Source organism: Streptosporangium sp. NPDC004379 (assembly GCF_042873875.1).
Taxonomy (GTDB): Bacteria; Actinomycetota; Actinomycetes; order Streptosporangiales; family Streptosporangiaceae; genus Streptosporangium.
The window spans coordinates 1-55,778 of record NZ_JBIAMC010000025.1; the positions used below are offsets into that span (position 1 = coordinate 1).

Here is a 55,778-nt window from a genome sequence, read left to right on the forward strand (position 1 = left end):
TCAAGGAGCTGCAGGCCCTGCTGGCAGCCTGGACAGGCCGATGCCCGACCTGCCGCAGACGGCCGCCCTAACCACCTAACAAAGCACTACTAGCCGTCCGCCACAGGCCGCCGCCCGGGGCACCGCGCCGGATGTGCTGGAATTTGCGGGTGACTCGGGATCCGGCGGTTGTCGACGACAGACGAGCTCCCGCGCGTGGCGCGTTCCGGGGGCTCGACGCGGCCGCCTACGCGGCCGTCGGGCTGTCGGCGACCCTGACGGTCCTGATCGGGCTGCTCGGACCGTCCGCGATGGTCCCGGCGCTGCCCGGCCCGGCCTGGCAGCCCCCCTACTCCCTGGGCGCGCGCCCAGACGGCCACCTCGTGATCGTCATGGCCGCGGCCGCCATCGTGCTGGGCGGTCTCGGGCTGGCCGGTGCGCTGCGGGCCCGGAGCGGCCCCGCCCCCCGCCTGCTGCTCGTGGCCGGCTGCGCGACGGCCGGGCTGCTGGCCCTCCTCCCCCCGTCGGGCTCGGCCGACCACCTGAACTACGCCGCCTACGGCCGCCTGGCCGCCCTCGGCCTCGATCCCTACGCGGTCACCCCCGCCGGGCTGCCCGCCGACCCGGTCACCGGAGCGGTGGAGGAGTGGGCCGGCGTGACGAGCGTGTACGGCCCGGTGGCGACGGCCGTGCACGCGCTGGCGAGCCTGGTCGGCGGTGACTCGGTCAGGCTGACGGTCTTCGCGATGGCGGCGTTCAACGCGGCCGCGTTCATCGGGACCGCGCTGCTGCTGCACCGCTTCACCCGGGCCGACGCCGTGCTGTGCCGCAGGGCGGCGCTGCTGTGGGCGGCCAACCCGCTGATGATCTATCACCTGGCCGCCGGGATGCACGTCGACACCCTCGCCGTGGCCTGCATGGTCGCCGCGCTCGTGGCCCACGCGGCCGGGAACGCGGCGCGGGCCGGCGCCGTGCCGGGTGGTCCGGCCGTATCCGGGGGTTCTGTCATATCGGGCGGGTGGTGGCGGGCCGGGAGCGGCGTGCTGCTCGGGCTGGGCATCGGTGTGAAGCTCAACGCCGGGCTGGTCGCGCTCGGCCCGGCGTGGGAGCTGCGCCGCTCGCCGCGCCGGCTCGCCGTCGTCGCGGGCACCGCCACGGCCACCGTGTTGCTGACCTACGGCCTGGCCGGGCCGCACGTGCTCGACCAGGTGGGCGCGGCCAGCAAGAAGGTCTCCCTCGCCACCCCGTGGCAGCTCGTCAAGACCGGCCTGCAGGCGGCCTTCGGGCCCGGCGCGTACTCGTCCTGGATCCAGCTCGGCTCGACGCTGCTGCTGGCCTGCCTGGCATGGCTGGTCCTGCGGGCCACGCCCCGGGCCACCGCCCCGGCGGTCGCCGCGGCGCTGGTGGCCGCCTGGCTGTTCGCCGCGCCGTACGCGCTGCCGTGGTACGACGGGCTGGCCTTCGCGCTGCTGGCGATGGCGGGCGGGGCGTCCTGGCCCGCGCTGGAGACCTTCGTGCTGGCCAGGACGGTCGTCCTGTCGCTGGGTTACCTCCCGGCCAGGGAGGCGATGCGCCCGGCCGACCTGCTGTGGCTGAAGACCCTGCTCAGGGAGCGGGTGGTGCCGTGGTCCCTGCTGGCTCTGACGCTCGCCCTGGCGTGGTGGGCGGCGAGAGCCGGAGCGCGCGCACGCAGGCGGTCAGCGTCAGCGGCACCGCGACCGTGAGCGCCATCGCCGGGATGGCGATGCCGGAGTCGTTCAGCAGGAACCCCGCCAGCGCGCAGACCAGCGTGCCGATCAGCCCGGCGCGCAGCGCGGGCGCCAGCGCGTAGGCGCGGCCCAGCGCGGAGGCGCCCCACCGGGAGGGGCGGTCCAGCACCAGGAACAGGAAGGCCAGCGCGACCAGCGAGAGCAGGGTCAGCGGCCAGTTGCCGACGGTGATCCCGAGCATCGCGCCGAACTTCCGGACGACCACGGCCCACGCCTCGCCGTCCAGCACCTGCTGGACGAACGCGCCCAGGTGGGTGCGCCGGTCGGCGGGCCGCAGCCAGTCGGCCACCGCGATCGCCGTGATCGCCAGGACGCCCGCCACACCGATCAGCACGACCTTGGCCACCGACAGCCGGCGGCCCGACAGCAGGACCGCGAGGACGGCCACCCCGGCCAGGAACGCCGGGACGCCGCCGAAGTCGGCGCCCCATCCCGGCCAGCCGTCGGCGAACACCGCGAGCCCGCCGTACAGGACGCAGACGGTCAGGGCGAGCGTGCGGCGTCCGCGGGACAGCAGCCACTGGGCGATCCCGGCCAGTGCCAGGATGGTGCCGGCCGAGTAGACCGCGAAGGCGATGTTGCCGAAGCCGTAGAAGCGCCCGCCGGTGACCGGCTCGTAGCCGCCGACCGCGTTCACCTGGAGCCGGGAGCCGGTCATCACGTCGGCCAGCAGCGCCAGCGAGGTGACCGCGGCGACCACGGTCGGCGGGCCGAGGACGTGCGTCCGCCACGGCCCGGTCAGGGCGAGCGCCGCGACCACGCAGGCGATGCCCACGATGGTCAGGACCAGTGCGGCCATCGGCGCGGGCAGGCTCCACCACGGCACGAGCTGGGCCAGGAAGATGGCGACGGGGATCGCGCCGCTGACCGTCGCGACGCCCCGGACGGCCGTCAGCGCCCGCGAGCCGCCCCAGCCGCGCCGGAACGCGACGGCGGCCAGCACGTAGAACAGGATCTGCACGGTCACCAGGCCGGTGAAGAACGGCCCTCGCACCTCGCGCAGCACCTCGCTGGCGAGGTCGTCGTCGGCCAGCCGCTCCACCGTGGCGGCCGTGCTCCCGCCGCCGTCCCCGCTGCCCTCCCCGCCCGGCCCGGCGCTCTGCCAGGCGTGCCCCACGACCGTGTTCGGCGCCGTGAGGCCCAGCAGGGCGACCACGGTGGCGGTCAGGTCGGTGTTGGTGACCAGGCCGTCCTGCCGGGTGGAGGTCGCGGTGAGCATGCCGCGCGGGTACGGCTCGCCGCCGGGGGCCGTTCCCCGGGCGACGGCCACGTGCAGGTGGGCGGCCGGCGAGGCGTCGGACAGGCCGCCGAGCAGTACGGTGGCGCCCGGCGGGACCCGGCCGAGGACCGCGCCCACTCCGCGGTCGGCGGCGGCCGCCGCCTCCCGGCGGGCCCGCTCGGTCAGCGCGGCGGGCAGGCCGTCGCCGCCCGGACGCCCCCGTAGCCACGCCTCGGCGAGGTCGGGGACCTCCGCCACCACCAGCCGGTACGGTGCCAGGTCGCCGAGTCCGTCGATGTTGGGGAAGTATTTACCGATATTTCCGGCTTTGTCGGCGGCGGCGAGTGCGGCTCCCGGCCCGGCCGCCGCCACCTTCCCCCCGCCGTCCACCACGAGCTGCCCGAGCTGCCCGAGGACCGGGCGGTAGGAGACCTCGGCGGCGTTGTAGGCGGTGAGCCGGGACCAGTCCGGCACACTCGCCCCGCCGTCCGGCCCGGACCGCGGCGCGGCGGGCGGCGCGCAGCCGTCCCCGGGCGCGCCCGCCCGCTGCCCCGCCGAGACGGTCAGCCAGCCCGCGACCGGGCAGATGAGGCTCCGCCCCGGCGGGGGCACCGCCCGGGTGGACATCGACGCGGACCCTCCCTGCTCCACGAGCCTCCACAGGTTCGGAGTCCGCGCGCGGTCGAGGTCCTCCCATTCGAGGCCGGGCACACCGATCACCACGACCTGCCCGGACGGCGCCGGCGAGGCGGAGACGGCGGCGGCCGTACCGGGGACGAGGAGGACCACCGTGAACGCGGCCCACAGCACCCACGCAGCGGCCCGATGGACGGGCCTGTGATCGCCGTGCACCGCACCCATGAGACTCCCCCGTGTCCGTGAACCGTCAGGTCCTGCTTAGTGGATCATTCCGTCTGCCGCGTCTGCCGCGTCTGCCGCGTCTGCCGCGTCTGCCGGGTCCGGCCGGGCGGCTCCCCGCGTGGGCGGAGATCCGCGGGCGGGACCGGGACCGGGGCCGCCGGTTTACCAGCCCCACGGTAACCTGCCTGCTCGTGATGACTGGCGAGGCGACCGCGACGACCATCGGCAGGCGGCCACCGTGGGCGTGGCCGCTCGCGCTGCTGCTCGTCGCGGCGGCGGCGGCCCCGCTGGTCCTCTACTGGCTGGGAAACGTCGACGACCAACGGCTGGTCGACCTGGACGTGTACCGTACCGGCGGCCAGGCGCTCCTCGGAGGCCGGCCGGTCTACGACTTCGTGACGCCCGCGCCGCAGCTCCTGCCGTTCACCTACCCGCCGGTCGCGGCGATGCTGGCCGTACCGCTGGCCATGATGTCCTGGCCGGTCGCCCAGTGGGTGTGGACGGCCGGGATCTTCGCCGCGCTCGCCGTCACCGTCGCGTACGCCTTCCACGCCGCGCTGGGCCGCTTCGCACCGGGCCGTTTCGCTTCAGGCCGCGCCGCTTCGGGGCCCGGCCTGCCGGGCGGCGGTGAGCCGGACGATGCCGCGTCCGGCCGCGTCGCCCCCGGTCGTGGCGTGCCGGGCCGTACGGCCGCGCCGGCGGAGGGACGGCGGGGCGGGTTGTGGCTCCCGGCGGTGTTCGCCGTCCTGATGGTCGCCTGCACCTACCTGATGCCGATCAGGGACCAGGTCCGCTTCGGCCAGGTGGACATCCTGCTCGTCGCGCTCTGCCTGGCCGACTGCGCGGCCCGCCGCCCGGTCTGGCCGCGCGGACTGCTGATCGGACTGGCCACCGCCGTCAAGCTCACCCCCGGTGTCTTCCTGATCTACCTGCTTCTCACCGGGTTCGGTCCGGGCGGACGGCCGGAGCAGCGCCGGGCCTTCTTCATGGCCGCCTTCACCGCCGCGCTGCTGACCCTGCTGCCGTTCCTGGTGATCCCGTCCGACGCCGCCGGCTTCTGGTTCCACGCGCTGCTCGACCCCGAACGGCTCGGCGCCAACGCGGCGACCACCAACCAGTCGATGCGCGGCATGCTGATCCGGCTCTACCTGCCCGACGCGCCGACCTCCCTGATCTGGCTGGCCCTGGTCGCCGCGGTCGGCTGGTACGGCTTCCGCCACGCCCGCCGGGCGTTCCTCGACGGGCACGCGACGACCGGGGTCGCGCTGACCGGGCTGATGGCGGTGCTGCTGTCGCCGGTTGCCTGGATCCACCATCTGGCCTGGGTGGTCGTGGTCCTCGGCGCGCTGGTCGGGGACGGGCGCGATCCGGTACGGGTCCGGGTCGCCGCGGGCGTCTGGCTGTACTACGTGGTGCCCGTCCCCTGGTGGGGTGTGACGATCAAGGCCGCGGAGATCCCGGTGCTCAGCCCGGTGCTGGGGAAGATCGTCCAGAACGGGTTCGGGCTGGGCGCGCTGGTCCTGGTCTGGCTGCTCGCCTCGTGGCTGCCGAGACGCCGCGAGACGTTCCGGTCGCTCGCCTGACTCCACCCGCCCGGCGCTTCCTGTGAGGTCGCCCGCCTGAGGTCGCTCGCCTGAGGTCGCTCGCCTGAGGTCACCCGCCCGGCGCCTCCCGTGGGGCCGCCCGTCCGGCGCTTCCCGGCACGTGTGGTTCATCACCGTTTCCGGACCGGCACCGGATAGCCTGGCCTCATGCCGAAACTCGCCTACCTGGGCCCGGAGGCCACCTTCACCGAGGAGGCCCTGCGCATCCTGGCACCGCACGCGGAGGGTCTGCCGAGCGCCAACGTCAGCGCGGCGCTGGACGCCGCCAGGCGGGGCGAGGCCGACGGCGCCGTCGTGCCGCTGGAGAACTCCCTGGAGGGCGGCATCAGCTCGACCCTCGACGAGCTCGCCTGGGGCGAGCCGCTGCTGATCACCGCCGAGCTGCTGCTGCCGGTGCAGTTCTCCCTGCTGGCGCGGACGGAGATGCCGCTCTCCAGCGTCAAGCGGGTCTACACCCATCCGGCGGCCATCACCCAGTGCCGCGGCTTCGCCGCCCGCGAGATGCCGGACGCCGTGGTGGTCCCGGCCCCGTCGACCGCGGCCGCCGCCCAGGAGGTGGCCGACCCGGGCTCGCCGTACGACGCGGCCATCGCCGCGCGCATCGCCGGGGAGCGTTACGGCCTGGTGGAGCTGGCGTCCGGGGTCGGCGACCGGGCCGACACCGTGACCCGCTTCATCCGCCTCTCCCGGCCGGGCCGGCTTCCCGAGCCCACCGGCTCCGACTGCACCTCGCTGGTCGCCTTCCTCACCGACGACCACCCGGGCGCGCTGCTGGAGATGCTCACCGAGTTCTCGGTGCGCGGCGTCAACCTCACCCGCATCGAGTCGCGGCCCACCGGCGACGGCATCGGCCGCTACTTCTTCCACTTCGACTTCGAGGGCCACGTGGCCGAGGCCAGGGTCGGCGAGGCGGTCTCCGGGCTGCGCCGCATCTGCGCCGGCGTCCGCTTCCTCGGGAGCTATCCGCGCGCCGACGGCGTGGCGCCGCGGATCAAGCGGGGAACGGCCGACGACGACTTCGCCGAGGCCGCGGACTGGCTGTCCAGGATCCGCTCCGGCCGGCCCTGACCTTTTCTGGCGGTCCGGCCTCCCCGGGCGGTCCGGTCTCTCCGGACCTTCCGGACGGGCCGATTCCGCCGGACGGTCCGGTCCCTCCAGGTGTTCCGGACCTTCCGGACGAGCCGATTCCGCCGGACGGGCCGGATTCTCCGGGCGGGCCGGTCCGTCCTTCGGCCCGGTGGATCCGTCCAGGTGGGAGGAGCCGGAACGAAGGGGCCCGGAGTGACCGGAGCAATAGGTGAGCGGGTGCGTGCCCCGCATCGGTAGCCTTGTCCTGTGATTGACCTGCGTACCCTTCGTGAGGATCCCGACCGGCTACGGGCGTCGCAGCGTGCCCGCGGCGAGGACGACTCCGTCGTCGAAAAGCTGCTCGACCTCGACGAGCGGCGGCGCGGCGCGCTGAGCCGCTTCGAGGCGCTGCGCGCCGAGCAGAAGAGCATCGGCAAGTCGGTCTCCCGCGCCTCCGGCGACGAGAAGACCGCCCTGCTCGACCGGGCCAAGGACCTCTCGGCACAGGTCAAGTCCGCCGAGACCGAGGCCGAGAAGCTGGCCGGGGAGCTCGACGAGCTGCTCTACACCGTGCCCAACCTCGTGGAGGAGGGCGCTCCGGAGGGCGGCGAGGACGACTACGTCGTGCTGGAGGAGGTCGGTGAGAAGCCGTCCTTCGACTTCGAGCCGCGCGACCACCTGGAGCTCGGCGAGCTGCTCGGCGCGATCGATATGGAGCGCGGTGCGAAGGTCTCGGGCGCGCGGTTCTTCTTCCTGAAGGGCGCCGGCGCCCGCCTCCAGCTCGGCCTGCTCAACATGGCCATGCAGCACGCGATCGAGGCCGGGTTCGTCCCGATGATCCCGCCGGTGCTGGTCAAGCCGGAGTCGATGAAGGGCACCGGCTTCCTCGGCGCGCACGCGAGCGAGGTCTACCACCTGCCGGAGGAGGACCTGTTCCTGGTCGGCACCAGTGAGGTCCCGATGGCGGCCTACCACGCCGACGAGATCCTCGACGGCGCGGCGCTGCCGTACCGCTACGCCGGCTGGTCGTCCTGCTTCCGTCGTGAGGCGGGCTCGTACGGCAAGGACACCCGGGGCATCATCCGGGTCCACCAGTTCGACAAGATCGAGATGTTCTCCTACTGCCGTCCCGAAGACGCGCAGGACGAGCACCGGCGGCTGCTCGCCTGGGAGCGGGAGATGCTCGCCAAGGTCGAGGTGCCCTACCGGATCATCGACACCGCGGCCGGCGACCTCGGCACGAGCGCGGCGCGGAAGTTCGACTGCGAGGCGTGGGTGCCCAGCCAGGGCCGCTACCGTGAGCTGACCTCGACGTCCAACTGCACCGACTTCCAGGCCCGCCGCCTGGGCGTCCGCTTCCGCGACGCGGGCGGCAGGCCCCAGCCCGTGGCGACGCTCAACGGCACCCTGGCCACCACCCGGTGGATCGTCGCCATCCTGGAGAACCACCAGCGGGCCGACGGCTCCGTCGTGGTCCCGGAGGCCCTGCGTCCCTATGTCGGCCTCGACATCCTCGAACCCGTCAAGTAACACATAACGGTCGCCTGGCCTTCTTTTCGGTCTTTCTCGCTCTTCCGGCTCCTTTCCGACTCCGCCGGCCCGAGGGCCCCGCCGACCCCGGCGGGGCCCTCGTCGTCATGCCCCCGGTCAAGGGGAGCGGACGGCGAGCGCGCGGTCTCGCCCTCCTGGAAACAGTGGAAACCTCCGGCGGGAGCCCGAAGCGGGCGCAAGGGCCTCTTCCGGCCGCCGGAACGAGGTTCGGCACTCGCCGTCGGCCGGTGATTTTCACCACACGGACGGCGGTGCGCACGAGTGGGGATCCACGGCCCCCGGGGCGACCGTCCCGCCGTCCCGTCGGAGATCGTCTTCATGAGCCCACGAGAGGTCTGTGGGCGGCCACCGGCCCTTCCAGTCGTCCATGCCGGGCGAGACCCTCAGCGGAGCTCTCAGGGGCGAGGAGGGGGCATGGAGCGGAGGAGGCGACCGACGCCGGAGGAGGCCCGACGACGGAGGGGCGGTCGGCGGCGATGGAAAGACAGCAGGAAGGGCAGGAGAAAGGGCTTAAGGGGTGCCCGAAAGGGGCGGCCATGCATGTCCGGAACTCGCGAAGCTGTCCGGAAACGGCGAAGGCGGGGTTCGCGTGAAGCGAACCCCGCCTTCCCCTCTACAGAGGTCTATGCGTCAGACGGCGCGGACCTGCGAGGCCTGCGGGCCCTTCTGGCCCTGCGTGATCTCGAACTCGACACGCTGACCGTCCTCGAGGCTCCGGTAGCCGGAGCCCTGGATCTCGGAGAAGTGGACGAAGACGTCCGGTGCGCCACCGTCCGGCGCGATGAAGCCGAAGCCCTTTTCAGCGTTGAACCACTTGACGGTTCCCTGAGCCATTAAAGCTCTCCCTCAGGATTTGAAACTTCGGGATTCACACCTCGTGAACCCCATGTGTCGTACAGCACGCCCCGGGGTGGTTCAGTCAAACTGGTTTTCACAACGGGATTCAGCTAATACAACGCCATCACATCTAACACTATCCCGCGGATGGGTGTTCCCGCCATGAGGAAGTTCATCCCAGGCGAGTCCCGCGTGGCGTGGCATCGGGCGGCACGGTGCAGACTGGACGTGTTATGGGAAGCCCCCGCCTCGTCGCCACCGACCTCGACGGTACCGCACTGCGCTCGGACGGAACCGTCTCCGACCGCACCGTCGCCGCCTTCGCACGTGTCGAGGAGGCCGGCGCCACACTCGTCTTCGTGACCGGCAGACCACCTCGCTGGATGCGCCCGGTGGCCGGAGCCGTACGCCACCGGGGACTGGCCATCTGCGCCAACGGCGCCCTGGTCTACGACCTGCACACCGAGCGTGTCGTCCAGTCGCACCTCATCACCCCCGACGTACTGGGGGAGGTCGTCGGGAGGCTCCGCGCGGAGTTCTCCGGGCTGGCCTTCTCCGTCGAGTACGAAGGCGGGTACGCCCACGAGTCGGACTTCCGCCTCGACCGCGCCGACAGCCGGACCGCCGGGCTGCTCGTCGAGGCGGCGGCCCTCACCGAGCGGCCCTGCGCCAAACTCCTGGCCCTGCACCCCGAGATGGACCCCGACGTCCTCAACGACGCCGTCTGCGAGCTGGTCGGCGACCTCGTGACGCCCACCCACTCCAGCGGGCGGGCACTGATCGAGATGAGCGCCCGGGGCGTGACCAAGGCCACCGCGCTGGCCGCCCTCGCCGAGACCCAGGACGTCGGACGGACCGACGCGATCGCCTTCGGCGACATGCCCAACGACCTGCCGATGCTGCGCTGGGCCGGCACCTCCTACGCCGTCGCCAACGCCCACGCCGAGGTGCTGGCCGCGGTCGATCACGTGACCGCGGCCAACGACGACGACGGGGTGGCCGAGGTGCTGGAGGGCCTCTACCGGTAGTCCCGGTCCCGCGGACGCCGGAGCGTGCGGGCCGACGGCCTCCGCGGGCGGAAGGGCTTACAGGTAGGGGCCCGAGCTGCCCTGGTGGCCGCCGTCCTGCTGGAGGGAGACGCCGCCGGGCAGCGCCCTGCGCATGTTCTCCAGTTGGGCGCGGGCGGCCATCTGCTGGGCGAAGAGCGTGGTCTGGATCCCGTGGAACAGGCCCTCCAGCCAGCCGACGAGCTGGGCGTGCGCGACGCGCAGCTCCGCGTCGCTCGGCGGGGTGCCGTCGGTGTCGGCGAAGGGAAGCGACAGGCGCTCCAGCTCCTCGACCAGCTCGGGGGCCAGGCCGTCCTCCAGCTCCTTGATCGAGCTCTGGTGGATCTCCTTGAGCCGCTTGCGGCTCGCCTCGTCCAGGGGGGCGGCCCGGACCTCCTCGAGGAGCTGCCGGATCATGCTGCCGATGCGCATGACCTTGGCGGGCTGCTCCACCAGATCGGCGACCGAGCGACCCTCTCCGTCCTGCTCGACCTGCGCGCCCTGGGGCCCCACGACCACGATGTGCGGAGTGCTCTCCTCAGCGTTCATAGCCCTCAACCTACTAGCAGAATTTTCCCGACGTGTTCCCCGGTCTCGATGAGCCGATGGGCTTCGGCGGCCTCGCTCATCGGCACCCGGGCGTGGATCACCGGCCGGATCACGCCCGCGTCGACCAGCGGCCAGACGTTGTCCACGACGCCGCGCACGATCACCCCCTTCTCATCCACCGGCCGCGCGCGTAGCGTGGTGCCGTGCACCGAGGCCCGCTTGGCGAGGAGCGCACCCAGGTCCAGCTCGCCCTTCGAGCCGCCCTGCATGCCGATCACGACCAGCCGCCCCCCGGTCCTGAGGGCCCTGATGTTCGCGGGCAGATATCTCCCGCCGACGATGTCGAGGATCACATCCGCCTGGATCCGTTCGGAGAAGTCCTCCTCGCGGTAGTTGACGCCCTCGTCGGCGCCGAGCTCCAGGCAGCGGGCGACCTTCTCGTCCGTCCCGGCGGTGACGGCCACGCGCGAGCCGAACGCCTTGGCGAGCTGTACGGCCAGCGTGCCGATGCCGCTGGCCCCGCCGTGGACGAGGAGCGTCTCGCCCTTCCTCAGCCGCGCGGTCATGAAGACGTTGGACCACACTGTGCAGGCGACCTCGGGCAGCGCCGCCGCCTCCACCAGATCCACGCCCCCGGGCACCCGCATGACCTGCTGCCAGGGCACGGTGACCTTCTCGGCGTAGCCGCCGCCGGTCAGCAGCGCGCAGACCCGGTCGCCCGGCCGGAAGCCCTCGACGGCCGGACCCACCTCGGCGACCACCCCGGAACACTCCAGCCCCGGGTACGGCGAGGCGCCCGGCGGCGGGTCGTACCGTCCCTGTCTCTGCATCACGTCGGCGCGGTTGACGGCCGAGGCCGCCACGTCGATGAGGACCTCACCTGGGCCGGGACGCGGATCGGGCACCTGCCGCCACGACAGCGCCTCGGGTCCGCCGGGTTTATCGATCACGATGGCGTGCATGTGAGCCAAGCTATCCGGTGGGCGAACTTGGCCGTTGCCCGCGATGATGTGAACACAGGGCGTTAACCTGCTATGTGTTTGCTGCCCTTTTACGCCCATCCCGAGGGGGAACACGGTGGCAAGGCACGATCGTGAGGAATCTCTCGAGGAACAGCTCGCCTGGCTCGACGCTATCAAGGAACAGGAGGAGGTACCCCCGGTACCGGCAAAGAACGCGGTGGACGACCCCACCGCGGCCTCGCCGTACCCGAGGGACCCCTGGGGCCTGGTCGCCGCCGAGCCCGAGCCCGAGACCACCTCGGCGCAACTCCTCCGTGCCGCCGTCGACTCGGCCTACGCGCCCTCGGACACCTCCCCGGGCACGGGCGGTCACCCGGCCGAGGACGCCGACGCGGCGGACTGGATGAGCGCGGGCACGGCGGCGGGCGCGTTCACGGTGCCGCCGTTCGGAGGGTCCTCCCCGTCGTCCTCTCCCTCGTCCTCCCCGCCGTCCTTCCCCCGGGACGACGACGGCTTCCTCGCCCCGCTGAGGCCGCTGCCCCGCCAGGAGCACGACGACGCCGAGGGCTCCGCGACGGGTGACTTCACCCGGCCCGACCTCCGTTTCCCCGCCGACGACGACCGGGCGTCGTTCACCGACCCGGGCCTCGGCCGGGGATCGTTCACCGACCCGGGTTCCGCGCGGCCGTCGTCCGCCGGTCCGGACCCCGAGCGGCCGTCGTTCACGGACCCCGGGCTTGAGCGGCCGTCGTTCACCGACCCCGTTCTGGAACGGCCGTCCTTCACCGATCCCGCCCTCGAACGGCCGCCGTTCACGGGCCCCGCTCTCGAACGGCCGTCCGACGACCCCGCCGGCTCCGGATCTTCCGGAGCCGCCCGGACCACCGGGTCCTCCGAGGCCGCCGAGCCGGCCCTCGAACCTTTCAAACCCGCCGAGACCGGTCGTTCCACGGCCTCCGCCGAGCCTCCGCTCGAACCCTTCAGACCCTCGGGATCCGCGTCCGGGTCCTCTGGGCCTTCTGGATCCTCTGGGCCCGTGTCCGAGCCGTTCGAGCCCGCCGGGACCCCTGCCGACCCCGCCGAGTCCTCGCTCGAACCCTTCAGGCCCCCGGCTCCGAAGCTCGAAGGGTTCTCCTTCGGGAGCTTCGAGTCCCGCGGCGCCGACCGGGACCGCGACCGGCCCGGTTCCGGGGCCGCCGAGCCGGACGCCGCCGCGGAGCCGGCCGTCACCGACCCCGTACGGCGAGCACCCGAGACGTCCGGCTCCGGGGCGTCGAGCCCGGAGATCCCCGGGTCCGGAGCGCCGAGTCCGGAGATCTCCGGGCCCGAGAGGCCGAGCCCGGAGACCCACGGGTCCGGGAAGCCGGAGCCGGAGGCGTCCGCCGCCGGGACGCCGGGTTCGGAGGCGTCCGGCTCCAAGGCGTCCGGTTCGGAGCGGCCCGGTTCGAAGGCGTCCGGTTCGGAGCGGCCCGGTTCGGAGCCTCCCAACCCCGGCGCCCCCGGCCCGTTCGGGGCCCCCGTCGCCTTCGGCGCCGACCGGCCGCAGCCCGGCGCGCCGGAACGGCAGACCCCCGGCTCGTTCGGCCCGGCCGCCTTCGGCTTCTCCGACCCCTCCGGCCCGTCCGGCCCTTCGCCCTTCGCCGGGGGTTGGGACGCGCCTTCGGCTCCCCGGGACGGCACGGCTCCCGCGCCGTCCCCGGACGATCGAGACGGCCGGGACCGCGACGTCGCCCCCCGTGGGGAGGCCCCCTTCTCGCCGGAGCACCACGAGCGGCCGTTCACCCCGGCCGCCTCGGCGACCTCGGCCACTCCGGTGGACGCTCCGGATCGAGAGAGGTCCCCCGCTCCCGGGCAGGACCGCGACAGGCCCTCCGCTCCCGGGCGGGACCGGCCCGTCGGCCGCGGTGACAGGCTCGCCGCCTCCCGCAAGGACAGAGGTTCGGCCTCCTCCGGCGGGGGCAACTCCTTCTTCCCCGACGAGGACGAGTACGAGGACGAGGAACTGCGGGAGCCGTACCAGCCGCGCCGCCGCCACTCGGCGCCGCCGCCCGCGTTCAGCGCCCCCTCCCGGCAGTCCTCGGGCACCTCCAGGCCGTCGGCCGACAGCCTGGACCCCGACTCGCTGCTCCGGGGCCGCCGGAACGGGCCGTCCAGCGGCTGGCGCAAGCTGGTCTACCGGGCCACCGCCGGCCTGATCAAGCCCGGCGAGTCGCCCGAGGTCCGTCGCCGCGGCGAACTGATGACCCGGGCCCGTACCCCGGTCGCCACCGGCCACCACCGTGTCGCCGTACTCAGCCTCAAGGGCGGCGTCGGAAAGACCACCACCACGGTCGGTCTCGGCGCGACCCTCGCCCAGATCCGCGGCGACCGGGTCATCGCGGTCGACGCCAACCCCGACCGCGGGACCCTCTCGGACAAACTGGAGCTGGAGACCTCCGCGACCGTCCGCGACCTGCTCAACGAGCGCAAGCAGATCAAGCGCTACGTCGACATAAGAGCCTTCACCTCGCAGGCGCCGTCGCGGCTGGAGGTCCTCGCCTCCGACCGCGACCCGTCGGTGTCGGAGGCGTTCAGCGCGTCCGACTACCAGGCGGTGGCGCAGGTCCTGGAGAACTTCTACTCGATCTGCATCACCGACTGCGGCACCGGTCTGCTCCACTCGGCCATGTCGGGAGTCCTGGGCCTGGCCGACCAGCTCGTCCTGGTCAGCTCCCCGTCCGTGGACGGCGCCCGCGCCGCCTCGGCGACCCTCGACTGGCTGGAGGCCCACCACTACGAGGACCTGGTCCGTTCGGCCACCGTGGTGCTGTGCAGCGTCCGTCCGAGGTCGAAGTCGACCGTCGATCTCGACCGGCTGGAGGCCCACTTCGCGGCCCGCTGCCGCGCGGTGATCCGCGTCCCCTACGACCCCCACCTGGAGGAAGGCGCCGAGATCGACCTGGAGCGGCTGCAGCCAGCCACCCGCGACGCCTACCTGCGGCTGGCCGCCTCCGTCGGCGACGGCTTCGCCGGACAGCAGGTGCCGCAACCCTGACCCGGACGGCGGCTCCGGCTTTCGGACAGCCGCCCCCGGGTTTCCGGCCCATGGCCGGAGCGGAGCGCCACCGAGTCGGGGACGCGCCGGTGGCGGTGAGAGGCTAAGGTGCAATCTGACACGTTCTTCGGGCGTGTCGGCCGGGAGAGCTCGCCTAGTGGACGATGGCGGCGGTCTTGAAAACCGCTAGGGCCGGCGACGGTCCTCGTGGGTTCGAATCCCACGCTCTCCGCTCACCTCGCGAAACGGCGCCTGACCAGGGGATTCCCTTCGGTCGGGCGCCGTTGGCCGTTTCGGGGGTGCGCAGTCGTAGGCCACCGTGAGCGGCTCTCGGCCGGGGGCCGCGGGATATACGCGAAATGATCTTCACGGTGACGGTCTTCTGGCCAGCCTTGACGGTGGGGTCGGCGTCCATGACGGCGACCTGCCACACCGGCTCACCGGTGGTCTTGTCCTTCGCGTGGACGGTCCGGTCGCCGGTGGAGGCGGTGAAGTCCTTGACCCGCTCGACCTCGCCGACGATGGGGCAGCCGTGCGGGAAGACCTGCTCGAAGCTGACGGGGACGGGGTCCTGAATCGCCATGGCGGATCGGTTCTTCATGGATGGTGATGGACAGCGGGATATTCGCTCGTCCATTTGTCCGAACGAGTTGAGGCCGGCTTCCTCAACTTGTCCGAACGAGTGTTCATGAGGAGAGGGTGAGGCTCACCGCTGGCCGACATGCCTCAAAGGTTCAGTGACAGCGGATGTCCAACCCCGCGTCAGTGCCGTCGTTCAGCTCTACGAGTACCGGTCGGGGACCATGAACCGACTGCTCCGACGACGGCCGAATCCAGGCGGTGATGCTCGGCCGGCTCGACTCGACCCCCGCGATGTCCGCCCGCTTGTAATGGGCGAGGAGCTCCTCGATGGGCAATTCGGTGCTCAGGGTGAACCGGGCGCGGTAGTCGCAGTGGTTGCCGTTGCCCCGCAGCGCGATGGAGCCCTCCGCGTCGTTGCCCGCCCAGTATGTCTTCGGGGGCAGGGGGTGGTCCTCGAAACGTTCGATCAAGCTGTCCAGCTTCGCGTCATTGACCCACATGGGGGCCTTGACCAGCAGAAACAGGCCGGCCACCGGTAGGAGCACCGCCAGCAGGCAGCCGCCTCCCGCACCGCGCCGGAAAGACCGTCTGACCGGGGGATCCTCGCCGGGGGCAACAGGAGTATCAGACACGGCACCCTCCGGCGTCGGTCCAGGTCACGGGATGGACATCCTGTGACTCATGGAGATCGCCTGGTAAGGCTACCCCCATCACCAGGACCACTGTCCCCGCCGCGTCATGTACGGTGGCCGGCACCTCAAGCACCGGCTTGGAGGAGCCGAGTACCTCGGCCTCGTCCTTGGGGAGGTTCCGGGCCGTCAGCCGTTCGGTGATGTGGTCGGTCTCTGCAAGCAGGACGTCAGGAACCCGGCTTTTCCGTCTCTGATCAACGACTCGTGGGTGCCGGGATGTCCGCCTCTCGGGAATCGATGACGGTGACTGCCCGGCTGATCAGGATCACCATGCCGACGATCATGATCACCACACCCGAAAGTTCGGCGAACGCTGCCATGACGTACTCGCCGTCCGGATCGCCGACTCCGGACGGTGAACCGTTGAGCCATCGTGATGCGGCCATCGCCTGGTGCAGGACCAGAGCACCGAACGCGAAGGTGATCCCTCCCAGGACGAAGTCCGGAGGTGCCGTCCGGAACAGCTCTCTGGAAGAGAAGGCCTTCCAGACTCCGGCCACCAGTGAGATCGGGACCAAGAAGAACCAGCCGACCTCCAGGCTCATGATCGCATTCAAGCGCAGGTGCTCGAATCCGTCACCTCGGGGAGAGTGCAGGAGCGGGATCATCAGGATCCCGCTGAGGAGTCCGATGGCGAGGAAGCGGAAGAACCACATGGCCGACATGATCTCGGATGGCGGAGAGGGTGGGTCAAGAGTCGAGGTGGGAGGGCTTCCGCGGACGGAAGGGCATGATCGGCTCCTGGGCCATGGTCGGAGAGGGGTGAGGAGCCTGCGGGATGACCTTCCGTCGTTCGGGTCGGGGAAGACGCTTTCGCCCTGGTCAGAAGCTCTGTCGTCGTCTGGAACGCGGCCCTCTTGAAACCGCTGGGGCCGCCGACGGTCCTCGTGGGTTCGAATTCCACGCTCTCCGCCCTGTGATGTCTCCGGACATTGGAAGCCCTCGAACCCGCGGGATCGAGGGCTTCGCCTTGCTGGGGATCTCCTTAGCCGGGCGTCGTTGATCGTTTCGGGGGATGCGGCCGGGCGCCGCCGTATCGGCCCGGCCCCGGCCTGCCCGGGACCTCCGGCCGGCAGGCCAGGCCGTGGCCCTCGGAGGTCACCGCAACAATGACCGCCCGGTGGGGACGAGCCGCAGCCGTTGCGGAGACCTCGCCCACCGTTCGGAAAGGACGGGAAGCACCTCCTCCGACCAGCGTTCCGAGCGCCGCAGGGAAGCCAGATGCTCGTCGATCCGGCCTTCGTCGGCGAACCGTGCGAACCACACGAAGACTTCCTCACCGGTCCGTACCGGCAGCGCCGGGAAGGTGTTCGGGGCGTGCTCCGACCGCAGATACGCCAGTGGCTCGCCGCCGGTCTCGGCGAGCACGGGCCGGACCCGTCGCTCGAAGAACTCGACGAACGCGGTGTCGAACGGGCCGGCGCCGTGCCAGATCGTGGCGAGGACGAGCGACGGCGGCGATGCCGGCGGCTCGCCGGGGGCCGGTCGGGCGTCCGCCGGCGCCGGGAAGCCGCCCCGCGCCGAGGCCGGCCGCAGCAGTAGCACGTCATCGGAGTCGATCATCGTTGCGTTCGCCTCGTCGCGGTGTGCCCGCCAGATCGGGCCGCCGTAGAAGCTCTCCAGCGCCTTCGCGCGGCTCGGCATGTCCTCGAAGCCGCGGAGCCATACGAACCGGTCGGGATCGTCCAGGTCGCGGAACTGTCCCAGGACGGTCATGCCCGTCGCCTCCTGGGTCTCGACGAACTCCCGGTCGAACAGGTCGATCAGCACGTCGCGCCGTCCCGGGTGCAGCGTGTACTGCCGCAGTTCGACGATCGGGCACCGTACGGCTTCCATCAGGGTCACTCCTCGTTCAATGCTGTAACAATCTCTGTTACAGCAACGGCCGTGCTGTGACGCGGCGGGATTCGAACCGCCGCGACGTCGATTACTTCGTCAGCGTCTCGCGAAGCATGTCGGCGATGGAGGTGTCCGCCAGCTCCCGCCGGATGGCCCGCTCGACCCGGTCGTAGGTCTGGTTGAGGGCGGGCCGGATGCCCCGGCCGACCGGGCACTCCAGGCTGGGCTCGGTGTGGTGCAGGCCGAACGGCTGTTCGCCCCCGACCGCGTCGTACACCTGGAGCATGGTGATCTCCTCGGGCGCGCGGGCCAGGCTCCAGCCCGCGCCGGCGCCGTGGCGGACCTCCACGAGACCGGCTCGCCGCAGGTCGCCGAGGCTGCGCCGGATGATCACAGGGTTGGTGTTGACGCTGGCCGCGACCTGGTCGGAGGTCAGCACCTCCTGGCCGCGGCGTCGCGCCAGCGCCAGCCACGTCAGCGCATGCGTCGCGATGGTCAACCTGCTGTTCGCCGCCATCACCCCTCCTTGTCGTAACATCTTCTGTTACAGCTGCGTGGTGGTCAAACCACATCGCGGAGACGCAGGGGAGACCGACGGCGTGGCCTGGAGCGGCTGGGCTCATCCCCTTCCGTTCGCCGCGTGCCTGGCGCCCACCTCACGGCCGAACCGCGCCGCCGGATTTCGTGGAACCGGCGGCTCGGGCCTGGCCTCTCAGCCCGAGCCCGCCGGGAACCGGGTCGCCGTCCCGTCCGCCGCCGATGCCGTGCGGTGCGCAGGGAGGGCGCCGGTGGGACCAGAGATCAGGAGAGGGTGTCCTTGACCTTGAGCTGGCCGTTGTCGATCACGAACTTCTGGTTGTCGTTGGGCACGCACTGCCACAGGTAGACCGGCGTGCCGTTGGTGCGGGCATTGGTGACGTCCAGGCATACGCGGTTGCCCGTGTTGAGGGTGGACTTGAGGATGATCAGGCCCTTCTGTACCACCCAGAGCTGGTTGGCGTTCCCCAGACACTGCCACTGGTACACGCGGGTGCCGTTGGCGCGGCCGTTGGAGGCGTCAAGGCACATCTGCTTGCTCTTGCCGACGGTGTCCTCCACCTTGATGAGGCCGTCCTCGATGACGAACTTCTGGTTGGTGTTGTTGTCCTGGCACTGCCACAGGTACATCTGGGTGCCGTTGCCGCGGCTGTTGCTGACGTCGACGCACGCCGGGGAGCCGGCCAGGGCCGTACGGCCGGCGTGCTGACGGGTGGAGGCCGTGGCGGGCAGGGTGGTGACCGTACCCACTGCGGCGTAGACGACGGCGACGGCCAGCAGGCGGTGAGCAATCATGGTTGTCCCCCGAGAGAATTGATCAAGACGCCAGCACCATGTCATCACCGAATGTCACTTATCAATCACCCGGTGCATGAAAGCCGTCACGTGGCGGAGCAGGAGCAGGAGCAGGAGCAGGAGAGCGGGCCGGGGTGAGTCTCGCGGCGTTCGCCAGGCCCGTTGGGCGGTCCCCGTGTATGAACGAATCATGACCGCGCGATATGACGGCCAGGCCGAGTGGTACGACGGCTACATCGGACCCGGCGCCCAGGCCAACGCCGCCTGGATCGTTGATCTTCTCGGCCCCGGGAAGGGCCTCTGCCTGGACCTCGGGTGCGGTACCGGCCTGTACCTCGAAGCCATCAGGTCCACCGGCCGCACCGTCGTCGGCCTGGACCACTCGGCCGACCAGCTACGCCTGGCCCACGCCAGGGGCGGGGCCCCGCTCCTGCGGGGAGACGCCACGAGGCTCCCGTTCGCCGCGGGCGCCTTCGACACGGTCACCGCGCTGTGGGTCTCCACCGACGTCGGCGACTTCGCCGGTCTGGTGAAGGAGGCCGCCCGTGTGCTGCGGCCCGATGGGATGCTGCTGTTCTACGGCGTACACCCGTGCTTCAACGGCCCGCACATCGAGCCGCGCCCGGACGGGGCGGTGGTCATCCACCCCACGTACCGGATCGCGGGCTGGCACAGGCGTTCGCCGTGGTGGCGCGAGGGCGGTCTCCGCGACAGGGTGGGCATGAGCCACGTGCCGCTGCCCGACCTGATCAACGCGTTCGCCGGCGCGGGGCTGAACATCGACCGGGTGACCGAGCCGCGCGAGGACCCCGTTCCCTACGCCCTGGCGGTCAGGGCGTTCAGGGCGTGAAGCGAGCGGCGGCCGGGCCGAGAGCGCAACCCGCAGCGCTGCCCGTCTCCTCCTGGACAAGGGATGGAGCATTCACGATGTGGGTCATGTGCTGATGTCGCCTCATCGGCGCGTCTCCGAGATCCTCGGTCTCGACGCCGAGTAGGTCGTAAGCGCTCACGCGGTTTCCTGTGGAGAAGCCGTGCAGGCGGTGTGAGGGTGTGCCGGGAGATCTGGTCGGGTCACGTCCGCGTCATGAGACTGCCGCCATGCCTCCGGTGAAGGACCCCGTGAAGAATCCGGGGAAGAAGGCGCCCGGCTGGGCCAGGTGGACGCTCCTCATGGCGTCGCTCGGGTGGCTGCTGCTGACCGTCGCGTCCTACCTGTCACTGCCGATGTTCTAGAAGATCTGGTGGTTCGGCAGGCTCGTGACCGGGGTGTTCTGGACCTGGGCCGTCCTGTGGTCCTTCGCCGCGGTGCTGGCCTACCTGTCGCTCAGGGCTTACGTCCGGTTCTTCGCCATGCTGGTGGTCACGGTGACCCTGGGAGTGGTCGTCTGGGGGATCGACTGGCAGGTCGTCTATATCGGCAGCCAGATCCGGCTGCACCGGGAGGAACTCGCCGCGCTCGTCGAGGCGAACGCGAGGGGGCGGCGGCTCACCGCGCCGTGGTGGATGGAGTACCTGTCGAAGAACGGCTGGGTGCGTCAGCAGGGAGAGGTCGTCTACCTCCCGGTGTTCGAGGACTCCTGGCGGGCGGAGAGCGGTGCGGGGATCGCCCATCTGCCGGCCCCGCCGACCGCGGAGACGATCGTCCGGACCGCTGCCGGTGACATCGGCCGTCCTGTCCGTGACCTGGGCGACGGCTGGTGGTGGGTGGAATAGACCGGCTGCGCAGGCAGGCTCCGGCGGTGGACGCCGTCGTCTCGGCGTGCCCGTCGGCAGGAGGGCCGCCGGAGGATCACACTCTTGTATTCCAACACATACGGGTGTAAACACATATGAAACCAAACCGAAACGGCGGTGAATCAACACCATGTACGCCGAGGAGCGGCAGCAGGAGATCCTGCGGCGCGCCCGGGAGGCCGGGCGGGTGGACGTCATGGCGCTGGCGGAGGAGTTCGCCGTCACCACCGAGACCATCCGCCGTGACCTGACCGCGCTGGAGCGCGCGGGCGTGCTGCGTCGGGTGCACGGCGGCGCCATCCCTGTGGAGCGGCTGGGCTTCGAGCCGGCCCTGGCCGCCAGGGACGAGGTGATGACCGCCGAGAAGGAGCGCATCGCCAAGGCCGCCCTCGCCGAGCTCCCGGAGGACGGCGCGGTCATCATCGACGCCGGGACGACCACCGCGCGGCTCGTCCAGGCACTGCCGCCCGACCGGGAGCTCACGGTCATCGTCAACTCCCCGCCCCTGGCGACCGCGCTGGCCGTACGGCCCGGCCTGAACGTGATCATGCTGGGCGGCCGGGTGCGCGGGCGGACGCTGGCCACCGTCGACGACTGGGCCCTGCGCCCGCTCGCGGACCTGCACGTGGACGTGGCGTTCATGGCGGCCAACGGCTGCTCGGTGGACAAGGGCCTCACCACCCCCGACCCGGCCGAGGCCGCGATCAAGCGGGCGATGATCGGCGCGGCGCAGCGGAGCGTGCTGCTCGCCGACCACACCAAGTTCACCAACACCTACCTGGCCCGCTTCGCCACGCTGGCCGAGATCGACCTCGTGATCAGCGACGCCGGCCTGGACGCCGTGACGGCGGCCGAGATCGCGGCGGCCGGTCCCGAGGTGGTGCGCGCATGATCGTGACGCTGACCCTCAACCCCAGCCTGGACCGGACGATCGAGATCGGGTCGCTCGACCGCGGCGCGGTCATCCGCTCCGCGGCCACCCATCTCGACCCGGGCGGCAAGGGGGTGAACGTCTCCCGCGCGCTGCTGGCCAACGCCGTCGGCTCCCGCGCGGTCGTCCCCTACGGGGGAGAGGAGGGCAGGCGGCTGATCTCCCTGCTGTCGGAGGAGGGCATCGACATGGTGACCGTGCCGGTCACCGGGCCGACCCGTTCCAACATCGCGCTGGCCGAGCCCGACGGCACGGTCACGAAGATCAACGAGCCGGGCACGGCCCTGTCTTCGGCCGAGCTGGACGCCCTCGCCGAGGCGGTGCTCGGCGAGGCGGGTTCCGCGGACTGGGTGGTCGCCTCCGGCAGCCTCCCGCCCGAGGTGCCGGTCGACGTCTACGCCCGCCTCTGCCGCCGCTTCGCCCGCGCGGGCATCCTCGTCGCGGTCGACACCAGCGGGCCCGCCCTGAGGGAGGCCCTGGAGGCGGGGCCCGCGCTCATCAAGCCCAACCGGGAGGAGCTCGCCGAGGCGACCGGCCGGGCGATCACGACGCTCGGCGACGCGATCGAGGCGGCCTCGACGCTGCGCTCCCGGGGCGCGGGCACGGTCCTGGCCAGTCTCGGGCCCGACGGCGCCGTCCTCCTCGAAGGCGACCAGGTCTGGTACGGCGAGGGCCCGGTCGCCGAACCCCGCAGCACCGTGGGAGCCGGCGACGCCATGCTGGCCGGGTTCCTCGCCGCCGGAGCGCGGGGCGAGGCCGCGCTGGCCGAGGCCCTGGCGTGGGCGACGGCCGCCGTGGGGCTGCCCGGCAGCCGGATGCCCGGTCCGGACGACATCCGCCGCGACCACGTCCGCACCTTCGCGGCCGATCCCGCCCTGCCGCTGCGGTCCGGAGGCTGACCGGCCGTGACCGATCCCGCCCTGCCGCCGCGGTCCGGAGTCTGACGGCCGCCGATCCCGCTCTGCCGCTGTGGTCCGGGGGCCGACAGCGGCGCACCACCACCCCCCGACCGGCGGCCCCGACGCGCCGCCGGTCACCCCGGAAGGAGCACACCGGATGAGCACCGACTACACACCCACCGTCCAGGGGACGGGGGCGAGAGCCACCATCCAGCGTTTCGGCGGGCACCTCGCCGGAATGATCATGCCCAACATCGGCGCCTTCATCGCCTGGGGCCTGATCACCGCGCTGTTCATCCCCACGGGCTGGCTGCCCAACGAGACCCTGGCCGCCCTCGTCGAACCGATGGTCAAGGTCCTGATCCCGGTCCTGATCGGCTACACCGGCGGGCGGATGGTCCACGGCCAGCGCGGTGCCGTGGTGGGCGCGGTCGCCACCATGGGCGTGATCGTCGGCGCCGAGGTCCCGATGTTCCTCGGCGCGATGATCATCGGTCCGCTCGCCGCCTACCTGATCAAGCTGGTGGACGGCTTCACCCAGGACCGGACGAAGGCCGGCTTCGAGATGCTGGTGGACAACTTCACCGCGGGCATCGTCGGCGGCGCCATGGCGATCCTGGGCGTCCTGGGCATCGGCCCGGTCATCCAGACGGTGACCAGGGCGGCGGGCGAGGCGGTCGGCTGGCTGGTGGGCAACAACCTGCTCCCGCTGGCCTCGGTCCTGATCGAGCCCGCCAAGGTCCTGTTCCTCAACAACGCCATCAACCACGGCGTGCTCAGCCCGCTGGGCGTGGCCGAGGCCGCCGAGAGCGGCAAGTCCATCCTGTTCATGCTGGAGAGCAACCCCGGCCCCGGTCTCGGACTGCTGCTCGCCTTCCTGTTCTTCGGCCCCCGGGCGCTGCGTCCCAGCACCCCCGCCGCGATGATCATCCACTTCTTCGGCGGCATCCACGAGATCTACTTCCCGTACGTCCTCATGAAGCCGCGCCTGATCCTCGCGGTCATCGCCGGCGGCGCGGCGGGGGTCTTCACCTTCATCGTCACCGGCGCCGGCCTGGTGGCCCCGCCGTCCCCGGGCAGCGTCTTCGCCTACTTCGCGGTGACCCCCAGGGGCGGCTGGTTCTCCTCCGCGGCCGGGATCGTCGTCGCCACGATCGTGTCCTTCGCGGTCGCGGCGGTGCTGCTGGGCTTCGGCCGGGGCGAGAAGGACGCGGACCCGGGCGCGGACCCCGGCACGAACGCGGATCCGGGCACGGAGGCGACCGTTCCCGCCACCTCATCCGCCACCAAGGAGGCATGACCCATGGCCGGCATCGACGGCAAGGACATCCGCAAGATCGTTGTGGCCTGCGACGCGGGCATGGGCAGCAGCGTCATGCTCGCCACCCAGGTCCGCCGCCAGCTCAAGGGGGCGGGGGTGGAGGTGGTGCACACCCCGGTCAACTCCATTCCCGGCGACGCCGACGTGGTGCTCTGCCACGCGGGACTGGCCGACCGCGCCAGGGCCGCGGCCCCGGGCACCGTACTGGTCCCCTTCCAGGTCTTCATCGGCGACCCCGCCGTGACGCGGCTCGTCGACACCATCAAGAAGGGCGGGACCGTCGGTGGCTGAGACGGCGCCCCTTCCCCTCGACCCGCGCGCCGTACGGCTCACCGCCTCGGCGACCGGCCGGGACGACGCGATCCTGCAGTGCGGCCGGGCACTGATGGAGGTCGGCGCGGTCGAGGCTCCCTACCTGGACGCCATGCTGGAGCGCGAACGCGCGGTCTCGACCTACATGGGCGAGGGGGTCGCGATCCCGCACGGCACTCTGAAGGCCAAGGAGGTCGTCAGGCACGACGCCCTCTGCGTGCTGCGCTTCCCGGACGGCGTCGACTGGGACGGCGAGCGGGTGACGGTGTGCGTCGGCATCGCCGCCCGCGGCGACGGCCATCTGCGGCTGCTCTCCGCGCTCGCCCGGATCCTGATGGACCCCGAGCGCGCCCGTGCGCTCCGCGAGGCGGATGAGGTCGCCGAGGTGCTGCGCCTGCTGGAACCGATCGAGGAGGAAGAATGAAGGTCGCCCGTTTCCACGCTCCCGGTGACATCCGGGTCGAGGACGCCGACGAACCCGTCGCCGGGCCCGGGGAACTCAGGATCCGCGTGCGCAACTGCTCCACCTGCGGCACCGATGCCAAGATCCTCAGGTACGGCCATCACCACATCAGGCCGCCGAGGGTCATGGGCCACGAGATCGCCGGGGAGGTGGTCGACGGGACGGGCGACTGGGCGCCGGGCGACCGGGTGCAGGTGATCGCCGCCATCCCCTGCGGCCGGTGCGGCGAGTGCCTCCGGGGACGGATGACGGTCTGCCCGAACCAGGAGTCGATGGGCTACCACTACGACGGCGGCTTCGCCGAGTACATGGTGGTGCCCGAGAAGGTCCTGGCCGTGGACGGCGTCAACCGCATCCCCGAAGGGGTCGGCTTCGCCGAGGCGTCGGTGGCCGAGCCGCTCGCCTGCGTGCTCAACGGCCAGGAGCTGGCCCGGGTCGGCGAGGGCGACGACGTGGTGGTCATGGGCTCGGGTCCCATCGGCTGCCTCCACGTACGGCTGGCCCGCTCGCGCGGAGCCGCCCGGGTGTTCCTCGTCGACGTCAACGCCGGACGGCTGGAGGCGGCGGCGTCGCTGGTACGGCCGGACGCCGCCGTGCACAGCGGGGACGGCTCCGGGGACGTGGTGGACCAGGTGCTCAAGCTGACCGAGGGCCGGGGCGCCGACGTCGTCATCACCGCCGCGGCCTCCGGCGCGGCCCAGGAGCAGGCGCTGCGGATGGCGGCCCGGCAGGGGCGGATCAGCTTCTTCGGCGGCCTGCCCAAGGACGATCCGATCATCCGGTGCGACTCCAACCTGGTGCACTACCGGGAGCTGACCATCGTCGGCGCCAACGGATCCAGCCCGGCGCACAACGCCCAGGCCCTGCGGCTGATCGCCGACGGGAAGGTCCCCGTCGCGGATCTGATCACCCATCGGCTGCCGCTCCCGGAGGTCCTCGACGGGATCGGCATCGTCAGCCGCGGCGAGGCGATCAAGGTCACCGTCGAGCCCTGACCGACCCTGACCGACCCGACCGACCCTGACAGACACCGACCGACACCGACCGACACCGACTGGCCCCGATCGGCCTCGGCCGGCTTCGGCCTGCCCCGGCCGGAGCGGTCGGTCTCGGTCCCGGCCCACACCGTGCCCCCTCGACCCGGCCGGCCGCCCCTTGGCCCCGGCCGGCGTTTCCCCGCCCCCGCCAGAGAGGAAGTCCGGACATGCCGGAAAGGACAGTCGTCATCGCCTCGCGTACGGGTCTGCACGCCCGGCCCGCCAAACTCTTCGTCCAGGCCGCGGCGGCGCAGGGGGTGCCGGTGCGGATCCGGCTCGGCACGGGCAAGCCCGTACCCGCCACCAGCATGCTCGCCGTGATGGCCCTCGGAGCGGGACACGGCGCCGAGGTCGTGCTGGAGGCCGAGGGGCCGGGCGCGGACGCCGCGCTCGACTCCCTGGCCGGGCTCCTCTCCCGCGACCTCGACGCCGAGGAGGCGCCCGATGCCTGACCCGACGCCCGCGCCCGTCCCCGTACCCGAGACTCCCGTATCCGTACCCGGGACGGCACCGGTCCCCGGGAGGACGGACGAGGCCGGGACGGAGAGCGGTACGGCGGCCGTGACCGGGCCGGCGGCGCCCGGTGGACTCGCGTCCGGGACGTTGCGCGGGCTGGGCGTCGGTCCCGGACGGGCCGCGGGCCCGGTCTTCCGGATGGCGGGCCCGCCTCCGCTCCCCGCCCCGGTCCGGGGCGCCGACCCGGACCGGGAACGCGGTGAGGCGCTGCGCGCGCTGGCGGCCGTCGCCTCGGAGCTGGAGGGCCGGGCCGCGGTCGCGTCCGACCCGGCCGCGAGCGCGATCCTGGAGGCGCAGTCATTCATCGCCGCCGACCCGGGCCTGCTGGAGTCGGTGGAGGGGAACGTCGCGGTGGGGATGGACGCCGCCCACGCCGTCGACGCCGCCTGCGCCGGCTACCGGGAGGCGCTGCTGGCGGCCGGCGGCCTGATCGCCGAGCGCGCCGCCGACCTCGACGACATCCGTAACCGGGCCGTCGCCGAGGTTCTGGGCCTCCCCGTGCCGGGCGTCCCCGATCCCGGCCACCCGTTCGTCCTCGTCGCCGACGACCTCGCCCCCGCCGACACGGCGGGACTCGACACCGGCACCGTGCTCGCCCTGGTCACCGAGCGGGGCGGGCCGACCAGCCACACCGCGATCCTCGCCCGCGCGCTCGGCCTGCCCGCCGTGGTCTCCTGCCCGGGTGCCATGAGCATCGGCGAGGGGACCCGGGTGGCGGTCGACGGGACCACCGGGGAGGTCCGTACCGGCATCGGGGAGGAGGAGGCCGCGGAGATACGGCGGCGCGCCACCGCCGACCGTCTCCGGCGGGCCGCGAGCGGCGGCCCCGGCCGGACCGCCGACGGCCACCCGGTCGAGCTCCTGCTCAACATCGGCTCCGCCGCCGACCTGAGACCGGAGGCGGAGGCCGAGGGGGTGGGGCTCTTCCGCACCGAGTTCCTCTTCCTCGACCGCAGGGAGGCACCGGGCTTCGACGAGCAGGTCGCGGCGTACGAGGAGGTCTTCCGGGTTTTCCCGGGAGGGAAGGTCGTCGTCCGCACGCTCGACGCGGGGTCGGACAAGCCGTTGCCGTTCCTCGGGGTGGGCCGGGAGCCCAACCCCGCGCTGGGCGTCCGGGGACTGCGCGTCGCGCGCGGGCGGCCCGCCGTACTAGACGTCCAGCTCGACGCGATCGCCGAGGCGGCCCGGCGGTGCGGCGCGGAGCCGTGGGTGATGGCGCCGATGGTCTCCACCGTGGCCGAGGCGGACGACTTCGCCGGGCGGGCGCGGGCGCGGGGGATCACTCGCGTCGGAGCGATGATCGAGGTCCCGGCCGCCGCGCTCCGGGCGGACCGCCTGCTGGAGCGGCTCGACTTCCTCAGTATCGGCACCAACGACCTCAGCCAGTACGCCTTCGCCGCGGACCGCCAGCACGGCGAGCTCGCCGACCTGCTCGACCCCTGGCAGCCGGGGCTCCTGCGGCTGGTCTCCGAGTGCGCGCGGGCCGGGCGGGCGGCGGGCAAGCCCGTCGGGGTGTGCGGGGAGGCCGCGGCCGACCCCCTTCTCGCTCCCGTGCTGGTCGGGCTGGGCGTCACCAGCCTGTCCATGTCGGCGCCGGGCGTCGCGCAGGTCCGGGACGCCCTGGCCCTCCGCTCCCTGGAACGCTGCCGGAACGACGCCCGGACCGCCCTGGAGGCCGACGACCCCGCACAGGCCCGGCAGGCGGTCGCCGCGGGCGGACCGCCGTGAACCGATCACCCGGCCGGTCGTCGCCCCAGCGGGAACGCGGCGACGGTGTGCCAGGAACCGGGTTCCCACGAGCCGCTGATGAGCAGGACGTCCTCGACCGCGGCCCGGATCGGCAGATGCGCGGAGACGGTCCGGGCGGCCCGGCCGAGGACGTGCCCGGGGGCGTCGTGCCCGACGGTCAGATGCGGCACCGTGTCGGCGTGGACGCCCTCGTAGGGCGGCGCCTCCGGAAAGCGCCGCCACACCGCGGCGGTGAGGTCGCGGAACGGGCGATCGGGCCGCGGGGCGAGCCACACGACCGACTCGCCGAACCAGGAGACGTGGGTGAAGACGACGTCGAAACGCGGGACGGCCGCGATCGTGCCGGTGAGGGCGGCGAGCACCTGAGAATCGATCCGTCCGGGCGGGAGGAAGGGGTAGAGCACCGTCACGTGGGCCGGCACGCCCCAGGCCGCCGAGGCGTCGAGCGCCGCCCGGAAGGGGCCCACCGCCTCCTCGGCCTCGGGTATCGGCACGACGAGGGCGGTCTGGGTCGGCTCCATGGCCTCAGTCTCCGGCCACCGCGGGCGGCGATCCACCTGATTTTCCACGTCCGCTGGAGCGGACGGCGGACCCGCGTCCATCACCCGATCGGGTGGCGGGACTCGCGGAGACGGGCGGCCGGTCAGGGTCGTGGCGATGCCGATCCACGGTGAGGCTCCGCAGAACGGAACCTAACGCGCGGGTGCGGACGCCTCGCGGGCGGAGACGAGGACGTCGAGGATGGCTCGCGTCTGGGACCAGGGGACCGGGCTCGGAGCGCCCTTGATCATCGCGAGGAACGCCTCGATGACGCCCTCGTAGCCGAGGTCGCGCGCCGGTGTCGCGCCGCCCTCGATGAGGACGGACTCACTGCCGTCGCGCCGGTGGAGCACGATCTCGTACGACTCGGTGTCCGACACGCCCAGGACCTCGACCGTTCCCGGGACGCCGTTCGCCCAGCGCATCGCGAGCACCCCGGTGTCCTCCGAGCGCAGCCCCTCGTACGCGCGGATCGACCCGGCGGCGCCGGCGAGCCGTACGTCGGGCCCGAGCAGTGCGACGAGCAGCTCCACCCCGTGCACGCCCATGGTGACGAGCGTGCCGCCGCCCTCATCGGGCGTGTCCTGCCAGGGGTTGTAACCGGTGGCCCACAGTCCCACGTCGTGCCGTACGGTCGCCCGGACCGCGAGGACACCCGTGAGATCGACCCCGGCGGCGGTGAACGCCGGGGCGAAGCGCAGCACGGACGTGGACATGACCCGGTCGGCGACCGGCGTCACCAGCCGGTCCACGGCGTCGAGCTGGGCGCGGGTGGCCGCGGCGGGTTTGTTGACGAAGACCGGCGCGCTCGTGTCCAGCACGGCCGCGAGCGCGTCCGGCACCCGCGGTCCCGGGACGGTCAGCACGACACCGTCCGGCCGGGTGGCGAGCAGGTCCGTGAGGCCGCCGGACACCGTCGCCCGCGGGTGTTCGTCGGTGAACACCCGCAGGCGCTCCGGATCCGGCTCCCAGACCACCAGGTCGGCGTGGCGCCCGAGACTGCGGGCATCGGCGTACGGGTGGCTGGTGGCCAGACCGGCCAGGGCGATGAGCACGGGACTCAGGATAGAGGAGGCGTCACGGCCGGTACCGGTACAGGCGGGGCCCCTCGGCGAAGTGGACGTCACCGGAGGAGTGCACCGCCAGGTGCTGGAACGCGCCCTTCTTCAGCGTCACGTGCCTGCGGTCGCGCGGGTCGAGTGAGAACAGCTCCCGGCCCGCGTGGGTGCCGTACAGCAGCCGGTCGACCGGGTCGAAGGCGAGCTGGCCGCCGGCGCTCCGGCTGTCCGACAGGGTGACGCGGCCGATGACGCGGCGCGCGCGCACCTCGACCGAGAAGACCTCGCCGCCCGCGATGCCCCACAGGCGACCGCGGTCGTCGAAGGTCAGCGCGGGTATGGCCGGTTTGCCGGGCGCGGGGACGATGTCCCACAGCAGCCGGTTCTCCGCGACCGACCAGGCGAAGAGCCGCGCCTCGGTCTGGGTCGGCTCGGTGGCCGACTGGCCGCCGTAGATGGAGGTGCCGCCGTAGAGGACGCCGTCGCGGTAGGCGAGGGAGACGATGCTCTGATCCTTGATCAGGTCGCGTTCGGTGTGCTTGAGCCCACCGGTCACCGGATCCCAGATGGCCAGGACGCCGCCGAGCCGCCCCAGGTCGGGCATGGTCCCGGCCGCGAGGTAACGTCCGGCCGAGGCCAGCGCGCGCGGGCGGATCTGCTTGTCCGCCGCGAAGTCGAACAGCCGGGCCGGGTTGGCCGCCGGGCCGGGTTCGGGACTCGGCGAGTACTCGGTGCTGTTCCACGGCAGCGCCGGGTCGTAGGCGTACACCCGGGCCTGGGGGTAGGCGCCGACGTAGAGCTTCCCGGCGTGGGAGGTCATGGCCTCACTCTGGGAGAAGGTGTGGAACTCCTCCCGCGCCCCCGTCGCCGGGTCGAGCGCGGCGAAGCCGCCGTTGAGGAAGCCGCCCGTGTAGACGCGCCCGTCCGGGCCCTCCGCGATCGCGGTGATGTCGATGGGCTCGCCGGGGATGTCCGTCTGGACGAATGACTTCGCCCCGGTCTGGGGGTTGTACCGGAACTCCAGGCCCCGCCAGAGCAGGCCGACCAGGCTCCTGCCCGGGTAGCCGTCGATGCCGAGCTCGGCCCAGCCGATCCCGCGGCTGTTGGCGACCCGGCCGGTGATCGGCATCCCGGTGGAGGTGACGGCGCGCGTCGCCGGGTCGTACCGGACGAGCTCGCCGGACTTGACGAGGTAGACCCCGCCGCGCTCGTCGGGGGCGGACACGTCCAGGCCGTGCGCCGCGTCGAGAGTGTCGGTCCACGCCCCGGCCGCGAGGTCGTACACGCGCAGGGAGCCGGGTGACGCGTCACCGAACCGGACGTAAAGATGATCACCGCTGACGTTCACGTCGTACGCCCACTTGCCGGCCGGGTCGAGGCCGTCGGGGGTGGGCAGGCCGCGAACGCTCCCGGTCGCGGCGTCCACCGCGAGGACCGCGGCCGGAGCCTCGGTGCCCACGTAGATCGTGCCGTCGTGTACGGCGATGCTGCGGGTGTAGTCGTGGGTGGGCGAGAGCCTGCCGTAGTCGCGGAAGCCGGTCGCGGGGTTGTAGGCGAACAGCCGCCCGCCGGGCGAGGTGCCGCCGTAGACGGTGCCGTCGGGTCCGGCCGCGAGGGACCAGACGAAGTCATCCGACGCGATCGGGCGGCCGAGGTCCCGGACCCCGCCGGCCTCGGTCCACCGGTAGAGCCGGCCGTCGCCGTACGAGCCGACGTAGACGTCCCCGGCGGGGGTCGCCTCGACGGCGTAGGAGCCGCCCGCGCCCGGCAGGTCGTAGCGGGCGAGCACCTCGCCGGTCGCGGGGTCGACCGCGTTGAGCCGGGCGGGGGTGCCCGAGGACGCGCTCCACAGCACGGTCCGGCCGCCCGGCCCGGGGGCGACCGTCCCGCCGATGAGCAGGACGTCCTGGAGGGGGACGCCGAGGTCCTCGATCGTCCCCGCGCCGGCGGCGGGGAAGGCTGGCGAGGCCGGGGAGGCCGTGAGCATCCCGGCCGCCAGGAGGCAGGCGAGCAGGGATCTCCAGATGCGGTTCATGTTCTCCGTCCGGGGGGTGTCAGCAGAGACGGTAGGTGTGGAAGTTCTCGTTGCGCGAGAGGTACATGTGTCCGTCGGGCCCCTTGAGCAGGAGCGAGATCGGGCGTGCGCTGAGGGTGAAGGCGAGGGTGGTCCGGTCGATCCGGTAGGCCTTGCCCTGGGCCTTGCCGTAGAGGCGGCCGTCGGAGCCGAGGGTGATGGCGGTGTCGAGCCAGACCTGGGTCTGGGAGCCCCACGCGTAGGTCTGGTGCCTGGCCGTACGGAGGGTCGTCCCGGTGGCCGGGTCCATCTCGAAGACCGCGTCGGGGGTCAGGCCCCACAGCATGCCCCGGTCGTCGAAGGTGATCGAGCCGAGCGCGAGGTCGCCGGGGACGGGTGCGGTCCGCCACAGCACCTTGTCGGTGGCGATGTCGTAGGCGAAGACGTACGCCGCCGTGTCCTGTGGCACGCCGGTGGCGCCGAAGGCGGAGGTCGCGCCGTAGAGGACGCCGTCACGGTAGGCGAGGCCGATGACGCTGTGACCCGGGACGATGTTCCGCCTGATGACGGCCTCGCCGGTCTCCGGGTCGAGCAGGCCGAGCGCACCGCCCACGGTCCCGGCCTTGGGGACGGTGCCGAAGGCCAGCCGGTCGCCCGCCGAGACCATTGCGAACGGGCGGTCCTGTTCCTGGCCGGCCAGGTTGAGCAGGAGACGGGGCCGCGAGCCGTCCCATTCGTAGATCCGGGCCCACGGGTAGACGCCCAGGTAGAGCTTGCCCTTGTGGGTGACCATCCCCTCGCTCTGGCCGACGTTGGGCCAGAACTGCGACTCCCCGGTGGCCGGGTCGTAGGCGGCCAGGCCGCCGGTGAAGAAGCCGCCGGCGTAGATCCGCTGGTCCGGTCCGGCCGTCATGGAGCGGATGCTCACCGGCTGCCCGGTCAGCGTGGCGTCCAGCAGCTCGCCCCGGCGGGTCTTCCGGTCGTAGTGCCAGATGCGGCCGGTCGAGCCGGTCCCGATGAGGGTGGTGCCGGACCAGCCCAGGACCCTTGCCGCGCCGCCGCCGAAGTCGGTGAAGCCGGTGCGGGTGATCTTCTCGGTCTTCAGGTCGTAGGCGACGAGTTCGTCGTGCTGGACCAGGTAGACCTGGTGGCCGTGCCGCCCGCCGCCCACGGTGAGGCTGTCGACGTCGTCCACCAGGTCGGTCCAGGCGCCCGAGGCGAGGTCGTAGACGCCCATCGGGTTGCCGTCGGTGGAGGTGGCGAACCGGACGAGCAGGTGGTGGCCGACGACGTCCAGGTCGTAGGCGGTGCCGTGGCCCTCGATCGGCGGTTCGATGACGGCGGTGGTCGTGCCGTCCCTGACGACGGCCACCTTCATGCTCTGCGCGCCGACGCCCGCGTACACCGTGCCGTCCTCGCCGACGGCCAGGTCGCGGACGTACTGCTCGCCGGGGACGGGGCTGCCGAGGTCGGTCGTCTCGCCGGTGGCCGTGTCGTGGCGGAAGAGCCTGCCGGAGGGCGAGGTGCCGCCGTAGACGGACGTGCCGTCGGCGGCGACCGTCCAGACGAAGGTCTCGCCGGCGAGCGGGACGCCCAGCTCGCTGACCGTCCCGGTGTCCGGCGCGTACCGGAACAGCCGTCCCATCGCGTTCGCCGCCGCGTTGTACGAGCCGACGTACACCGAGTGGTCGGGCGCGACGGTCACGGCCCACGAGCCGAGCGCCAGCGGGAGCGGGCGCTCGGCGACGAGGCGGCCGTCGAGCGCGTCCCGGACCCCGAGGATCGCGGGCCCGGACGCGCTGGAGGTGACGGAGTAGACGCGCGGACCGCCGGGCGCGTCCGGGTCGTAGGCGGCGCCCGCGGTGGTGGCGCCGCTCAGCGGGAGCCTGCCGAGGGTGGTGAATCCGCACCCCGTGGGCGGCGCGGCGGCCGCCCGGGCGGGGGCCGGTGGGCTGAGCGGGGACAGAGGGGAGATGGGGGAGAGCGGCGTGAGCGCGAGGACGAGCGCGAGCGCCGCGGCCCGCCCCGCGCGTGATCGGAAAGCCGGCATGCGGTTCTCCTTTTCCGGTGAGGGCACCAGAGGGCGCCGGGGGAGTGTCCTGCCGGTGGCGGGCGGGTTCCCGCCCCCGCCCGGCCGCGCCGGCGTCACGTCAGCACCTTGTGCAGGGCTTCGACGAGGTCGGCGGGGTCGTCCATGAGCATGTTCTGGCGGACCCAGACCACGGTCCGGGCCGCCTCCTTCGCGGCCGGGCAGGGCTCGGCCCGCGCCGCGTGGAGGGCGTCCAGGGTGCCCAGGGGCGGGTATCCGGCCTCCAGCGGCACGCCCTCGGCGGCCATGGCGGCCAGCAGCCGGGCCCGGTCCACCGACGGGTCGTGGCGGAGCATGAGGAGGTGGCGCGAGTCGCGGGTGGTGCCGGGCGGTGCGGGCACCGCGCTGACGGGCAGGCCGGTGAGGTCGAGCGCGCGGCAGAACGCCTCCCGCCGGTCGATCTCCGCGTCGAGCCGGTCGAGCCAGGGCAGCAGGAGGGCGGCCTGGATGTCCGTCAGCCGCAGGTTCCAGCCGACGGCGGGATGGCCGTACCATTCGCCGCCGAGGGCGCGGCCGACGTTGCAGGCCGACCAGATCGCCGCGTGCGCCGCCGCGTCGCGGCAGACGATGAGACCGCCCTCGCCGGCGGTCATGGCCTTGCTCGACTGGAAGCTGAACACCCCGGCGTCCCCGAGACCCCCCACCGGCCTGTCGCGGTATTCCGCGCCGTGGGCCTGCGCGGCGTCCTCGATCACCTTGAGTCCGTGCCGGGCGGCCACCGCGGTGATCTCGTCCATCTCCGCCGGGCCGCCGGCCAGGTGCACCGGCATGACCGCGGCCGTCCGGCCGGTCACGGCGGCCCCGACGGCGGCGGGGTCGAGGCGCAGGTGCCCGGGGTCCACGTCGACGATGACCGGGGTCGCGCCGGTGAGCAGCACGGACGTGGCCGAGGCGACGAAGGTGTACGCCGGGACGATCACCTCGTCCCCCGGGCCGATCCCGAGTCCCCTCATCGCGGCGAACAGGCCGAGGGTGGCGTTGCCCACCGTGACGCCGTACGGGACGCCGGACCGGCGGGCGAAGGCGGCGGCCAGCTCGGCGCAGACCGGGCCGCCGCCCCACCGGCCGCTGTCGAGCACCTCGGTCACCAGGGCGCGCTGCCGGTCGTCGAGGGGCGGCGGCCACTCGGGCCAGGGGCGGGTGCGGACGGGGACGCCTCCGTCGATGGCGGGTTTCACGGCTGGTTCCTCCCGAGGACGCGTGCGAGGTTGCCGCCGAGGACGCGCGCCCGGTCGTCGTCGGTGAGCGGTGCGAGGGCGGCCCGTCCGAAGCCCTGCCGCAGGTCGAGGAAGCAGGCGTCGGAGCCGTAGATCACCCGGTCCGCCCCGGCCAGCTCGACGAGCCGGGCCGTCCAGCGGCCGGTCATCTTGGAGCCGCAGGTCTCCAGGTAGAGGCTGGGATGTTCGGCCGCGATGCGGGCCGCGCGGGCGAAGCCGTACGGGTGGAGCCCCGCGTGCCCCATCAGCAGCGGGACCCGCGGGTGTCGGCGGGCGACGGTGCCGAACCGCTCCGGGTCGCTCCACGGCGAGTCCGTCTGGCCGTGCGCGAGGACCGGCAGGCCCAGCTCCCAGACGGGTTCGTAGCGCGGATCGTCCAGGCGGCACTGATGGACGTCCGGGTGGAGTTTGATCCCCCAGATCCCCGGGGAGCCGACCGGGTTGCGCCGGTGCGGGTTGTAGACCTCCCAGACGCCGAAGCGCCCGGGGTGCGCGGCGGCGGCCTCGAAGGCCAGCCGGTTGCCGGTGACCGGGTCGGGGCCGACGGCGAGCAGATGACTGACGCCGATGGCGTCGATGCCGAGGCGGTCCATGAGGCCGACCATGCCGTCGGCGGACGGGTCGGGGATGAGGAAGTCGGGCCAGGTGCCGAGGTGCCCGTGGGCGTCCAGGATCATCGGCCCGCCTCCCCGAGCAGATCGCCCCCCGCGGCGATCAGGGCCACGTCGTCCGGGGGGAGGTCCAGGTGGTCGAGGAGGAGACGCGGGCCGCAGTCGTCCATGACGGGCGCCCCGGTGCCGAAGACCAGGCGGCGCGCGCCGAAGCGCTTTGCCAGCCACTCGACCCCGCGCTGGGTGTTCACCGTGCCGATCTCCAGGTAGACGTTGGGGGCCTCCGCCATCAGTTCGGCGACGGCGCGGAGCCGCCGGTAGCCGGGATTGAGGATCAGGAGTTTCGGGACGTGCCGTGAGACCTCGCGGAGCTGGGCCGGGGACGCCTCCTCCAGGTCGACGGCGACGGGAAGCCCCAGGACGTCCAGCCAGCGCCGCGTCGTCGGCCCGGTCACGTCGAACCGGTGCCGTTCCGGGCAGAGCCGGACCATCGGCACGTCCCACATCGGCGGCTGCTCCGTCGCCATCGGCACCAGCACCGGGACGGGGAGGAGCCGGGGGTCGTCCAGCGCGCGGAGCGCACGGTTTCCGTCCTCGGGGTCGCTGTACAGGCTGAGCGTGTGGGTCACCAGGGCGCGGTCGATGCCCAGCCGGTCCATGTCGGGCCGTGGGTCCGCCGGCAGGTCGTCGAACGGCACGGGTCCTATGAGCCGGTGGGCATCGATCACTAGTTTCGGTACGGGCCGAAACATGGATCAGTGTTCCGCGACGGTCAGGGCCGGGCGGCGCGGGTCGAGCGTCACCTTCGCCAGGTCCCGCCCGACGAGCGTCCAGGCGTCCCAGGAGCCGGGGGCGAAGTGGAGCTGCGGGTTCGTGTACCACTCGTCGCCCAGGCCGGTGGCCAGGAGCGTGGCCGTGCCGCCCAGCTCGTACGCGTTGCCGCCGCCGAAGAAGGTCTGCGCGAAGACCCGCCCCCGGTGGACGGTCAGCTCGCCGTACCCGGACAGCGTGCCCCGGTGCCTGATCGTCCGGTCGGCGAGGTCGAGCGCGATCCAGGTGCCGGAGTTCCGCTTGTACAGCGCGTACAGCAGCCCGTCGTGGACCTTGACGTCCTGGATCGTGCGGTTGCCGGCGAGCGGTTCCGCCTCCCACAGCACCGTACGGCTGCGCAGGTCGAACGCCGCGACCGAGGCCGACGTCCGGACCGGGGGCGTGCCCCCGCCGCCGAGCACGTCGCCGCCGAGGTAGACGACGCCTGCCTTGGAGTCCACGCTGAGGCTCATCAGGCTCTCGTCGCGGATGACGCCGACGTAGACGTCCATCTTCCCGGTGTCGGGGTCCACCACCGAGAGCGCGCCCTCCAGGGCGGCGCCCAGCGGAGCCGAGGCGACGAGGAGTCTGTCGGTCACCTCGTCGTACTCCAGGTCCCACGGCCGCTGCTGCCCGTGTCCGAGGAAGCCGAGGCTGCGGACCGAGTCGTCGCGGAGGCCGATCGAGATGATCTCCCCGCTGGGGTACATCGCGGCGTAGATCTTGTCGCCGCGCCGGACCAGGTCCTTCGGCTCGCCGGGCACCCGGAAGCGCCGCTTCTCGCCGGTGCGCAGGTCGCGGACGTCCATCCAGAAGTGGCCGCCGACGTAGAGCGCCCGGTTCGGCACGAGCAGCATGCTCTGCGGCCGTTCCGCGCCGGCCGGCAGGCCCGCCTCGATCAGGTCGGTGAACTGCGACTCCGCCGTGGACAGGTCGAGCCGCCACATGCCGCCGCTGCCGGCGAAGCCGGTCAGCGTCCGCCCGTCGAGGACCAGCCGCCGGGTCTCGTCGCGGAGCGAGGGCGGCTCGGCGATCTTCGTGACCGCGCCGTCCCGGTAGGCGTGGACGGCCCCGTCGGGGCGGGAGGTGAGGTAGACGGTGCCGTCCGGCGCGACGGTGAGCGCGTCGAAGCTGCTCAGGCCGGTGTCGACCATCCGGGTGTCCGTGCCGTCCCCGCGCGTGTCGATCAGGACGCCGCCGCTCGCGGCGTACACGCGGTCGCCGCCGAGGGCGATGGCGCCGATGCCGGTGGGGCCCTGGGCCAGTTCCCGGACCGCGCCGGTGGCCCGGTCGATCGCCATCAGCCTGCCCTTGTCGAGGAGCCCGGCGTAGACGGTGGTGTCGTCCGCGGCGACCGCGCGCACGTACCGCTCACCGGCGGCGAGGACCCCGAAGTCGCGCACGGCGCCCGTCGAGGGGACGTACTCCCAGACCCGTCCGCCGGGATAGGTGCCGAGGTAGAGGGTGCCGTCGGGGGCGGCGGCGAGGCTCCAGACGTAACCGCCGTTGGCGCCGAACGAGCGCAGGCGCGCCACCTCGCCGGTCGCCGGGTCGAAGCTGTAGAGATCGGGGACCGGATAGGTGCCGATGTAGACCTTGCCGCCGGAGACGGCGGTCGCCCACCCTCCCTCCGGCTCGCCCGCCGCGGGGCCGTCCGGCAGCGTGGCGGTGCGGGTCACCTTCCGGGTGGCCAGGTCGATCTCCGCGACCACCGGCGGCTTCTGGCCGCGCGTCACGACGTACGCCTTGCCGTCGGCCACGGCGGCGCCCACGATCGCGCCGGTCAGCGAGGCGGGGCCGTAGGTCTCGTACGCCGGGGTGTCGCGGTCGGCAGCGGAGGCGGGCTGGGCCGCCATCGGAAGTAAGGCCGCAAGCAGAGCCAGTACGACCGCGCGGGCACGGATCATGGCCACACCTCCACAGGTGCTCACTCTTGCCGAATAATGGTCCAGACCGTAACCTTTCCCGCAAGCTCGGTCAATGGGCTGACCGTTTTGCGGTCGCGCCCGTATCCGAAGGGACCCCCCGTATGCTCCCCCGTCGCAGATTCCTCCAGGTCGCCGCCGCTTCGGCGGCCGTCGCCGCCTCCCCTCTCGTCCCCGCCTCCGCCGCGCGTGCCGCGGCCGGGGACGTCACCGACCTCGGGCCCGCCAGCGTGGCCAGCCCGCTCGGCAACGGCGTCTTCGTGGGCGGCGTCCTGTACGTCGGCTCCCGCGGCCTGTCACCGAACGTGGTCGGCGCCTACGACCTCGCCTCCGACAGGATCGTCGCGCACTACGAGATCCCCACGGGGATCGGCGTCTGGGCCATGTGCGCCTCCGGCACCGACGTCTACGTCGCCACCCACGTCCGCTCGGACCTCTACCGGATCGACACGCTCACCGGGAAGGTCACCAAGGTCGGCGAGTATCCCGACCACTACGTCTGGACCATGGCCGCCGCCCCCGACGGCAAGGTCTACCTCGGCTGCTCCGAGCCGGGCCGGGTCTGGGAGTACGACCCGGCGACCGGGAAGAGCCGCGACCTCGGACAGCCCGCCCCGGGCGAGGCGTACGTGCGCAGCATCGCGGCCGACGACAGGTACGTCTACTGCGGGATCGGCTCCCACGCCCATCTCATCGCGATCGACCGGGCCACCGGCGAGACCCGCGACCTGCTCCCGGCCGAGGTCGCCTCCCGCGACTGGGTGGCCAGCATGTCGATCTCGGACACCCACGTCGCGGGCGGCCTGAACTCGCTGGCCGAGCTGCTCGTGCTCCGCAAGGACGACCCTTCTGACCACCGCGTCGTCAAGGCCACCGCGGCCGGCGAGAAGTACACGGTCGCCGTGCTGATCCACGAGGACTCCGTCTACTTCGCGGGACGGCCGACCGGCACGTTCTACCGCTACCGCCTGGACACCGGCGTCCTCGACGTGCTCGGCGTGCCGTACTTCGAGGCCGCCACGCACCGCATCCTCGCCTACGAGGGCAGGATCTACGGGGTCCAGGACAACGCCGTCTTCGTGTACGATCCGGCGACCGGGGACATCGAGTACCGCAACCTCGTCCAGCGCGGCCTGCGCGCCGCCCCCGAGGAGCCCATGTCCGTGCACAGCGACGGCCGCCGGGTCTACGTCGGCGGCAAGAGCGGCGCCGACGTCCACGACCTCGCGACCGGCGCCGTCACCCGGCTCGGCATCCCCGGCGAGCCGAAGACCCTGGTCACCGTACGGGACCTGACCTACCTGGGCGTCTACACCCAGGCCGCGCTCTACGCGCACCGCGCGGGCGACCCCGAGCCGGACCTGCTGCTGCGCGCCGGCAACCAGCAGGACCGGCCGCGCGACCTCGCCTACGACGAGAGGACCGGGCTGATCGTCATGCCGACGCAGCCGGAGCCGGGCCACGAGAACGGCGCGCTGACCCTTTACTCGGTGAAGGACGGCACCCACGTCACGTACCGGCCGATCGTCGAACGGCAGACCGTGTACGCGGTGACGACCCGGCGCGGCGTCGCCTACCTCGGCACCCAGACGCAGGAGGGCCTCGGGCTGCCGCCGGTCACCACCACGGCCCGGCTGGCCGCCTTCGACCTGACCTCCCGGAAACCGCTCTGGCAGGTCGAGCCGGTGCCCGGCGCGCCCGGCATCACCGGGCTCGACAGCACACCCCACGCCCTGTACGGCATCACGCGCGGCGGCCTGCTGTTCGAGTACGACCTGCGCCGCAAGGCCGTGACCCGCACCCTCCAGGTGAGCGCCCGCGGCGGCGACCTGCTGATCGTCGGACGCACCGCGTACACCGGGGACCGGGACGCCGTGTACGCGGTCGACCTGGACCGCTGGCGGGCCGCCGCGCTCGTCACGGGCCTCGCGGGAGAGTGGTTCGGCGGTGAACCCAAGCTGGCCCTCGACCCCTCCCACCGGGCGCTGTACTCGATCAAGGGCCGTAACCTGATCCGGATCGCCATCTGAGGGGTCCCCGGGCGACCGGGGTCCAGGGCATCCAGCCTCCGGGACGGCCGAGTTCCGAAGCAGCCGAGTTTCCGAGGAGAGAGACGTGTTCGACGCCCGCAGGCTCATCGACGGGCTGGAGGTGACGCTCGACGCCGACGTCCTCGCCGGGGCCTACCCGGACCGGGACGTGCCCGAGCCCTGGCCGGACCTCCTCGCCGGGAACGGCATCCGGGCGGGCGCCGTGGCGAACCTGCGGGCCGCGCTGTTCGACGTGGTCTCGGGCAACGACGAGATCTCCGGCCTGGCCGCGCCGCACGTGCCGGTCGGCGTGGTGGACCTGCGCGACCCGCTGCGCGCGGCACGCGAGCTGGAGCGCCTGGCCGGGGCAGGACGGCGGGCCGTCCGGCTGTTCCCGGACGAGCAGGGCGTCGAGGCGGGATTCCCGGGCGTCCGGCACGTGGCCCGGCGCGCGGCGGCGCTCGGGCTGACGGTCCTGACGGGCGGCGACGTGCGGCGCTTCTGGCAGCCGTTCGCCGGGCTCGGCGGAAACGTCGTCTTCCTCGACACGCACTTCTACCACCTGGGGGACTTCCTGGTGGCGGCCGCCGACGAGCCCGGCTTCCACACCTCGACGCGCCTGCTCAACTCCCCCGACGCGCTGGAGACCGTCGCCGCCGAACTGGGCGCCGACCGGCTGCTGTTCGGGTCGCGCGCGCCGTACTACGAGCCGGCGGTCCCGCTGCTGCGGCTGGCGACCGGCGGGCTCAGGCCGGAGGAGGTCACGGCCGTGGCCGGGGAGAACGCGCGGAGGCTGCTCACATGATCATCGATGTCCACGCCCACTGGGGCCCGTGGTTCTTCACCATGGACGTGGCCGGGGCCACCCTGCCCGCCATGGACCGCTACGGCATCGACCTGGCCGTCGTCTCGGCGAGCGAGGCCGTCATCTACGACGCCCCGGCGGGAAACCGCGCGCTGGCCGAGGCCCTGCCGGACCGCTGCTACGGCTACGTCACGGTCAACCCGCGCCGCCTGGCCGACGCCGAACGGGACCTGCGGACCCACCTCCCCGGGGGCCGCTTCGTGGGAGTCAAGATCCACACCGACTACACGGGCTCCCCGGTGACCTCCCCGCAGCTGCGCGACGCCCTGGAGCTCGTCGCCGCCCACGGCGTCCCCGCGCTGGTGCACACCTGGGGCACCTCGGTGCTCGACCTGGCCCGGCTCTGCCTCGACATCCCGGGGCTGCGGGTGATCGCCGGTCACATGGGCGCGGACGGCTTCCGCCACGCCGTCGAGGCCGCGCGCTCCTGCGACCGCCTCTACCTGGAGCCGTGCTGGTCCCACTTCCCCGCGGGACGCATCGCCGAGGTGGCCGCCGCGGTGGACCCGCGGCAGCTGCTGTTCGGCACCGACTCGACGCTCATCGACCCCGCCTCCGCCTACGGCTCGGTCGCCGCGGCGAGCCTGCCCGCCGACGTGGCCGAGCTGGTCGCCTGGCGCAACGCGGCCGGTCTGTTCGGCCTGCCGGTCGGCTGATCCGTCCCGTCCCGTCCCGTCCCGCCCGCGCCGGCCGGTCACCGGCGGAGCCGCCCGGCGGCCCCCAGCACCGCCGCGCGCTCCCCGGCCGGCAGCGGCGGCCCGTACGGGTCCACGGCATGGGACTCGGGGACGCGCCCCTCGGCGGCGGCCAGCCACAGCATGCGCTGGACGTACCCCTCCACGGGCTCGGCGAAGGTGACCTCGGCGAGCCGGTCCAGCCGTCCCGACGCCTCCTCGAACGCCCGCAGCCCGGAGCCGCGGTGGGCCCGCAGCACGTCCGCCGTCACGCCGACGCTCGCCGCCGCGACGCCCACGAGCGCCGCCTGCGCGCCCCAGAGCAGGGAGGGGCCGAACATCCGGTCCTCGCCGGTGACCGCCAGGCGGCCCGCCTCGCGGGTGAGGGCGATGGTCCGCTGGCATCCGACGGCGTCCGCCAGCAGGGCCGTCTTGAGCCCCGCCACCCCCGGATGCGCCAGCAGCTCGCGTATCGTGTCCTCCGGGCACGGCATCGTGTAGAGGTCGAAGGCGATCATCGGCAGGCGGCCCGCCCGCCAGACCGCGTCGTGCAGCGCCACCCGGTCGTGCGCGGACGGGAACACCAGCACGCCGGCGGCCCCCAGCTCCGCGGCCACCCGCGCCTGCTCCGCCGCGACGGAGGGGCCGGCGGGCCCGGTCGTGTCGGCGGGGCCGGCGGGGTCGTCCGAGCCGCCCACCCCGACCAGCACGGGGACGCCGAGCGTGACCGCACGGCCGATCACCGCGGCGCGGACCTCCGGCGTCAGGTACGGCCCGCGCCCGGTGTGGGCGAGCACCGCGAGGGCGGACGCGCCGTCGGCCACCAGGCCGGTGAGATAGCGCGAGACGACGTCGAGGTCCACCTCACCGGACGCCGTCATGGGGGTGGCCGCGGCGGCGATCAGCGCGCCCCGCAGCCGATCCCGGAGGTTTCGGGCAGAGATGTCCACCCGGGAGAGCTTATTTCAGCCCGGTCATCGCGATGCTGTTCACCAGGTAGCGCTGCAGCAGGAAGAACACCAGCAGGCACGGCACCACGGACACCGCCGCCGACGCCATGAGCACCGACAGCTGCACCTCCTCGGTGCGCAGCGTGGACAGGCCCACGGTCAGCGTGCGGGTGGCGTCGCTCTGCCCGACGACCAGCGGCCACAGGAAGTCGTTCCAGTGCCACAGGAAGACGAAGACGCCCAGCGTGGCCAGGACCGGCCTGGTCAGCGGCAGCACGATCGTCCAGTAGACCCGCCACTCCGAGGCGCCGTCCACCTTGGCCGCCTCGAACAGCTCGTCCGGCAGGTCCAGGATGAACTGCCGCATCAGGAACACGGCCTGCGCGTTGGCCAGGGTCGGCACGATCAGGCCCCAGAACGTGTCCACCCCGTCCAGGCTGTTGACCAGCACGAACGTCGGGATGAGCGTGGCCTGGAACGGCACCATCATGGTCGCCAGGAACGTCCAGAACATCGCCTCCCGCCCGGGGAAGCGCTTCTTGGCGAAGGCGTACCCGGCCATGGACGAGGTCAGCAGGATGACCACCACGGAGACCACGGCGTAGACCAGCGAGTTGACCGTCCAGGTGATGAACCCGGACGACTCCAGCACCCGCGTGATGTTGTCCAGGGTGAGCGACGAGGGCCACTGCCGCGGCAGGGTCGGCCGGCCGGCCGGGGACAGCGCCACGACGAGCATCGCCACGAACGGGCTCACGGTCAGCACCGAGAGCACCGCGAGCAGTGCCGCCAGCGGCCACCCGGTCCGCCAGCGGCGCCTGCGGGCCGCGCGGGCGGTCCCGGCCTCGGTGACGGGACGTGCGGCGGTGAGCGTCATGTGTTCCCCCGGTCCATGAAGCGGCGCTGGACCAGCGAGACGCCCAGTACGATCGCGAACAGCACCATGCCCCACGTGGCCGCGTAGCCGAAGTCGAAGGACCGGAAACCGAGGTCGTAGATGCCGTAGATGAGTGTGTAGGTGGCCCTGGCCGGGCCGCCGCCGGTCATCACGTACACGGTGTCGAAGGTCTGGAACGCGCCGATCGTCTCGATCACCATGACGAAGAAGATCGTCGGTTTGAGCAGGGGGAGCGTGATGCGGCGGAAACGCTGCCACGTGCTCGCCCCGTCGACCCTGGCGGCCTCCAGATAGGAGGACGGGATCGACTTCAGCCCGGCCAGCAGGATCAGCATGGAGTAGCCGAAGCCCTTCCACACCGACACCACGGCCAGTGCGGGCAGGACCAGCGACGACTGCTCCAGGAACATCGCCGGGCCGAGCTCGGCCCGGGCCAGCAGGCCGTTGATCAGCCCGTCGAACTCGTAGATCCACCGCCAGATGACGCCGGCGAGCACGAAGCTGGTCACGTACGGCAGGAACAGCATGCCGCGGAACAGCCCGCGCATGAAGACCACCTTGTTGAGCAGCAGCGCCGTGCCGAGCGCCACGAGCAGGGTGAGCGGCACGTAGATCACCGCGTACACGAGCGTGACCCGGAGGCTCAGCCAGAAGTTCACGTCGTCGAACAGCCGGGCGTAGTTGTCCGCGCCGATGAAGTTCCACTCGCCGCCGATGTTCCAGTCCGTCAGGCTCATCCCCGCCGCGCCCAGCGACGGGAAGATCCGGAAGATCAGGAAGAGCACGAGCGCGGGCAGCACGAACAGCAGTCCGGCGACCGGGTCACGCAGGCGATGACGCACCAGAATCCCTTTCCTCGCTCAGCTGCCGCCGAGCAGTTGGTCGGCCTCCTTCGCCGCCGCGTCGAGCGCGGTCCTGGCGTCCTCCTTGCCGAGCAGTGCCGCCTGGATGTGCGGGGCGAGGACGCCCATCACCTGGCGGGCCTTGGGGTGGGTGTCACCGGGGAAGGCGTACTGCAGGGACTTGGCGAACTCCTTGGAGGACTCCGTCTGGCCGGGCACGGTCACGTCCGTGCGCGCGGGGAAGAAGCCCGACTCCTTGGCCAGTTCGGCGGTCACCGCGGGGGAGGCGACGTACGCGGCGAACTTCTTGGCGGCGTCCTTGTTCTCGGAGTGCCTGGCCAGCACCAGCGCGCCCGGGATGCCGAACGCGATCCGCTTCCTCCCTTCCAGGGGCAGGCCGATCCCGACGTTCTCCGCGCCGATGGCCGTGCCGAGCTGGTCGGCCTGGAGCGCGGTGGCCGCGTGGTACATGGCGGTCCTGCCGCTCGCCAGCGCGCCGCCCTCGATGTCGTTGCCCTTGCTGGCGGTGTTCTCCGGCAGGCCGCCCGCGGCCTTGAGATCGAGCAGGAGCTGCAGGCTCTCCACGCCCTCCGGCCCGTTGAACGCGACGGATTTCCCGTCGGCGGCGAAGACCGTACCGCCGTTGGCCCACAGGAGCGGGTAGAAGCTCTGGTTGAGGCTGACCTCGGGCTTGCCGGGGTAGTCGAGCACGGCGACCTTCTGTGCGGCCAGCTTGGGGGCGGCCGCCTTCAGCTCGGCCAGCGTCTCCGGCGCCTTGTCGACGCCGGCGTCGGCGAACAGCTTCTTGTTGTAGATGGGGGCGGTGATCGTCTGGTAGATCGGGACGCCGTACAGCTTGCCGCCGACGGTGAGGCCGGTGAGCGCGTTCGGCAGGTAGGCGGCCTTGTCCGGGGCGACCACGTCGTCGACCGCCTCGATCGTGCCCTGCTCGGCGTACTGCGGAAGCTGGTCGGGGCCGAGCACGACCAGGTCGAAGCCCTTCTTCGAGACCAGCGCCGTGGTGACCTTCTCCTGGCGGCCCTCCCACGGCTGCTGGTCGATCTTGACGTCCACCGTGGCGTTCGCGGCCTCGAAGTCCTTCTCGACCTTGCTCCAGAACGCCTGGTTCTTCGCCTGGTCCGAGATCACCGGGTACATCCACAGCGTCACGACGCTCTTGTCCGATCCGCTGCCGGCTCCGCACCCGGCGGCCGCGAGGCTCAGCGCGGCGGCGACGCCGGCTGCCGTTGCCTTCTTCATCGGCGGCCTCCTTTCCACTTAATACCGGTCCCGGTTAATACCGGTCCCGACCGAAACCTAGTAAGGCCTCGTCCGGCGGTCAATAGGTGATACATGACCGTAACTACGGTCACGCCCGGAACTTCGTCATTTCTTGGATGATCAGATCGACGTGCTCGGACGTGTAGTTCTCGTTCCAGTCGATGACCAGCAACGTACGGTCCACCATGGCCTCGGCCCGCGGGCAGGGGTTCGGCTCGTAGCCGTCCAGGGGGTAGCGGGAGGCGCCGTAGATCGGCGCGTCCCACACCGGCGCCCGGTTCAGCGGTTCGGCGAGGTAGCCGGCCCGCGCGGGGATCCCGGCCGCCGCCAGATGCGCCGCCAGCTCGGGCGCGTCGCCGCCGGGGCACACGACGGGGAAGAGCCACCAGGAGTGGCCCTCCGGGCGCGGCGGCCGTACCCCCGCGAGGCCGTCCAGCGCCCTGAGCAGCCGTCCGGCGGTGCGGCGGCGGTCGGCGACCACTCCGGGGAGCTTGGCGAGCTGGGCGCGGGCCACGGCGGCCTGCAACTCGGTCATGCGGTAGTTGAGCCCGAAGGCGGCGTGCGACCTCCCGGTCGCGCGGTCCCAGCCCTTGTCGGCGAAGAGCCGCATCCTTCTGGCCAGCCCGTCGTCGTCGGTGATCGTCACCCCGCCGTCCCCGCAGGTGATGTGCTTCCACTGCTGCAGGCTCAGGCAGCCGACCTGGCCGGCGGTTCCGGCGAGCCCTCCGCCGGGGAGCTCGGTCAGCCACGCCTGCGCGCAGTCCTCGATCAGGGTCAGGCCGTGCTCGTCGGCGAGCGCGCGCAACTCACCCACCCTCGCGGGGGCGCCGAACAGGTGGACGGCCATGATCGCCCTCGTCCGGGGGCCGATGAGCTCCGCCACGGCCGCCGGGTCGAGGTTGCCGTCCGCGGGATCCACGTCGGCGAAGACAGGGACGGCGTTCTGCGCCAAGATGGGGGCGACGGTCCCGAAGTCCGTGATCGGGGTCGTTATGATCTCGTCTCCCGGGTCCGGCGCGGCCGCCACGATCGACAGGTGGAGGGCCGCGGTGCCGGAGCTGCAGGTGATCGCGTGGCGGGAGCCGTACATCCGCGCGATCTCGCGCTCCAGCGCCCGCGCCTCGGTGCCCCAGACGGAGTTGAGCATGCCGGAGCGGATCACGCGTTCGGCGGCGGCCACCTCCTCGGCGCCGAGCGTGCGGCCGTCTGCCTCGGCCATGGAAGGAAACTTCACGGAACACCTCACACGATAAGATTGCGGTCGGGGCCGAAACAGGAGAAGGAGACGCGATGGGGACCGTCATCGGGGTCGTCGGCCCGCACGACCTGGTCGACGACGTGGCGGCCGTCTGCGAGGAGCAGCCCGGCGTCAGCACGCTGCGTCTCGACTACGACCATGAGTCGCAGGCGCCCGCGATCGTCGAGGCGCACGCCGCCGCGGTCGAGGGATGGCTGTTCACCGGCATCGTGCCGTACATGCTCTCCCGGGACGCCGAGGTGCTCACCCGTCCCGCCGAGTTCGTCGACTATCTCGGCGCGACGCTGCTCAGCGCCCTGGTGCGCCTCCAGCACGAGGGCCAGGACGTCACCCGCCTGTCGATCGACACGCTGTCCACCGCCGAGGTCAACGCCACGTTCGCCGAGGCCGGACTGCCCGCCGGCGAGGTGCGCACGCTCCCCTACCGGCCGAAGACGACCTCCCAGCAGGCCGTCGCCTTCCACCGGAAGGGCCCGGCGCACGCGGTGATCACCTGCCTGAGCTCCGTGCACGAGGCCCTCCGCGACGAGATGCACGTGCTGCGCCTGGTGCCGTCCGTCCACTCCGTCCGGGTGGCGCTGCGCCAGCTCCTGCTGAGCGCCGAAGGGCAGGCACAGGAGGACGCGCAGATCGCACTCGGCCTCGTCGAGGTGGAGAACGGTGAAGGGCTGCTGCGCGAGGCCGCGGCGCTCGGCGGCACGCTGGCGGCCTTCCGCGGCGGCACGCACCTGCTGGTGACCACCCGCGGCCCCCTGTACGAGGCCACGGGCGGTTTCGCCGGACTGCCCATGCTGACGCGGCTCGCCACCGACAACGACATGGTCCGTGTCGGTTTCGGCCTGGGCCGTAGCGCGGCGGAAGCGGAGAGCCTGGCCCGCCGCGCGCTGGCCCGGGCCCGCCGGATAGGGCCGGTGGCCGCGGTCCTGTCGCTGCGGGCCGACACCGACATCGTGCTGGAGTCGGCGCCGGTCGCCCGGGCGGAGGAGCAGAGCCTGTCGGTGATCGCCCGGCGGGTGGGACTGTCGATCTCCACGCTGGAGAGACTCCAGGAGGCGCGGACCGCCGCGGGGAACGAGCCGCTGACGACGCGAGAGATCGCCGACCGCCTCGCCGTCCAGCAGCGCACCGCCCGCCGCATGCTGCACCGCCTGGAACTGGCGGGCCTGGCGGAGCGGACCGGCAACCTCAGCAGCGGCTCCAGCGGACGCCCCCTGACCCTCTACCGCCTCACCCTCTGACCGGGCGGACGGGGACACCGGCCCGCCCCGCGAGCGGACGGCCGTGGAGCGGAGGGGGGCCGAGCGGGTGGGCACGGCCTCAGGAGAGCCAGCGGCTCAGGCCGTCCGCGACGAACTCGTCGTCCCGGAGCCAGGGGTAGGCGGCCCAGATCCGGTCGATCTCGGCCAGTTGCCCCGGCGAGAGGTCCTCGTCCGGGTCGAGACACCAGCGCCCCGCCAGCAGGCCCTGACGGCGCAGCACCTCGTGGATGCCCGGGATGCACCCGTGGAAGCCGTTGGCCGAGTCGAAGATGGCGGCGTTCGCGTCGGTCAGGTGACCGTCGAGGCCGAGCAGCCGCCGCACCGCCGCGTCGTCCCCGCCCCGCGCGAGCCTGGCCTCCTCCAGCAGTTCCACGGCCCGCCGCACCCACACGGCCCACTGGCCGAGCAGCCCGCCGACGAACTCGACCTCCACCTCGCGGCCGTCCACCACCACCCGGTGCCCGGTTATGAGGTCGGCGAGGATGTGGTCGTCGTTGCCGGTGTAGAGAGCCACCTCACCGGCCCGCCCGGCCCGCACGACGCCGTGCAGGACGTCCAGCGTGCGGTAACGGTCGAAGGGGGCGACCTTGATGCCCACCACGGACTCCACGGAGGCCAGCCTGGCCCAGAAGTCCCGCGACAGGGGCCGCCCGCCCACGGCCGGCTGCAGATAGAAGCCGATCACCGGCAGCACCTCGCCGACGGCCCTGGCCCGTTCGACGAGCGCGTCCTCGTCCAGCTCGCGGTGCGGGCTGAGCAGCACCATGTGGTAGCCGAGCGACCTGGCCAGCTCCGCCTCCGCCACGGCCTGCGCCGTGGGCCCGGTCGCCCCGGCCACCAGGACGACCTCGCGCCCGGACTCCCCGGCGGTCCGCGCCGCCAGTTCGAGCACGGGAGCCAGCAGGCCGGTGCCGTGGATGGCGAACTGCGTCGTGTGCACGCCCACTGCCAGCCCGCCCGCGCCCGCTTCGACGTAGTAGCGGGTCAGCGCCCGCTGACGCCGCTCATCCAGCCTCCGGTCCTCGGTGAGCGCCAGCGGATGCGCCGGGATCACCAGGCCGCGCCGGAACAGGTCGCGTACGGACGTCTGCGCCTCCGAAACCATGCTGAGCACGTGAGGGCCCCCTTCGAACGGTTGAGATGGCATGCGGGTCAGAAGCGCCCGTCGCGGCGCTCGAACTTGGTGGGTTTGCCGAGCAGCGGCCCGCCGTCCGCCACCCACCGCGCCGTGTGCTCGATCAGCTCGGCCGGGGTCAGCTCCGGGTAGCCGAACAACCGGTGGCAGCGCCCCGCGTTCGACAGCAGCGCGGTCGGCGCCTCCTCCCCGGTGAAGACGGGCTCCTTGCCCAGCGCCGCGCCGAGGGCCAGCGCGGCCTGCCGTACGGAGATCGTCTCGGGACCGGTCACGTTCAGCACGTACGGCGGCGCGGAGGCCAGTGACAGCGACCGGAGCACGACCTCGTTGGCGTATCCCTGCCAGACCACGTTGACCTGCCCGGTCGCCAGGTCGACGGGCTCGCCCGCCAGGATCCTCTGCGCCAGGTCGACGAGCACGCCGTAGCGCAGTTCGACCGCGTAGTTGAGGCGGATCAGCGACATCGGCGTGCCGTGCGTCTCGGAGAAGTGCGTCAGCACCCGCTCGCGGCCCAGGCAGCTCATCGCGTACTCGCCCACCGGGCCCTCCGGCGAGTCCTCCGTGCTGCCGCCACCGGTGACGGGGACGAGCGGGTAGACGTTCCCGGTGGACAGGGCGGCGATCCTGCTGTCCCGGAACCGGTCGGCGACCCGGCCGGGCAGGTACGTGTTGGTGAACCAGGTGGTGTGCTCGCGCCCCTGCGTGCCGAACTTGGCGCCGACGAGGAAGACGACGTTCTCGGCGTCCGGCAGGTCGCGCAGCGCCCGCTCGTCGGCCACGTCGGCGGGCACCACCGTCACCCCCTCCGCGGCGAGCGCCTCAGCGAGCCCCGGCTCGGAGAAGCGTGACACGGCGATGACCCGCCGCCCGCTCCCCGCGGCCCGGCCGGCGTTGAGCGCCAGCCGCACCAGGCTCGGCCCCAGCTTGCCCCCGGCGCCCAGGATCAGGATGTCGCCGTCGAGCCCGCCCAGATCCTCCACGAGCCCGGCGCCCGGCCGCGCCAGCCGCTCCTCGAGTTCCGCCGTCGTCCGCACGCCCGGTCTCCTCTTCTTCGATTTACGGTCCAGACCGTAACCGGCAGAGAGTCGGGCTGTCAACGGATCGGAAGGGGCGGGTGCTCCCGCGGACGGAGGACGACACGCCGGAGGCGTCCCTCGCCCTCCTGCTCTCACCTCCCACTTTCCCGGTGGACGGCGGTGGCTTCCCGCCCGGTGAACGGGGCCGATCGGTCGCCGGGGAACGCCGGGGCGGGCGGTGCGCCCGCCCCGGCCCGGCGGATCGGTCCGCGGGAGGTGGTTCCGGGGCGGGCGGGAGACCTCAGCCTTCGAACGTGACCAGGGAGTACCGGTAGGTGGTGGAACCGTTCTCGTCGCCGGTGTGCGAGCGGCCGGTCATGACCCGCCCGGCGCCCGCCTCCGAGTAGCAGTTGCTCTCCTTGGCACAGCTGCTCGACACCGGGGAGGTGAGCCGCACCTGCCTGCCCTGCCAGTAGATCGCGGCGGTGCGGTACTTCGTGATGCCGTTCTCGTCGCCGGTGTGCCACCTGCCGGCGATGGCCTGGTCGGGCGGGGCGACGAAGTTCGACCGGCTCTCCCGCTGGCCGGTGTCCCAGTCCCCGAGCAGCACCTGGGCCTGCTCGCCGTTGACCAGGATCCAGCTGCAGTAGTAGGTGGTGGGTTTGTTCTCGTCACCGGTGTGCGAGCGGCCGGTCAGCACCTGGTTGGTCGGGCAGGTGAAGGGGATGCCACGCCATTCCTGGATGGTCTCGGTGTACGAGCGATCGACGCGGATCGTCACCTCCGCGGTGGCGGCCGCGGCCGCGGGGACCGCGGGAAGCACGGTCAGGGCGGCCAGTGCGGCCGCCGCCATCGTGGTGGGCAGAACCTTCTTGGGCATCTCATGTCCTCTTGCTCAGTGGTCTGTCGTCGTCCGGCGCGCGGCGGAGGGCGTCCGGGTCCCCACGGTCCGCGCCATCGCCACGGGACGTGAGGACCCGGCATGCGCGATCGGCGGTGCGCCATCCCCGTTCCCGGCGCCGATTCAGCCCCCCTGCCGCCCGCGAGTGCCGGAGGCCGTCGCGGGGACGGGTCACATGGTGTCCGGCGCCACTTCATCGGGTCGTCCCTCCACAGGGGGATCGCGGGTCCGCCGCGGGAGTTACCGCCGGCATTCCGATGAACGATCGCTCGAAGGGCCTTTCGGACTTCTCCGTTGATATCAGTGGGATGAAAAGGGCGCTGCGCTGTCAACCGGACGTCCCCATGCCTCGTCTCTCCTGTGCCCCTCCGTCACGACAGGAGATGTCTTGCGCATCCGTCCCGCTCTCTCGGCCGTCGCCGTGGCCGGCGGCCTGGTCCTGCTCTGCCCACCGGCGCACGCCGCGGCCTCCGAGGCGCGGCGGACGGTCTCCGAGGTACGGCAGGCCGCGGTCCTGGCCACCGACGTCGTCTCATACCGGTGCGAAGTCGCTCCCAGCGGTGAGAAGCAGGACGTCAGGGTCAGGGTCGAGATGGAGATGCCGTCCGACGCCAGGGCAGGTGTGCAGACGACCATCCGATGGCGCGGCACCTACGCCGACCAGACCGGCGTGCTGAAGGTGCCCCCCGTGGGACTGCCCGCCGGGACCAGGCTGTACGCGTACGCCTCCATCAGCGGGATCGAGAACCTCACCTCCGCCACCGGGACGGAGGACCTCGGAGCCCTCAGGGCGGACCAGGCCCTTCAGTTGCCGGAGGGGTGGGTATCCCTCAAGACCACGCCGAGGAACGCGGGCACCGCGACGGTGAAGCCGGCGACCATCAACTTCGGGACGGATTCCGACAAGCGGCTGATCCACTGCGAGACCCTGAACGACGACGCGCTGAAGACCTACTCCCTCCGCGTCGCCTCGGGAGACGGGCAGCCGGCCGGCCCGACCCCGACTCCGGATCCGACCGATCCCCCCCAGGCCACCCCGACCCCGGACCCGACCCGAACCCCGGACCCGACGCCCGAGCCCACCCCCACCGTCATGGTGACCACGGTCGACGAACCGGCGGACTCCGGCTCGGACACCCCGGATCCGGCGACGGCCGTGGCCGAGGAAGCGGTGGAGCCGGACGGAGGGGTGGACGAGACCCCGTTCGGAGCCGCCGCGACCGGAGGCGGCGGCGAGGCCGGCCCTGATGCGCGGACGTTCGTGGTGGCCGGCTTCCTGCTGACCCTCACCGCTGGCATCGGGCTGCGGTCACGCCGCCGCGGCATCCTCGACGGGTGACCGCTCCGGCGCCGGTTCCCGCCCGTGGCACGCGAGCCGCGGCGCGCCGGCGGTCCGGCGGCGTACGGCCTGCCGCCCGGTGTCACCGCCGCGGCTACGCGTCCGGTTCGGACGCCGCCAGGCGGTCGGCGAGGCGGTCGAGGCCCTGCGTGATCATCCGGCCGTAGCCGTCGTCGCCGAGCGCGTCCACGGCGGCGCGGCCGCGAGCGAGGTGGTCGTGGGCACGGCCGAGGTCGCCGAGCCGGTGGTAGGCGTCGGCCAGGTTGAGGTGCAGGGAAGGGTAGAGGCCTCTCGCGGATCCGGTGACACCGGCCTGACGTGCCCGTTCGTCGGTGATGAGATCCGCGGCCTCCAGGGCGCGCAGATCCCAGAGCAGTTCCTCGTGCACGTCGTCCTGGACGTCGGCCATCGAGTGGGCGAGGGTGCACCGGTGCACGGGGTCGCCGCTCACGCCGATCTCTTCCCACAGGTCGGAGAACAGCAGACGGGCCGCCTCGCGCTCACCTCGGTTGCCCAGCTCGATCCCCTGACCGATCCTGGCCATCATCGCGTCGGGCCCGGTCATGCTGCACCTCGTCTTTCTCACCGTCTCCCCGATGGACGGCGTCGTCCGGACATCATGTCAGCGGTCCGGGCGAGGTCCGCCGGTCGGTCGTCCGGGCGCACGCCGGGGCCGCGGGCCCGTGGCCGGGACCGCGCGGGAGGGGACCGGTTCCGGGGTTTCCTGAGCGTCCTGGTGGAGCCGTACCGGGAGGGGAGCAGGATGCGTGCCGCGTCGCGGAAGCGCTGGAGCCGTGGCGGCACGGCGGAGGGGTGCCGGTGGCGCCGGTGCCGTGCCCGCCTCGGGGCAGGGATCGATGCGTCCTCAGGGCAGGGGGTCGATCATGATGTGCTGGTCGTACTGGGAGAGTTCCTCGCCGCGGTCGGTCAGGATGGGCCACTTGGTGTTCCGGGCGCACCAGACGGCGTGCCCGGCGGTGATGTCCCGTGAACCGTCGAGGATCTCCGCGATGTCGCCCACCTTTCCGTAGGTGAAGTCGTCGACCACCACGCCGGGCGTCGTGACCAGCTCGAACAGCTCGACCTGGGTGGATATCGGAGAGATCGACAGCACGGCCGCGAGGCTGGTGGCGGGGATGCATATCCCGCCGCCGCGAAACAGGCACATGGCGGCGATGCTCCGCGAGTACTCGGTCTTCGCCACCGCGATCTCGATCAGGGCGCTGACGTCGAGGACGCGTCCAGGCAGCATGCTCAGCCCCTCCGTACTCGCCGGATGCCGATCTGTCCCCACTCGGTCTCGGTCAACTGCTCGACGCCCAGGGCGCCGGCGGCCCGGTCGAGGTCCTCGCGGTGGAGGTTCCAGCGCTGCATCAACGTGATCACCTGCGGCTTGTTGCCGATCTCACGCTGCAGGGCGGCGTTGATCACATCCGAGATCCTGCTGCCGGTCGCCCGCGCTTTATGAGAAAGCGCCTCATAAGCCGCTTTATCCAGCTCTATCGTGATAGAGGTGTTGGGGTCTGGGGGAATTGCTCTTTGTTGCACCTTTCTGTGGTGAAGATGCGCCAGCCACAGAGGGACGGGCTGCGACTCCTGCATGGTTACATCCTGGTCGTCGGGTTTTGGCGTATCCGGGCTTTTGCCGTTTTGCCAGTCCGGTAGGGGATGGGCCATACATCTGACATTAGCTGTGAAACCTCCTGATGGCAGCACTCTCCTTCCAGCCCGATGACCGGCCGTCGGGACAAAAGGGGCAGTGCCGGTCACCTCGGCGGGATGTCAGGACTCCTGGGCGGGCGGCGCGGAGGTGGGATCGGACGGCGGCGCCGACGGATCGGAGGAGGGGCCGCCGTCCGAGGAAGGTTCGCCGTTCGAGGAGGGCCCGTTGTTCGAGGAGGGCCCGGAGGGGGGACCCGCCGGATCCGAGGACGGTCCGGAGGACGGTCCCCCCGGATCCGAAGAGGGGGCGTTCGAGGAGGAACCGTTCGCGGGAGGGCCGGAGGAGGGATACCCCGGATCCGTGGAGGGGCCGGTGGACGGGTCCGCGGGGGCCGGGGAGGAATCAGGCGCGGGTCCCGAGGACGGATCCGCCGGGCTCGCCGGATCGGCCGGTTCCGGTACGGCGGCGCCGCACAGCCCCGCGCCCTGCCGTTCCCGCGCGATCTGGTCGGCCGTCTTCGTCCGGTACTCCTCCCGCTCCTGCGGTGACGGCGCGTACCGCCACGAGCCCTCCTCGAAGCGGAACCCGAAGCCCGTCGTGGTGCCGGACCGGACCGCCCGGACCGTGGCGTCGTCGCCGCGGACCTCGACGGAGCCGATCGTGAACGCGGCGCCCGACGGCGGACCGGTGGAGGAGGAACCGGTGGACGAAGTGCCGGAGGAGGAGGGGTCGCCGGGCGAGGCGTCGTCCGTGAGCGGCGGGCACAGCCGGAACAGCCGGATGTAGTCCTCGCGCTCGATCAGATCCTTGGCCCCGGCGCTCCACAGGTCCCAGAAGTCGCCGTAGGAGCCGCTGGCGTAGGCGTCGAGGATGGGCTGGACGTTCCGGCGGACCTCCTCCTCGGAGTGCGCGGCCCCGCCGGTGGCCGAGGCGCTCCGCACCGGGGCGGGCGGGTCGAGCACCGTCACCATGGTGACGACGGCGCCGATCACCAGGCCGACCGCCAGGAGCACGATCACCGCGAGTCCCCGGCCCGTCTCGTCCGAGGGCCGGCCGTACCGCGGGGGGTGGCCCACGTGAGGTCTCCGGAGGGGAGGGGAAAGCGGACGGACGCGATCGTACCCCGTCCCGGTCATCCGTCCGGGGAATCGGGCGAAACCGGCGAACGGGTCGGCGGGTGAACCGCAAGGGCTGGATAATGCGCCGGTGGGTGCGACGATCGGTGCGGCCGCGGCCGTCTTCGCGGGGACCAACATCGACGACATCGTCATCCTGCCGGTGCTGTTCCGGACGATCGGGCCGGGCGCCGTCACCGTCACCGTCGCCGTGTTCGCGGTCCTGGTGGCGGTCTGGTGCGCGGTGGCGTCGTGGCTCGGGTCGCACCGGAAGGTCATCGCCCTGGTGGAGCGGTCGGGCAGGTGGCTCGTTCCGGTGGTCTTCATGGTGATCGGCGCGGCCATCGTGGCTCAGTCCATGATTCCCTAAAGATGGACTAATCATCCGAATTTAGGACATTC

The 55,778-nt window shown here is 72.5% G+C and carries 52 protein-coding genes and 1 tRNA gene; 24 read left to right on the forward strand and 29 right to left on the reverse strand.

Annotated elements, in window-relative coordinates:
- Positions 1-149: 149 nt before the first annotated feature.
- On the forward strand, positions 150-1,703 hold the full coding sequence (locus ACFYSC_RS34415) for a hypothetical protein (protein WP_389969888.1): 1,554 nt from the start codon (positions 150-152) through the stop codon (positions 1,701-1,703).
- On the opposite strand, the gene ACFYSC_RS34420 is transcribed toward ACFYSC_RS34415, so the two are convergent.
- On the reverse strand, positions 1,585-3,828 hold the full coding sequence (locus ACFYSC_RS34420; RefSeq protein WP_389969890.1) for a hypothetical protein: 2,244 nt from the start codon (positions 3,826-3,828) through the stop codon (positions 1,585-1,587). The two genes, ACFYSC_RS34415 and ACFYSC_RS34420, sit on opposite strands and share 119 nt — an antisense overlap.
- A 194-nt stretch (positions 3,829-4,022) precedes the next feature.
- Here ACFYSC_RS34420 and ACFYSC_RS34425 point away from each other — a divergent pair, with 194 nt between their 5' ends.
- From ACFYSC_RS34425 to serS, 3 genes are all read left to right on the forward strand, one after another.
- Positions 4,023-5,411, forward strand: a complete 1,389-nt coding sequence (locus ACFYSC_RS34425) for a glycosyltransferase 87 family protein (RefSeq protein WP_389970011.1) — start codon at positions 4,023-4,025, stop codon at positions 5,409-5,411.
- Between the two features lie 168 nt (positions 5,412-5,579).
- Positions 5,580-6,500, forward strand: coding sequence for a prephenate dehydratase (gene pheA / locus ACFYSC_RS34430; protein WP_362943980.1), 921 nt, complete (start codon positions 5,580-5,582; stop codon positions 6,498-6,500).
- Between the two features lie 267 nt (positions 6,501-6,767).
- The gene (gene serS, locus ACFYSC_RS34435; RefSeq protein WP_389969892.1) at positions 6,768-8,030 is read left to right on the forward strand and encodes a serine--tRNA ligase; all 1,263 of its coding nucleotides are present in this window, start codon (positions 6,768-6,770) and stop codon (positions 8,028-8,030) included.
- A gap of 651 nt (positions 8,031-8,681) precedes the next feature.
- On the opposite strand, the gene ACFYSC_RS34440 is transcribed toward serS, so the two are convergent.
- The gene (locus tag ACFYSC_RS34440) at positions 8,682-8,885 is read right to left on the reverse strand and encodes a cold-shock protein (protein WP_179821289.1); all 204 of its coding nucleotides are present in this window, start codon (positions 8,883-8,885) and stop codon (positions 8,682-8,684) included.
- A 236-nt stretch (positions 8,886-9,121) separates the two neighbouring features.
- Here ACFYSC_RS34440 and ACFYSC_RS34445 point away from each other — a divergent pair, with 236 nt between their 5' ends.
- On the forward strand, positions 9,122-9,916 hold the full coding sequence (locus tag ACFYSC_RS34445) for an HAD family hydrolase (RefSeq protein WP_389969894.1): 795 nt from the start codon (positions 9,122-9,124) through the stop codon (positions 9,914-9,916).
- 57 nt (positions 9,917-9,973) lie between these two features.
- Here the strand turns inward: ACFYSC_RS34445 and ACFYSC_RS34450 are convergent, their stop codons facing one another.
- Positions 9,974-10,483: a bacterial proteasome activator family protein gene (locus ACFYSC_RS34450; RefSeq protein WP_362943974.1), complete on the reverse strand. Its 510-nt coding sequence runs from the start codon at positions 10,481-10,483 to the stop codon at positions 9,974-9,976.
- Between the two features lie 5 nt (positions 10,484-10,488).
- Positions 10,489-11,445, reverse strand: a complete 957-nt coding sequence (locus tag ACFYSC_RS34455; protein WP_389969896.1) for an NAD(P)H-quinone oxidoreductase — start codon at positions 11,443-11,445, stop codon at positions 10,489-10,491.
- A gap of 217 nt (positions 11,446-11,662) precedes the next feature.
- Between ACFYSC_RS34455 and ACFYSC_RS34460 the strand changes: the two genes are divergently transcribed.
- Together ACFYSC_RS34460 and ACFYSC_RS34465 are read left to right on the forward strand one after the other, a co-directional pair.
- On the forward strand, positions 11,663-14,479 hold the full coding sequence (locus ACFYSC_RS34460; protein ID WP_389969898.1) for an AAA family ATPase: 2,817 nt from the start codon (positions 11,663-11,665) through the stop codon (positions 14,477-14,479).
- Between the two features lie 143 nt (positions 14,480-14,622).
- A tRNA-Ser gene (locus ACFYSC_RS34465) sits at positions 14,623-14,711 on the forward strand.
- 502 nt (positions 14,712-15,213) lie between these two features.
- Here ACFYSC_RS34465 and ACFYSC_RS34470 read toward each other — a convergent pair.
- The 5 genes from ACFYSC_RS34470 to ACFYSC_RS34490 all read right to left on the reverse strand — a co-directional run bounded on the left by ACFYSC_RS34470 (position 15,214) and on the right by ACFYSC_RS34490 (position 18,924).
- Positions 15,214-15,594: a hypothetical protein gene (locus ACFYSC_RS34470; protein WP_389969900.1), complete on the reverse strand. Its 381-nt coding sequence runs from the start codon at positions 15,592-15,594 to the stop codon at positions 15,214-15,216.
- 353 nt (positions 15,595-15,947) lie between these two features.
- Complete coding sequence (locus ACFYSC_RS34475) at positions 15,948-16,409, reverse strand: hypothetical protein (protein WP_389969902.1); 462 nt, start codon at positions 16,407-16,409, stop codon at positions 15,948-15,950.
- Positions 16,410-16,851: 442 nt separating this feature from the next.
- On the reverse strand, positions 16,852-17,589 hold the full coding sequence (locus tag ACFYSC_RS34480; protein WP_389969904.1) for an NIPSNAP family protein: 738 nt from the start codon (positions 17,587-17,589) through the stop codon (positions 16,852-16,854).
- A gap of 91 nt (positions 17,590-17,680) precedes the next feature.
- On the reverse strand, positions 17,681-18,109 hold the full coding sequence (locus ACFYSC_RS34485) for an Rrf2 family transcriptional regulator (protein ID WP_389969906.1): 429 nt from the start codon (positions 18,107-18,109) through the stop codon (positions 17,681-17,683).
- A 284-nt stretch (positions 18,110-18,393) separates the two neighbouring features.
- Positions 18,394-18,924 carry a ricin-type beta-trefoil lectin domain protein gene (locus ACFYSC_RS34490; protein ID WP_389969908.1) on the reverse strand — a complete coding sequence of 177 codons (531 nt, stop codon included), beginning with the start codon at positions 18,922-18,924 and terminating at the stop codon, positions 18,394-18,396.
- A 190-nt stretch (positions 18,925-19,114) separates the two neighbouring features.
- Between ACFYSC_RS34490 and ACFYSC_RS34495 the strand changes: the two genes are divergently transcribed.
- The 11 genes from ACFYSC_RS34495 to ptsP all read left to right on the forward strand — a co-directional run bounded on the left by ACFYSC_RS34495 (position 19,115) and on the right by ptsP (position 27,865).
- Positions 19,115-19,774: a class I SAM-dependent methyltransferase gene (locus tag ACFYSC_RS34495; RefSeq protein WP_389969910.1), complete on the forward strand. Its 660-nt coding sequence runs from the start codon at positions 19,115-19,117 to the stop codon at positions 19,772-19,774.
- Positions 19,775-20,022: 248 nt separating this feature from the next.
- The gene (locus ACFYSC_RS34500; protein ID WP_389969912.1) at positions 20,023-20,157 is read left to right on the forward strand and encodes a hypothetical protein; all 135 of its coding nucleotides are present in this window, start codon (positions 20,023-20,025) and stop codon (positions 20,155-20,157) included.
- Between the two features lie 24 nt (positions 20,158-20,181).
- Complete coding sequence (locus tag ACFYSC_RS34505; protein WP_389969914.1) at positions 20,182-20,637, forward strand: hypothetical protein; 456 nt, start codon at positions 20,182-20,184, stop codon at positions 20,635-20,637.
- A gap of 151 nt (positions 20,638-20,788) precedes the next feature.
- On the forward strand, positions 20,789-21,550 hold the full coding sequence (locus tag ACFYSC_RS34510) for a DeoR/GlpR family DNA-binding transcription regulator (RefSeq protein WP_362943256.1): 762 nt from the start codon (positions 20,789-20,791) through the stop codon (positions 21,548-21,550).
- Complete coding sequence (pfkB, locus tag ACFYSC_RS34515; protein ID WP_389969916.1) at positions 21,547-22,488, forward strand: 1-phosphofructokinase; 942 nt, start codon at positions 21,547-21,549, stop codon at positions 22,486-22,488. The genes ACFYSC_RS34510 and pfkB overlap by 4 nt, the downstream gene beginning before the upstream one ends.
- Positions 22,489-22,645: 157 nt before the next feature.
- Positions 22,646-23,788, forward strand: a complete 1,143-nt coding sequence (gene mtlA, locus ACFYSC_RS34520; protein ID WP_389969918.1) for a mannitol-specific PTS transporter subunit IIC — start codon at positions 22,646-22,648, stop codon at positions 23,786-23,788.
- Positions 23,789-23,791: 3 nt separating this feature from the next.
- Complete coding sequence (locus ACFYSC_RS34525; protein WP_189250402.1) at positions 23,792-24,100, forward strand: PTS lactose transporter subunit IIB; 309 nt, start codon at positions 23,792-23,794, stop codon at positions 24,098-24,100.
- The gene (locus tag ACFYSC_RS34530; protein WP_389969921.1) at positions 24,093-24,545 is read left to right on the forward strand and encodes a PTS sugar transporter subunit IIA; all 453 of its coding nucleotides are present in this window, start codon (positions 24,093-24,095) and stop codon (positions 24,543-24,545) included. The genes ACFYSC_RS34525 and ACFYSC_RS34530 overlap by 8 nt, the downstream gene beginning before the upstream one ends.
- Entirely contained in the window at positions 24,542-25,579 is a 1,038-nt protein-coding gene (locus ACFYSC_RS34535; protein ID WP_389969923.1) for a zinc-dependent dehydrogenase, read from the forward strand. Before ACFYSC_RS34530 ends, ACFYSC_RS34535 begins: the two co-directional genes overlap by 4 nt.
- A 209-nt stretch (positions 25,580-25,788) precedes the next feature.
- Positions 25,789-26,073, forward strand: a complete 285-nt coding sequence (locus ACFYSC_RS34540; RefSeq protein WP_362943271.1) for an HPr family phosphocarrier protein — start codon at positions 25,789-25,791, stop codon at positions 26,071-26,073.
- Between the two features lie 109 nt (positions 26,074-26,182).
- Positions 26,183-27,865 (forward strand): phosphoenolpyruvate--protein phosphotransferase, encoded by a 1,683-nt coding sequence (gene ptsP / locus ACFYSC_RS34545; protein ID WP_389970013.1) that lies wholly within the window; start codon positions 26,183-26,185, stop codon positions 27,863-27,865.
- A 5-nt stretch (positions 27,866-27,870) separates the two neighbouring features.
- On the opposite strand, the gene ACFYSC_RS34550 is transcribed toward ptsP, so the two are convergent.
- The 8 genes from ACFYSC_RS34550 to ACFYSC_RS34585 all read right to left on the reverse strand — a co-directional run bounded on the left by ACFYSC_RS34550 (position 27,871) and on the right by ACFYSC_RS34585 (position 38,081).
- The gene (locus ACFYSC_RS34550) at positions 27,871-28,407 is read right to left on the reverse strand and encodes a 2'-5' RNA ligase family protein (protein ID WP_389969925.1); all 537 of its coding nucleotides are present in this window, start codon (positions 28,405-28,407) and stop codon (positions 27,871-27,873) included.
- Between the two features lie 171 nt (positions 28,408-28,578).
- Positions 28,579-29,481, reverse strand: coding sequence for a Gfo/Idh/MocA family protein (locus ACFYSC_RS34555; protein ID WP_389969927.1), 903 nt, complete (start codon positions 29,479-29,481; stop codon positions 28,579-28,581).
- A 22-nt stretch (positions 29,482-29,503) separates the two neighbouring features.
- Complete coding sequence (locus ACFYSC_RS34560) at positions 29,504-31,519, reverse strand: PQQ-binding-like beta-propeller repeat protein (protein ID WP_389969929.1); 2,016 nt, start codon at positions 31,517-31,519, stop codon at positions 29,504-29,506.
- 19 nt (positions 31,520-31,538) lie between these two features.
- Entirely contained in the window at positions 31,539-33,548 is a 2,010-nt protein-coding gene (locus ACFYSC_RS34565) for a hypothetical protein (protein ID WP_389969931.1), read from the reverse strand.
- Between the two features lie 95 nt (positions 33,549-33,643).
- Positions 33,644-34,765, reverse strand: coding sequence for a DegT/DnrJ/EryC1/StrS family aminotransferase (locus ACFYSC_RS34570; protein WP_389969933.1), 1,122 nt, complete (start codon positions 34,763-34,765; stop codon positions 33,644-33,646).
- Entirely contained in the window at positions 34,762-35,481 is a 720-nt protein-coding gene (locus tag ACFYSC_RS34575; RefSeq protein WP_362943289.1) for an amidohydrolase family protein, read from the reverse strand. The genes ACFYSC_RS34570 and ACFYSC_RS34575 overlap by 4 nt, the downstream gene beginning before the upstream one ends.
- A complete protein-coding gene (locus ACFYSC_RS34580) occupies positions 35,478-36,113 on the reverse strand; it encodes an amidohydrolase family protein (RefSeq protein WP_389969935.1) in 636 nt (211 codons plus the stop codon). The genes ACFYSC_RS34575 and ACFYSC_RS34580 overlap by 4 nt, the downstream gene beginning before the upstream one ends.
- A 57-nt stretch (positions 36,114-36,170) precedes the next feature.
- Positions 36,171-38,081, reverse strand: coding sequence for a PQQ-binding-like beta-propeller repeat protein (locus tag ACFYSC_RS34585; RefSeq protein ID WP_389969937.1), 1,911 nt, complete (start codon positions 38,079-38,081; stop codon positions 36,171-36,173).
- Positions 38,082-38,254: 173 nt separating this feature from the next.
- On the opposite strand from ACFYSC_RS34585, the gene ACFYSC_RS34590 reads away from it, so the two are divergent.
- The 3 genes from ACFYSC_RS34590 (at position 38,255) to ACFYSC_RS34600 (ending at position 41,701) form a co-directional block, all read left to right on the forward strand.
- Positions 38,255-40,180: a hypothetical protein gene (locus ACFYSC_RS34590; RefSeq protein WP_389969938.1), complete on the forward strand. Its 1,926-nt coding sequence runs from the start codon at positions 38,255-38,257 to the stop codon at positions 40,178-40,180.
- 85 nt (positions 40,181-40,265) lie between these two features.
- A complete protein-coding gene (locus ACFYSC_RS34595; RefSeq protein WP_362943302.1) occupies positions 40,266-40,985 on the forward strand; it encodes an amidohydrolase family protein in 720 nt (239 codons plus the stop codon).
- On the forward strand, positions 40,982-41,701 hold the full coding sequence (locus tag ACFYSC_RS34600) for an amidohydrolase family protein (protein WP_389969939.1): 720 nt from the start codon (positions 40,982-40,984) through the stop codon (positions 41,699-41,701). The genes ACFYSC_RS34595 and ACFYSC_RS34600 overlap by 4 nt, the downstream gene beginning before the upstream one ends.
- 38 nt (positions 41,702-41,739) lie before the next feature.
- Here ACFYSC_RS34600 and ACFYSC_RS34605 read toward each other — a convergent pair whose 3' ends face one another.
- The 5 genes from ACFYSC_RS34605 to ACFYSC_RS34625 form a co-directional block, all read right to left on the reverse strand.
- A complete protein-coding gene (locus tag ACFYSC_RS34605) occupies positions 41,740-42,669 on the reverse strand; it encodes a dihydrodipicolinate synthase family protein (protein WP_389969941.1) in 930 nt (309 codons plus the stop codon).
- Between the two features lie 10 nt (positions 42,670-42,679).
- The gene (locus ACFYSC_RS34610; protein WP_362943311.1) at positions 42,680-43,546 is read right to left on the reverse strand and encodes a carbohydrate ABC transporter permease; all 867 of its coding nucleotides are present in this window, start codon (positions 43,544-43,546) and stop codon (positions 42,680-42,682) included.
- Entirely contained in the window at positions 43,543-44,409 is an 867-nt protein-coding gene (locus ACFYSC_RS34615) for a carbohydrate ABC transporter permease (RefSeq protein ID WP_389969944.1), read from the reverse strand. Before ACFYSC_RS34615 ends, ACFYSC_RS34610 begins: the two co-directional genes overlap by 4 nt.
- Positions 44,410-44,427: 18 nt before the next feature.
- Entirely contained in the window at positions 44,428-45,669 is a 1,242-nt protein-coding gene (locus ACFYSC_RS34620; protein WP_389969946.1) for an extracellular solute-binding protein, read from the reverse strand.
- A 109-nt stretch (positions 45,670-45,778) separates the two neighbouring features.
- Entirely contained in the window at positions 45,779-46,909 is a 1,131-nt protein-coding gene (locus ACFYSC_RS34625; RefSeq protein WP_362943320.1) for a DegT/DnrJ/EryC1/StrS family aminotransferase, read from the reverse strand.
- Positions 46,910-46,980: 71 nt separating this feature from the next.
- Here ACFYSC_RS34625 and ACFYSC_RS34630 point away from each other — a divergent pair, with 71 nt between their 5' ends.
- Positions 46,981-48,186, forward strand: coding sequence for a hypothetical protein (locus tag ACFYSC_RS34630; protein WP_389969949.1), 1,206 nt, complete (start codon positions 46,981-46,983; stop codon positions 48,184-48,186).
- 79 nt (positions 48,187-48,265) lie between these two features.
- Here ACFYSC_RS34630 and ACFYSC_RS34635 read toward each other — a convergent pair whose 3' ends face one another.
- The 3 genes from ACFYSC_RS34635 to ACFYSC_RS34645 form a co-directional block, all read right to left on the reverse strand.
- Positions 48,266-49,312, reverse strand: a complete 1,047-nt coding sequence (locus ACFYSC_RS34635) for a dihydrodipicolinate synthase family protein (protein ID WP_389970015.1) — start codon at positions 49,310-49,312, stop codon at positions 48,266-48,268.
- Between the two features lie 47 nt (positions 49,313-49,359).
- Complete coding sequence (locus ACFYSC_RS34640; RefSeq protein ID WP_389969951.1) at positions 49,360-50,376, reverse strand: NAD-dependent epimerase/dehydratase family protein; 1,017 nt, start codon at positions 50,374-50,376, stop codon at positions 49,360-49,362.
- 283 nt (positions 50,377-50,659) lie between these two features.
- The gene (locus ACFYSC_RS34645; protein ID WP_389969953.1) at positions 50,660-51,238 is read right to left on the reverse strand and encodes a hypothetical protein; all 579 of its coding nucleotides are present in this window, start codon (positions 51,236-51,238) and stop codon (positions 50,660-50,662) included.
- A 409-nt stretch (positions 51,239-51,647) separates the two neighbouring features.
- On the opposite strand from ACFYSC_RS34645, the gene ACFYSC_RS34650 reads away from it, so the two are divergent.
- Positions 51,648-52,598 carry a hypothetical protein gene (locus ACFYSC_RS34650; RefSeq protein ID WP_389969955.1) on the forward strand — a complete coding sequence of 317 codons (951 nt, stop codon included), beginning with the start codon at positions 51,648-51,650 and terminating at the stop codon, positions 52,596-52,598.
- 94 nt (positions 52,599-52,692) lie between these two features.
- Here ACFYSC_RS34650 and ACFYSC_RS34655 read toward each other — a convergent pair whose 3' ends face one another.
- From ACFYSC_RS34655 to ACFYSC_RS34670, 4 genes are all read right to left on the reverse strand, one after another.
- On the reverse strand, positions 52,693-53,163 hold the full coding sequence (locus tag ACFYSC_RS34655) for a hypothetical protein (protein WP_389969957.1): 471 nt from the start codon (positions 53,161-53,163) through the stop codon (positions 52,693-52,695).
- Between the two features lie 300 nt (positions 53,164-53,463).
- Complete coding sequence (locus ACFYSC_RS34660) at positions 53,464-53,850, reverse strand: hypothetical protein (RefSeq protein WP_362943333.1); 387 nt, start codon at positions 53,848-53,850, stop codon at positions 53,464-53,466.
- 2 nt (positions 53,851-53,852) lie between these two features.
- Positions 53,853-54,275, reverse strand: coding sequence for a hypothetical protein (locus ACFYSC_RS34665; protein WP_389969959.1), 423 nt, complete (start codon positions 54,273-54,275; stop codon positions 53,853-53,855).
- Between the two features lie 105 nt (positions 54,276-54,380).
- Complete coding sequence (locus tag ACFYSC_RS34670) at positions 54,381-55,337, reverse strand: hypothetical protein (protein WP_389969961.1); 957 nt, start codon at positions 55,335-55,337, stop codon at positions 54,381-54,383.
- A 130-nt stretch (positions 55,338-55,467) separates the two neighbouring features.
- On the opposite strand from ACFYSC_RS34670, the gene ACFYSC_RS34675 reads away from it, so the two are divergent.
- The gene (locus tag ACFYSC_RS34675) at positions 55,468-55,746 is read left to right on the forward strand and encodes a cadmium resistance transporter (RefSeq protein WP_389969963.1); all 279 of its coding nucleotides are present in this window, start codon (positions 55,468-55,470) and stop codon (positions 55,744-55,746) included.
- The last annotated feature ends 32 nt before the right edge of the window (positions 55,747-55,778 follow it).

What these genes read in the sequence shown, in the direction of transcription:
- ACFYSC_RS34655 (WP_389969957.1), bottom strand. Translation starts at nt 53,163, where the DNA reads ATGACCGGGCCCGACGCGATGATGGCCAGGATCGGTCAGGGGATCGAG.
- ACFYSC_RS34445 (WP_389969894.1), top strand. Translation starts at nt 9,122, where the DNA reads ATGGGAAGCCCCCGCCTCGTCGCCACCGACCTCGACGGTACCGCACTG.
- ACFYSC_RS34440 (WP_179821289.1), bottom strand. Translation starts at nt 8,885, where the DNA reads ATGGCTCAGGGAACCGTCAAGTGGTTCAACGCTGAAAAGGGCTTCGGC.
- ACFYSC_RS34480 (WP_389969904.1), bottom strand. Translation starts at nt 17,589, where the DNA reads ATGGAAGCCGTACGGTGCCCGATCGTCGAACTGCGGCAGTACACGCTG.
- ACFYSC_RS34495 (WP_389969910.1), top strand. Translation starts at nt 19,115, where the DNA reads ATGACCGCGCGATATGACGGCCAGGCCGAGTGGTACGACGGCTACATC.
- ACFYSC_RS34665 (WP_389969959.1), bottom strand. Translation starts at nt 54,275, where the DNA reads ATGGCCCATCCCCTACCGGACTGGCAAAACGGCAAAAGCCCGGATACG.
- ACFYSC_RS34565 (WP_389969931.1), bottom strand. Translation starts at nt 33,548, where the DNA reads ATGCCGGCTTTCCGATCACGCGCGGGGCGGGCCGCGGCGCTCGCGCTC.
- ACFYSC_RS34625 (WP_362943320.1), bottom strand. Translation starts at nt 46,909, where the DNA reads ATGGCCGAGGCAGACGGCCGCACGCTCGGCGCCGAGGAGGTGGCCGCC.
- ACFYSC_RS34540 (WP_362943271.1), top strand. Translation starts at nt 25,789, where the DNA reads ATGCCGGAAAGGACAGTCGTCATCGCCTCGCGTACGGGTCTGCACGCC.
- ACFYSC_RS34600 (WP_389969939.1), top strand. Translation starts at nt 40,982, where the DNA reads ATGATCATCGATGTCCACGCCCACTGGGGCCCGTGGTTCTTCACCATG.
- ACFYSC_RS34535 (WP_389969923.1), top strand. Translation starts at nt 24,542, where the DNA reads ATGAAGGTCGCCCGTTTCCACGCTCCCGGTGACATCCGGGTCGAGGAC.
- ACFYSC_RS34550 (WP_389969925.1), bottom strand. Translation starts at nt 28,407, where the DNA reads ATGGAGCCGACCCAGACCGCCCTCGTCGTGCCGATACCCGAGGCCGAG.
- ACFYSC_RS34490 (WP_389969908.1), bottom strand. Translation starts at nt 18,924, where the DNA reads ATGATTGCTCACCGCCTGCTGGCCGTCGCCGTCGTCTACGCCGCAGTG.
- ACFYSC_RS34620 (WP_389969946.1), bottom strand. Translation starts at nt 45,669, where the DNA reads ATGAAGAAGGCAACGGCAGCCGGCGTCGCCGCCGCGCTGAGCCTCGCG.
- ACFYSC_RS34630 (WP_389969949.1), top strand. Translation starts at nt 46,981, where the DNA reads ATGGGGACCGTCATCGGGGTCGTCGGCCCGCACGACCTGGTCGACGAC.
- ACFYSC_RS34610 (WP_362943311.1), bottom strand. Translation starts at nt 43,546, where the DNA reads ATGACGCTCACCGCCGCACGTCCCGTCACCGAGGCCGGGACCGCCCGC.
- ACFYSC_RS34590 (WP_389969938.1), top strand. Translation starts at nt 38,255, where the DNA reads ATGCTCCCCCGTCGCAGATTCCTCCAGGTCGCCGCCGCTTCGGCGGCC.
- mtlA (WP_389969918.1), top strand. Translation starts at nt 22,646, where the DNA reads ATGAGCACCGACTACACACCCACCGTCCAGGGGACGGGGGCGAGAGCC.
- ACFYSC_RS34500 (WP_389969912.1), top strand. Translation starts at nt 20,023, where the DNA reads ATGCCTCCGGTGAAGGACCCCGTGAAGAATCCGGGGAAGAAGGCGCCC.
- ACFYSC_RS34575 (WP_362943289.1), bottom strand. Translation starts at nt 35,481, where the DNA reads ATGATCCTGGACGCCCACGGGCACCTCGGCACCTGGCCCGACTTCCTC.
- ACFYSC_RS34645 (WP_389969953.1), bottom strand. Translation starts at nt 51,238, where the DNA reads ATGCCCAAGAAGGTTCTGCCCACCACGATGGCGGCGGCCGCACTGGCC.
- ACFYSC_RS34585 (WP_389969937.1), bottom strand. Translation starts at nt 38,081, where the DNA reads ATGGCGGCCCAGCCCGCCTCCGCTGCCGACCGCGACACCCCGGCGTAC.
- ACFYSC_RS34475 (WP_389969902.1), bottom strand. Translation starts at nt 16,409, where the DNA reads ATGTGGTTCTTCCGCTTCCTCGCCATCGGACTCCTCAGCGGGATCCTG.
- ACFYSC_RS34635 (WP_389970015.1), bottom strand. Translation starts at nt 49,312, where the DNA reads ATGGTTTCGGAGGCGCAGACGTCCGTACGCGACCTGTTCCGGCGCGGC.
- ACFYSC_RS34450 (WP_362943974.1), bottom strand. Translation starts at nt 10,483, where the DNA reads ATGAACGCTGAGGAGAGCACTCCGCACATCGTGGTCGTGGGGCCCCAG.
- ACFYSC_RS34660 (WP_362943333.1), bottom strand. Translation starts at nt 53,850, where the DNA reads ATGCTGCCTGGACGCGTCCTCGACGTCAGCGCCCTGATCGAGATCGCG.
- ACFYSC_RS34425 (WP_389970011.1), top strand. Translation starts at nt 4,023, where the DNA reads ATGACTGGCGAGGCGACCGCGACGACCATCGGCAGGCGGCCACCGTGG.
- ACFYSC_RS34525 (WP_189250402.1), top strand. Translation starts at nt 23,792, where the DNA reads ATGGCCGGCATCGACGGCAAGGACATCCGCAAGATCGTTGTGGCCTGC.
- ACFYSC_RS34485 (WP_389969906.1), bottom strand. Translation starts at nt 18,109, where the DNA reads ATGGCGGCGAACAGCAGGTTGACCATCGCGACGCATGCGCTGACGTGG.
- pfkB (WP_389969916.1), top strand. Translation starts at nt 21,547, where the DNA reads ATGATCGTGACGCTGACCCTCAACCCCAGCCTGGACCGGACGATCGAG.
- ACFYSC_RS34510 (WP_362943256.1), top strand. Translation starts at nt 20,789, where the DNA reads ATGTACGCCGAGGAGCGGCAGCAGGAGATCCTGCGGCGCGCCCGGGAG.
- ACFYSC_RS34455 (WP_389969896.1), bottom strand. Translation starts at nt 11,445, where the DNA reads ATGCACGCCATCGTGATCGATAAACCCGGCGGACCCGAGGCGCTGTCG.
- ACFYSC_RS34560 (WP_389969929.1), bottom strand. Translation starts at nt 31,519, where the DNA reads ATGAACCGCATCTGGAGATCCCTGCTCGCCTGCCTCCTGGCGGCCGGG.
- ACFYSC_RS34420 (WP_389969890.1), bottom strand. Translation starts at nt 3,828, where the DNA reads ATGGGTGCGGTGCACGGCGATCACAGGCCCGTCCATCGGGCCGCTGCG.
- pheA (WP_362943980.1), top strand. Translation starts at nt 5,580, where the DNA reads ATGCCGAAACTCGCCTACCTGGGCCCGGAGGCCACCTTCACCGAGGAG.